This is a genomic window from Acinetobacter sp. Ac_5812 (assembly GCF_013072695.1).
Classification (GTDB): Bacteria; Pseudomonadota; Gammaproteobacteria; order Pseudomonadales; family Moraxellaceae; genus Acinetobacter.
This window is the reverse complement of the sequence record NZ_LXUK01000022.1, coordinates 422,427-480,097: the sequence shown is the minus strand read 5'-3', so window position 1 is coordinate 480,097 and position 57,671 is coordinate 422,427. Positions and strand designations below refer to the sequence as shown.

Annotated in this window: 59 protein-coding genes and 1 pseudogene (1 of these 60 only partly in view); 23 read left to right on the top strand and 37 right to left on the bottom strand. The window is 39.8% G+C overall.

The genetic code is table 11. The features are described 5' to 3' along the window. Positions 1-113 precede the first annotated feature (113 nt). Positions 114-545 (top strand): SRPBCC family protein, encoded by a 432-nt coding sequence (locus tag A7P55_RS15775; RefSeq protein WP_171552831.1) that lies wholly within the window; start codon positions 114-116, stop codon positions 543-545. A gap of 58 nt (positions 546-603) precedes the next feature. On the opposite strand, the gene mhpT is transcribed toward A7P55_RS15775, so the two are convergent. Continuing rightward, a complete protein-coding gene (mhpT, locus tag A7P55_RS15770; RefSeq protein WP_171552830.1) occupies positions 604-1,866 on the bottom strand; it encodes a 3-(3-hydroxy-phenyl)propionate transporter MhpT in 1,263 nt (420 codons plus the stop codon). Between the two features lie 163 nt (positions 1,867-2,029). Here mhpT and A7P55_RS15765 point away from each other — a divergent pair, with 163 nt between their 5' ends. Next, a complete protein-coding gene (locus A7P55_RS15765; protein WP_171552829.1) occupies positions 2,030-2,461 on the top strand; it encodes a hypothetical protein in 432 nt (143 codons plus the stop codon). On the opposite strand, the gene A7P55_RS15760 is transcribed toward A7P55_RS15765, so the two are convergent. The 10 genes from A7P55_RS15760 to A7P55_RS15715 all read right to left on the bottom strand — a co-directional run bounded on the left by A7P55_RS15760 (position 2,456) and on the right by A7P55_RS15715 (position 13,715). Beyond that, positions 2,456-3,130, bottom strand: coding sequence for a YjjG family noncanonical pyrimidine nucleotidase (locus A7P55_RS15760; RefSeq protein ID WP_171552828.1), 675 nt, complete (start codon positions 3,128-3,130; stop codon positions 2,456-2,458). The genes A7P55_RS15765 and A7P55_RS15760 overlap by 6 nt on opposite strands. Before the next feature lie 113 nt (positions 3,131-3,243). Further along, complete coding sequence (locus A7P55_RS15755) at positions 3,244-3,690, bottom strand: YbaN family protein (protein ID WP_171552827.1); 447 nt, start codon at positions 3,688-3,690, stop codon at positions 3,244-3,246. Between the two features lie 28 nt (positions 3,691-3,718). Continuing rightward, a complete protein-coding gene (locus A7P55_RS15750; RefSeq protein ID WP_171552826.1) occupies positions 3,719-4,318 on the bottom strand; it encodes a biliverdin-producing heme oxygenase in 600 nt (199 codons plus the stop codon). A 31-nt stretch (positions 4,319-4,349) separates the two neighbouring features. Beyond that, positions 4,350-5,264, bottom strand: a complete 915-nt coding sequence (locus A7P55_RS15745; RefSeq protein WP_171552825.1) for an energy transducer TonB — start codon at positions 5,262-5,264, stop codon at positions 4,350-4,352. Positions 5,265-5,273: 9 nt separating this feature from the next. Then, positions 5,274-6,740, bottom strand: a complete 1,467-nt coding sequence (locus tag A7P55_RS15740) for a surface lipoprotein assembly modifier (RefSeq protein ID WP_171553269.1) — start codon at positions 6,738-6,740, stop codon at positions 5,274-5,276. Positions 6,741-6,847: 107 nt separating this feature from the next. Further along, the gene (locus tag A7P55_RS15735) at positions 6,848-7,639 is read right to left on the bottom strand and encodes a Slam-dependent surface lipoprotein (protein WP_171552824.1); all 792 of its coding nucleotides are present in this window, start codon (positions 7,637-7,639) and stop codon (positions 6,848-6,850) included. Positions 7,640-7,829: 190 nt separating this feature from the next. After that, a complete protein-coding gene (locus A7P55_RS15730; protein WP_289847048.1) occupies positions 7,830-11,015 on the bottom strand; it encodes a TonB-dependent receptor in 3,186 nt (1,061 codons plus the stop codon). Between the two features lie 172 nt (positions 11,016-11,187). Further along, positions 11,188-12,192 carry a FecR domain-containing protein gene (locus A7P55_RS15725; RefSeq protein ID WP_171552823.1) on the bottom strand — a complete coding sequence of 335 codons (1,005 nt, stop codon included), beginning with the start codon at positions 12,190-12,192 and terminating at the stop codon, positions 11,188-11,190. Then, positions 12,192-12,713: a sigma-70 family RNA polymerase sigma factor gene (locus tag A7P55_RS15720; RefSeq protein ID WP_171552822.1), complete on the bottom strand. Its 522-nt coding sequence runs from the start codon at positions 12,711-12,713 to the stop codon at positions 12,192-12,194. Before A7P55_RS15720 ends, A7P55_RS15725 begins: the two co-directional genes overlap by 1 nt. Positions 12,714-12,857: 144 nt before the next feature. Next, positions 12,858-13,715, bottom strand: coding sequence for a LysR family transcriptional regulator (locus A7P55_RS15715; RefSeq protein ID WP_171553267.1), 858 nt, complete (start codon positions 13,713-13,715; stop codon positions 12,858-12,860). Between the two features lie 127 nt (positions 13,716-13,842). Between A7P55_RS15715 and A7P55_RS15710 the strand changes: the two genes are divergently transcribed. Continuing rightward, positions 13,843-14,544, top strand: a complete 702-nt coding sequence (locus A7P55_RS15710; protein WP_171552821.1) for an NAD(P)H-dependent oxidoreductase — start codon at positions 13,843-13,845, stop codon at positions 14,542-14,544. Between the two features lie 109 nt (positions 14,545-14,653). Here the strand turns inward: A7P55_RS15710 and A7P55_RS15705 are convergent, their stop codons facing one another. Beyond that, positions 14,654-15,349, bottom strand: a complete 696-nt coding sequence (locus A7P55_RS15705; protein WP_171552820.1) for a type 1 glutamine amidotransferase domain-containing protein — start codon at positions 15,347-15,349, stop codon at positions 14,654-14,656. Positions 15,350-15,441: 92 nt separating this feature from the next. Here A7P55_RS15705 and A7P55_RS15700 point away from each other — a divergent pair, with 92 nt between their 5' ends. From A7P55_RS15700 to A7P55_RS15690, 3 genes are all read left to right on the top strand, one after another. After that, complete coding sequence (locus tag A7P55_RS15700; RefSeq protein WP_005188404.1) at positions 15,442-15,855, top strand: MerR family transcriptional regulator; 414 nt, start codon at positions 15,442-15,444, stop codon at positions 15,853-15,855. 127 nt (positions 15,856-15,982) lie between these two features. Then, positions 15,983-16,789: a type 1 glutamine amidotransferase domain-containing protein gene (locus A7P55_RS15695; RefSeq protein WP_171552819.1), complete on the top strand. Its 807-nt coding sequence runs from the start codon at positions 15,983-15,985 to the stop codon at positions 16,787-16,789. 200 nt (positions 16,790-16,989) lie between these two features. Then, a complete protein-coding gene (locus A7P55_RS15690; RefSeq protein ID WP_171552818.1) occupies positions 16,990-18,033 on the top strand; it encodes an acetoacetate decarboxylase in 1,044 nt (347 codons plus the stop codon). Positions 18,034-18,204: 171 nt separating this feature from the next. Here A7P55_RS15690 and A7P55_RS15685 read toward each other — a convergent pair whose 3' ends face one another. Together A7P55_RS15685 and A7P55_RS15680 are read right to left on the bottom strand one after the other, a co-directional pair. Further along, the gene (locus A7P55_RS15685; RefSeq protein ID WP_171552817.1) at positions 18,205-19,443 is read right to left on the bottom strand and encodes an NADH:flavin oxidoreductase/NADH oxidase family protein; all 1,239 of its coding nucleotides are present in this window, start codon (positions 19,441-19,443) and stop codon (positions 18,205-18,207) included. Between the two features lie 154 nt (positions 19,444-19,597). Beyond that, complete coding sequence (locus A7P55_RS15680) at positions 19,598-20,428, bottom strand: alpha/beta hydrolase (protein ID WP_151765870.1); 831 nt, start codon at positions 20,426-20,428, stop codon at positions 19,598-19,600. Positions 20,429-20,847: 419 nt separating this feature from the next. On the opposite strand from A7P55_RS15680, the gene A7P55_RS15675 reads away from it, so the two are divergent. Further along, entirely contained in the window at positions 20,848-21,744 is an 897-nt protein-coding gene (locus tag A7P55_RS15675; protein WP_171552816.1) for an acetoacetate decarboxylase, read from the top strand. A 37-nt stretch (positions 21,745-21,781) separates the two neighbouring features. Continuing rightward, entirely contained in the window at positions 21,782-23,026 is a 1,245-nt protein-coding gene (locus A7P55_RS15670) for a saccharopine dehydrogenase NADP-binding domain-containing protein (RefSeq protein ID WP_171552815.1), read from the top strand. A gap of 43 nt (positions 23,027-23,069) precedes the next feature. Here the strand turns inward: A7P55_RS15670 and A7P55_RS15665 are convergent, their stop codons facing one another. Further along, a complete protein-coding gene (locus tag A7P55_RS15665; protein ID WP_171552814.1) occupies positions 23,070-24,044 on the bottom strand; it encodes a nitronate monooxygenase family protein in 975 nt (324 codons plus the stop codon). 429 nt (positions 24,045-24,473) lie between these two features. On the opposite strand from A7P55_RS15665, the gene A7P55_RS15660 reads away from it, so the two are divergent. From A7P55_RS15660 to A7P55_RS15640, 5 genes are all read left to right on the top strand, one after another. Beyond that, a complete protein-coding gene (locus A7P55_RS15660) occupies positions 24,474-24,776 on the top strand; it encodes a DUF3817 domain-containing protein (protein WP_171552813.1) in 303 nt (100 codons plus the stop codon). A gap of 194 nt (positions 24,777-24,970) precedes the next feature. Continuing rightward, positions 24,971-25,537, top strand: coding sequence for a nuclear transport factor 2 family protein (locus A7P55_RS15655; protein ID WP_171552812.1), 567 nt, complete (start codon positions 24,971-24,973; stop codon positions 25,535-25,537). A 34-nt stretch (positions 25,538-25,571) separates the two neighbouring features. After that, on the top strand, positions 25,572-25,940 hold the full coding sequence (locus A7P55_RS15650; protein WP_171552811.1) for a roadblock/LC7 domain-containing protein: 369 nt from the start codon (positions 25,572-25,574) through the stop codon (positions 25,938-25,940). 47 nt (positions 25,941-25,987) lie between these two features. Further along, positions 25,988-26,482 carry a chalcone isomerase family protein gene (locus tag A7P55_RS15645; protein WP_171552810.1) on the top strand — a complete coding sequence of 165 codons (495 nt, stop codon included), beginning with the start codon at positions 25,988-25,990 and terminating at the stop codon, positions 26,480-26,482. A gap of 15 nt (positions 26,483-26,497) precedes the next feature. Continuing rightward, on the top strand, positions 26,498-27,193 hold the full coding sequence (locus A7P55_RS15640; protein ID WP_171552809.1) for a response regulator transcription factor: 696 nt from the start codon (positions 26,498-26,500) through the stop codon (positions 27,191-27,193). Here A7P55_RS15640 and A7P55_RS15635 read toward each other — a convergent pair. The 12 genes from A7P55_RS15635 to A7P55_RS15580 all read right to left on the bottom strand — a co-directional run bounded on the left by A7P55_RS15635 (position 27,190) and on the right by A7P55_RS15580 (position 37,625). Next, positions 27,190-28,515: a HAMP domain-containing sensor histidine kinase gene (locus A7P55_RS15635; RefSeq protein ID WP_171552808.1), complete on the bottom strand. Its 1,326-nt coding sequence runs from the start codon at positions 28,513-28,515 to the stop codon at positions 27,190-27,192. The two genes, A7P55_RS15640 and A7P55_RS15635, sit on opposite strands and share 4 nt — an antisense overlap. A gap of 31 nt (positions 28,516-28,546) precedes the next feature. Beyond that, positions 28,547-29,596: a cyclopropane-fatty-acyl-phospholipid synthase family protein gene (locus A7P55_RS15630; RefSeq protein WP_171553266.1), complete on the bottom strand. Its 1,050-nt coding sequence runs from the start codon at positions 29,594-29,596 to the stop codon at positions 28,547-28,549. Between the two features lie 8 nt (positions 29,597-29,604). Then, complete coding sequence (locus tag A7P55_RS15625; RefSeq protein ID WP_171552807.1) at positions 29,605-30,384, bottom strand: DUF1295 domain-containing protein; 780 nt, start codon at positions 30,382-30,384, stop codon at positions 29,605-29,607. Positions 30,385-30,418: 34 nt separating this feature from the next. Continuing rightward, a complete protein-coding gene (locus tag A7P55_RS15620) occupies positions 30,419-31,618 on the bottom strand; it encodes a cyclopropane-fatty-acyl-phospholipid synthase family protein (RefSeq protein WP_171552806.1) in 1,200 nt (399 codons plus the stop codon). Next, complete coding sequence (locus A7P55_RS15615) at positions 31,593-32,408, bottom strand: DUF1365 domain-containing protein (RefSeq protein ID WP_171552805.1); 816 nt, start codon at positions 32,406-32,408, stop codon at positions 31,593-31,595. Before A7P55_RS15615 ends, A7P55_RS15620 begins: the two co-directional genes overlap by 26 nt. 10 nt (positions 32,409-32,418) lie before the next feature. Next, the gene (locus tag A7P55_RS15610; RefSeq protein ID WP_171552804.1) at positions 32,419-33,696 is read right to left on the bottom strand and encodes an NAD(P)-binding protein; all 1,278 of its coding nucleotides are present in this window, start codon (positions 33,694-33,696) and stop codon (positions 32,419-32,421) included. Further along, the gene (locus A7P55_RS15605; RefSeq protein WP_171552803.1) at positions 33,693-34,682 is read right to left on the bottom strand and encodes an acyl-CoA desaturase; all 990 of its coding nucleotides are present in this window, start codon (positions 34,680-34,682) and stop codon (positions 33,693-33,695) included. Before A7P55_RS15605 ends, A7P55_RS15610 begins: the two co-directional genes overlap by 4 nt. 202 nt (positions 34,683-34,884) lie before the next feature. Further along, positions 34,885-35,064: a zf-HC2 domain-containing protein gene (locus A7P55_RS15600; RefSeq protein WP_216078069.1), complete on the bottom strand. Its 180-nt coding sequence runs from the start codon at positions 35,062-35,064 to the stop codon at positions 34,885-34,887. Then, complete coding sequence (locus A7P55_RS15595) at positions 35,058-35,678, bottom strand: RNA polymerase factor sigma-70 (RefSeq protein WP_171552801.1); 621 nt, start codon at positions 35,676-35,678, stop codon at positions 35,058-35,060. Before A7P55_RS15595 ends, A7P55_RS15600 begins: the two co-directional genes overlap by 7 nt. Continuing rightward, complete coding sequence (locus A7P55_RS15590; RefSeq protein WP_171552800.1) at positions 35,675-36,433, bottom strand: putative DNA-binding domain-containing protein; 759 nt, start codon at positions 36,431-36,433, stop codon at positions 35,675-35,677. Before A7P55_RS15590 ends, A7P55_RS15595 begins: the two co-directional genes overlap by 4 nt. After that, complete coding sequence (locus tag A7P55_RS15585) at positions 36,384-37,247, bottom strand: DUF692 domain-containing protein (protein ID WP_171552799.1); 864 nt, start codon at positions 37,245-37,247, stop codon at positions 36,384-36,386. Before A7P55_RS15585 ends, A7P55_RS15590 begins: the two co-directional genes overlap by 50 nt. Before the next feature lie 69 nt (positions 37,248-37,316). Continuing rightward, positions 37,317-37,625 carry a hypothetical protein gene (locus tag A7P55_RS15580; protein WP_005153013.1) on the bottom strand — a complete coding sequence of 103 codons (309 nt, stop codon included), beginning with the start codon at positions 37,623-37,625 and terminating at the stop codon, positions 37,317-37,319. A gap of 163 nt (positions 37,626-37,788) precedes the next feature. On the opposite strand from A7P55_RS15580, the gene A7P55_RS15575 reads away from it, so the two are divergent. The 3 genes from A7P55_RS15575 (at position 37,789) to A7P55_RS15565 (ending at position 40,577) form a co-directional block, all read left to right on the top strand. Further along, positions 37,789-38,403 (top strand): DoxX family protein, encoded by a 615-nt coding sequence (locus A7P55_RS15575; RefSeq protein ID WP_171552798.1) that lies wholly within the window; start codon positions 37,789-37,791, stop codon positions 38,401-38,403. A gap of 121 nt (positions 38,404-38,524) precedes the next feature. Beyond that, the gene (locus A7P55_RS15570) at positions 38,525-39,205 is read left to right on the top strand and encodes a heavy metal response regulator transcription factor (protein ID WP_005153017.1); all 681 of its coding nucleotides are present in this window, start codon (positions 38,525-38,527) and stop codon (positions 39,203-39,205) included. Next, positions 39,198-40,577 carry a heavy metal sensor histidine kinase gene (locus A7P55_RS15565; RefSeq protein ID WP_171552797.1) on the top strand — a complete coding sequence of 460 codons (1,380 nt, stop codon included), beginning with the start codon at positions 39,198-39,200 and terminating at the stop codon, positions 40,575-40,577. Before A7P55_RS15570 ends, A7P55_RS15565 begins: the two co-directional genes overlap by 8 nt. A 103-nt stretch (positions 40,578-40,680) precedes the next feature. Here A7P55_RS15565 and A7P55_RS15560 read toward each other — a convergent pair whose 3' ends face one another. The 5 genes and pseudogenes from A7P55_RS15560 to A7P55_RS15540 form a co-directional block, all read right to left on the bottom strand. Then, positions 40,681-40,830: a hypothetical protein gene (locus tag A7P55_RS15560; RefSeq protein ID WP_005294219.1), complete on the bottom strand. Its 150-nt coding sequence runs from the start codon at positions 40,828-40,830 to the stop codon at positions 40,681-40,683. A 148-nt stretch (positions 40,831-40,978) separates the two neighbouring features. After that, a pseudogene (locus tag A7P55_RS15555) lies at positions 40,979-42,009 on the bottom strand (M20/M25/M40 family metallo-hydrolase). Between the two features lie 178 nt (positions 42,010-42,187). Next, the gene (gene iaaH, locus A7P55_RS15550) at positions 42,188-43,651 is read right to left on the bottom strand and encodes an indoleacetamide hydrolase (RefSeq protein WP_171552796.1); all 1,464 of its coding nucleotides are present in this window, start codon (positions 43,649-43,651) and stop codon (positions 42,188-42,190) included. Positions 43,652-43,736: 85 nt separating this feature from the next. Beyond that, complete coding sequence (locus A7P55_RS15545) at positions 43,737-44,450, bottom strand: helix-turn-helix transcriptional regulator (protein ID WP_171552795.1); 714 nt, start codon at positions 44,448-44,450, stop codon at positions 43,737-43,739. Positions 44,451-44,567: 117 nt separating this feature from the next. Further along, positions 44,568-45,593 carry an AraC family transcriptional regulator gene (locus A7P55_RS15540; RefSeq protein ID WP_171552794.1) on the bottom strand — a complete coding sequence of 342 codons (1,026 nt, stop codon included), beginning with the start codon at positions 45,591-45,593 and terminating at the stop codon, positions 44,568-44,570. A gap of 115 nt (positions 45,594-45,708) precedes the next feature. Between A7P55_RS15540 and A7P55_RS15535 the strand changes: the two genes are divergently transcribed. The 4 genes from A7P55_RS15535 to cueR all read left to right on the top strand — a co-directional run bounded on the left by A7P55_RS15535 (position 45,709) and on the right by cueR (position 51,298). Beyond that, on the top strand, positions 45,709-47,241 hold the full coding sequence (locus A7P55_RS15535; RefSeq protein ID WP_171552793.1) for an NAD(P)/FAD-dependent oxidoreductase: 1,533 nt from the start codon (positions 45,709-45,711) through the stop codon (positions 47,239-47,241). Further along, the gene (locus A7P55_RS15530; RefSeq protein WP_171552792.1) at positions 47,242-48,084 is read left to right on the top strand and encodes an SDR family NAD(P)-dependent oxidoreductase; all 843 of its coding nucleotides are present in this window, start codon (positions 47,242-47,244) and stop codon (positions 48,082-48,084) included. A 257-nt stretch (positions 48,085-48,341) separates the two neighbouring features. Beyond that, positions 48,342-50,828, top strand: coding sequence for a heavy metal translocating P-type ATPase (locus tag A7P55_RS15525; RefSeq protein ID WP_171552791.1), 2,487 nt, complete (start codon positions 48,342-48,344; stop codon positions 50,826-50,828). 11 nt (positions 50,829-50,839) lie between these two features. Then, complete coding sequence (gene cueR, locus A7P55_RS15520) at positions 50,840-51,298, top strand: Cu(I)-responsive transcriptional regulator (protein ID WP_171552790.1); 459 nt, start codon at positions 50,840-50,842, stop codon at positions 51,296-51,298. Positions 51,299-51,400: 102 nt separating this feature from the next. Here the strand turns inward: cueR and A7P55_RS15515 are convergent, their stop codons facing one another. From A7P55_RS15515 to A7P55_RS15495, 5 genes are all read right to left on the bottom strand, one after another. Beyond that, positions 51,401-51,589, bottom strand: coding sequence for a heavy-metal-associated domain-containing protein (locus A7P55_RS15515; RefSeq protein ID WP_005153033.1), 189 nt, complete (start codon positions 51,587-51,589; stop codon positions 51,401-51,403). Positions 51,590-51,690: 101 nt separating this feature from the next. Continuing rightward, a complete protein-coding gene (gene fdx / locus A7P55_RS15510) occupies positions 51,691-52,032 on the bottom strand; it encodes an ISC system 2Fe-2S type ferredoxin (protein WP_171552789.1) in 342 nt (113 codons plus the stop codon). 95 nt (positions 52,033-52,127) lie between these two features. Continuing rightward, on the bottom strand, positions 52,128-52,439 hold the full coding sequence (locus A7P55_RS15505; protein WP_171552788.1) for a DUF305 domain-containing protein: 312 nt from the start codon (positions 52,437-52,439) through the stop codon (positions 52,128-52,130). A gap of 279 nt (positions 52,440-52,718) precedes the next feature. Further along, complete coding sequence (locus A7P55_RS15500; protein ID WP_171552787.1) at positions 52,719-54,923, bottom strand: OsmC domain/YcaO domain-containing protein; 2,205 nt, start codon at positions 54,921-54,923, stop codon at positions 52,719-52,721. A 247-nt stretch (positions 54,924-55,170) separates the two neighbouring features. After that, a complete protein-coding gene (locus A7P55_RS15495; protein ID WP_171552786.1) occupies positions 55,171-56,043 on the bottom strand; it encodes a LysR family transcriptional regulator in 873 nt (290 codons plus the stop codon). Positions 56,044-56,132: 89 nt separating this feature from the next. Here A7P55_RS15495 and A7P55_RS15490 point away from each other — a divergent pair, with 89 nt between their 5' ends. The 3 genes from A7P55_RS15490 to A7P55_RS15480 all read left to right on the top strand — a co-directional run. Beyond that, the gene (locus A7P55_RS15490) at positions 56,133-57,026 is read left to right on the top strand and encodes a DMT family transporter (protein ID WP_171552785.1); all 894 of its coding nucleotides are present in this window, start codon (positions 56,133-56,135) and stop codon (positions 57,024-57,026) included. A gap of 92 nt (positions 57,027-57,118) precedes the next feature. Next, complete coding sequence (locus A7P55_RS15485; protein ID WP_171552784.1) at positions 57,119-57,478, top strand: metalloregulator ArsR/SmtB family transcription factor; 360 nt, start codon at positions 57,119-57,121, stop codon at positions 57,476-57,478. Continuing rightward, positions 57,456-57,671: the beginning of an SRPBCC family protein gene (locus A7P55_RS15480; RefSeq protein WP_171552783.1), read on the top strand. The gene runs 255 nt beyond the window's last position; 216 of the gene's 471 nt are visible here — the first part of the coding sequence; it begins with the start codon at positions 57,456-57,458; its stop codon lies off the right edge, out of view. The genes A7P55_RS15485 and A7P55_RS15480 overlap by 23 nt, the downstream gene beginning before the upstream one ends.

Below are 57,671 nucleotides of genomic sequence, written 5' to 3'. Positions count from 1 at the left end.
GTATAGAAAAGCATGCGAATTTCCGACCAAGTAAAATTCAGAATGGACAAAATACATGCTAATATCTAAATACTGACAATACACTATGTCAATTTATTTGGAAGGGTTCCAATATGCTAAAAACACAACAAGTTAAGATAACACAAGAATTCAATGCGCCAGTAGATAAGGTCTTTGCCGTTCTTAGTGAACATGAAAACCTCAGTAAAATCTTTGCACCTGCAAAAATTACTCGGATCAGTAATGGTAAGGATGCACGAAATGGCGTGGGTTCTGCTCGTAAACTGTCTATCCCTTTAGCCCCTTCTTTTGTTGAAACCAACTTGGTCTATCAAGAAAATGAATTGATTGAATATGCAATTACCAGTGGTATTAGTCCAATTAAAGCGCATCGAGGAATCATGAAGTTTAGTGATTTAGGCGCGAATCGCACTCGATTGGATTACACTATTAGCTTTAAAGGACGTGTTCCTTTTATTGGCCCAATTATTAAAGCAGCACTACAAAACGGGATCAATCGTGGGCTTAAAAAGCTAAAGTTTTAATGCTGCTCAGAAGCCTCTCCTTGACGGTTTATTTTACCGTCAAGGTTTTACGCTATGTTTAAAGTGAAGATGTTACGGTGCCTAGAGGTTCTTTCCGATTGACTGAATGCTCCGGCTTACGCAGTAAAATTAATGCAGAAATTGCTGCCAATAAAATCATTGGAATACTCGATGCAATCACCACAATTTCACTTTGACCTGTACCCAATAAATAACCTGCTACCAACGGGCCAGCAAAAGCACCTAAGCGTCCTACAGCAACAGCAGCCCCCACGCCTGTTCCGCGCATTTCAGTTGGATAATATTTTGCAGCTAAGGTATATAAAATCGACTGGCACCCAATCACAAACATCCCGCAACTTGTCGCAAACAAGATAAAACTCGATGCGCTATTGGAATAGGCCAAACCAATCAATGAAACCAGAATGCCCGTATAAACACTGGCAACGATAAAGAATTTATTCAGTCGATCCAACATCAAACCTAAAATTAATACCCCAATCGAACCACCCAAATTAAAACCAATCTGAATATAACTGGCTTGTTGTTTATTGAGTCCTAGTCCTGAGATTAAGGTCGGTAACCAGTTCTGAAACAATGCTAAAACCAGCAAAGTACCAAAAAAGCTGAGCCATAGCGTGGACGTCACCACAACACGTGGTTTCGCAAATAAAACGTCGATCACGCTTTGTTTCTGTGTAGTGGCCTGAGGGATTTTATTTAAATAAGCTTTTGATTCAGGTAAAAATAAAATAAGAATAGGAACCAGAATTAAGGGTGCAATCCCACCTATATAAAAGATATGACGCCATTCGTGATCTGCTGTCAAAGACAAAGCCACCACTGAGGTTAAGACACCGCCGATTGGCATACCACAATACATGGCACTGACAGCTGTTGCTTTATATTTTTCAGGTACCACTTCAGAAACCATCGTAATAACAATCGGTAAAGCTCCCCCCATACCCAAACCGGTCAGAAAACGGACTAAGAGTAAGGAGTTTAAGTCCCTAGTAAAAGGAGTGAGTAAAGACATCAGACCAAAAATGGCGATCGAAGTAATAAAGACCTTTTTACGACCTATCGAATCAGCAATTCGTCCTGCAATCAATGCGCCAGGTAATGTTCCTAACACGGCGGCACTAAATACCCATCCCATCTCGGCACTATTTAAGAACATTTCTGCTTTCATCCGCGGTGCAGCAACCCCCATAGATTGCAGATCAAATCCTTCAATAATGGCAAAAATGAAACAGAGTATGAGTGTAATCACGATTGCTTGTTTTGAAGAGCCTGTCTCTATATTGGTCTCTTTTAACATTTTTAACTTCCCTTTTTTGATTCTTCCAGTTGATCGTTCTAAAATTCCAAATATAGATTTAAATATCCTTTAAGTCGCTAAAAAGACTAGCAGAGCGTATATAGTTACGCAATATGTATTAAAATTATGCAATATGTAATTCAAACAACTTAAGGAATTTCATTTGAAATATAACAAAAAGATCATTTTTAAATCGCTATTATTGGCTCCAATTCCCTTACTTTGCTTTATGGCTGTACTATTTATCCTCATGAACAATGAATATAAATTGGGTTCAATATTTGCAGTTATTGTCGGACATCTTCTGGTTTATTTGGCTTATTGCCTTTTAACCGTTCCATTTTCATTCTTGTTCTCGCTTGTCTTAAACCGATATCAATATCTAAATTTTCTCACAATCTGCTTAGGCTCATTAGTCGTTGCGGCACCCTTTTTTATTCTTTTAGGTTGGGGACATACAGGCCAACTCCCGAAGCAATGGTGGCTGGTCTATGCTGATGTTTTTGCTTGGTTTATCGCCCTCATTCCAGCAGTCTGTTACTGGCTGATTTTAATTAATCTTAAACCCCATCAGCCAGAAAGCATTGATTTATAAAATCCTGACCAAATCAGATAAATGTTGAATGGTATGAGTCAGATCTAAGGCTAATTTGTTCGGTAGATTTTTCGGGTTATACCAACAAGTCGGGATCTGGCAAGAAGCAGCACCTTTCATATCAGCTTCAAGGCTATCCCCAATGAACAGGACTTCTTCTTTAGCGATCTGGCTTCTATGCAGACATGTTTCAAAAAAACGCTGATCTGGTTTTTCATAGCCTATGTCATCTGAAATATATAAATCAGAGAAATGTGGCAATAAACCAGCCAAGCCTAAACGTGCTTTTTGTTGACTCAATATGCTGTTTGATGCAGCAAAGAGCTTATATTTTTGACTTAAATAATCAATAGCTTCAGCAGCACCAGCTTCGAGCGTATGTTCTTTGGCTAAATTTCCCTGAAAACTATCACGGAAATGATCATGATTAAGTTCAACATTTAATGCTCGGAATAATTCTTTAAATCGATTATTAATCACATCTTGTACGGTAATTTGACCTAGCTTCTGCTTTTCCCACAAATGATGATTAATCTCTTTATAGGTTGAATAGGTCAAATCATCATGATCTAGATTAAATTCAGCAAAAGATTGAATAAATGCAGCGCGGTTAGCGACACTAAAATTCAGTAAAGTATCATCAATATCAAAGAATATAGCCTTGTACATCTGAGCAATCTTACAACCGAAGAAAATATTGAGATAATTTTATTATACCGATAGTTAAAAGAGCAAGCCGATGAGACCTGCGCAATGTTCGATATCTTGGTCTTAAATCACGCTCAATCTTTATCTCGCATCCACATCCAGAGCAATACAACCACCATACAGGCAATTAGTGGATAGACCACCCACGGATGCGGAATGGTCCAAATCATAATACCAGCAGCAATACTCATACTGACGGTCGAGATATATTTTGCTTTTTTGGGGATACGTCGGTTTTCTTGCCAATCTTGGATGATTGGACCTATTAAGCGATGGTTGAGGAACCATTGATGCAGCTTTTCAGAGCCTCGAGCGGCAAAGAACACTGCCAACAGAATGAAATCAACCGTTGGTAGGCCGGGAATAAAAATCCCAAGAATCCCTAAACCGATGCATAGCCAAGCCAGACAGATAAACAATAATCGCCACCACACTGAACGTGCTAACTTGCTAGCTGGCTGTGATGTTGGTGATAAGGTATCTGTTTTCATTTGATTATCCATGCGATTAGTGTTCCCCATATTGAATAAGCTTTTACTGCCTCAACACTTATTTCAATTCGTCGAGCTGATTCAATGCTTTACCAAAATAGCCAAAGGCATCTAGCGCACCTTGTACAACACGATCCTGAAGCACCTGATCAAAAGCAGCCTCATCAAGTGCTTCAACAAAGCGTTTCCACACTTTCGCCCGACCTTCTGGGTAAGCCGCCAGATTTCGTGCTGCAAAGTTTTCGGAGAAACCTAACTGCTTCTGCGCTTGTTTAAACAGAAATGCGGCACCTAAAGTTGAACCTTCTGACACATAGATCCAACCCAGTGCCTCAGGTAATTTAACGTCTGCACTTTGTAATGTCTGACCTGCGGGCTGAATACCCAAATCCTGCAAGTCATCGAAGGCTTGTTGAGAGCGACCACGAATTCCCAAATCTGGAATCAGTCCGGCGATCCCCTCTTGTTCAAAAAGATGCTCAATTTCCTGCTGGAAATAATATTGCGACAAGGTAAATTGCGCGTATTTCTCCTTGCTGGAGAATACATCTGCTTGCGCCATTAACTGGTGCATACGCTCATGTTCTGCCGCTGTTTCCTGCTTTAAACGCTGAGAAAGGCTATTGGCAATCATTTGCTTTGTTGCTGCGTTCATCATCATTCTCCTAAAAAAGAATAGTATTCATCGGTTAACGACTCCGACTAAGTTTGAGTTGCACGGGGAAATCCACAACAACGGCCACTGCGCGACCATTGATCTTGTAAGGTTTGAATTTGGACTGGCGAGCAGCCTGTAGAACGCGCTGATCTAGACTGCTAGTACCTGAACTTTGTTTTATTTGAATTTCGATGGGCTGACCGTTTTCATTGATACGTAGTCGTAATTCGACCACACGATTCTGTTGTTTAAGTTCCCGATCATCATAAGCAAGCTTGCCAAAGCTCAATACATCAACACTGCTGACTTGAACAGGTTCATCACGATCAACTTGGCTTTCAGGCGCACGAGCCAATTCCTGTTGTGTTGCTGCTGTATTTACCCCACCCGACTGGGATTGAAGGTGTCCAGTTTGTTGTTTCTGACTGAGCTGATTTTCGGTCAACATCTGTGATGATTGATCCGCTTGGGCATCTTGTTTCACTTTATTTTCTGAAGGTTGAGCCGCTATTGCTGCTGTAGACTTCGCGGCTAAAGTCGCAACTTTGTGGCTGCTTTGTGGCTTGCGCACTTCATGCACAGCACTCTGGCTGGTTATCACTTTTTGTTCTGTGTTTTCAATATTGGTCGGAGCAGCGCGAGTGCTTGTTTGTTTTTCTAATACGGGTATTGATGATGTTTGGGCAACTTCAACTTTTACTGTTGCTTGAGGAGATGCATGTTCTGAAGCTGATAAAGACACGAAATGAACTTTTAACGCATTCACTTTGGGTGAAGTAGCCAAAGTATAAGGCTCAATAAAATGGCTCAATGACCACAATCCAAGTAAATGTAAAACAATGACCACTGTCACAATGATTGACTTACGCTGCGAAAGTGCCCAAATCCGAATAGGTGGTCCTTTTGCACTAAAGTCACAGCGCGGATATAGGAATTTTGATTTCATCGTCATCCCCTAAAAACGGTGCTCTAGTTTTAGGCTAACATTGTGTTTGTCATAGGAATATAACCAATCCACATTACTGTTATTACGGTTATAGCGATAAGTCAGATTCGGCGTCATGCCATAGAACTTGAACCGAGGCATTTGCAACACAAAGGTGTAGTTTTGCTCAAAATCTTGACGACGTGTCTCAAATGCTGCCACGTAACGATCAAACTGTCGCCAACGATAGGAACTGAACAAGGTGGTATTAAAGCCAACATTCCATGGTTTACTCAGACCTAAACGAACACCTTGCTGTTGATAGGCTGCCATGTATTTTTCTTGGGTATCATGATCCAAGACATCCACACCACCAAACAGAGTCCATTGTTCAGGTAAAATTTTCCAAAAGGTCAGCATGGCTGAACTTTCTTTACCATCTAAAGTTTTATATGTTTGATAATTTAAATCCTTGATTTCAGCTTCAAGCTTGAGTGCTTTATCAGCAGAAATGAACCGCATCCATTCTGCACGCGCGCCCCAAGCATTGTACAAACCATCATTGGCATAACGTTTATGCTCAAATAGCGGTGCAATGGTGATTTGGTTTTTTAAATCAAAAAAACTATAGCCTGCATTGATATTGAGGGTGGATTCATTAAAGTCAGCATGATCGTCATAAGACTGTCCATAAGCCAAGCCACGTAAAGAAATCCCATGATTGCCATAGACAGAAAAGCGTTTCATTAAACTGGCTTCATAGTCCACACCCGTTGCCGACTCAGCTTTAGGACTTCCACGGGTAATCTCCTGAATGGGGACCACATTGCCTTTTTGGTCAATGCCATACAGCATCCAAGTTTTACTTTGCTCAGAAGAACTATTCAGATTTGTGGCATAGGATGGGCCAATCGCAACACTGCCTTGCCATGAATCCCGCTGATCGAGTGCTTTCACAAACAGATTAACCGTTTGTTCTACTTCTGGCGGTATCACCGCAGGATCACTCTGTCCTAGTTTGCTCTGAATTGATGTAAAAAGGCGTGCTGCTTGTTTGTTCTTCTGCTGTTCAAACAGCACGCGCGCTAACTCTAGTTCACAAATAAGATTATTCGGTTGTTTATTGAGACTGCTTTGAAATTTTTGCTCGGCTAATTTGAGCTGTCCTTGAGCACGTGCTAAAGCACCTTCGGCAAAATCAGTTAAAGCTTGGTCATAGCCATCATATTGTTGGTAATGCTTTAAATAAACCGCAGCATTGCCCCATTGTTTTTGCATAACCGCCAAATATAAAGCTTTTGCGAGGTCATCTTGTTTTTTTTCAACTTCAAATACTTGACCATTAATCACAATATTAGGGAGTTCATCGGTGCTGCGAATTGCCCCTTGTTGCTGTAGTTGATGCTGTTGTTGTAATAAATTCTGATCTAAGCTTTGATTCAGGCGAAGTTGAGTTTCATCATCTGCATAAAGTGATGAATTCGCCAATACAACCAGACAGCACAGCAATGTTCTTTTCATAAAAAACCGCAAAACAAAAAATAAAATCATCAAGCCATAAACAAGAAAAAGGAATCTACAGTTGTAGATTCCTTTTGCCATAATTAATTTTTCGCACCACCAAATGCGGTGTTATATGTAACATTATCAAACTGGGCAATACCTGCCAAAGCTGTAGCATTGGCACCAAAGAAGTGTCCTTGAACAATACCTGAATCATTTACCCCAGCCGTACCATTTGCGATTGCAAATCCACTAAATGCAGCTGTGCCTGGATTGAATATCACTTCATCCAGAGTTAACTTTGAAACGGTTGTACCCGCGCCAGTTAATGAACCATCTAAAGTACCTGCACCGAAGTTTGCGGTGAAATCACCACTTAACAGATTGGTTGCTGAACCATTAATCCCGGCAACAGTATAGGTCGCCGTACCAGCAGTTGGTATGGTGGTATTGGTATTGTCACCCGCATAATAAACGGTATGGCTCGTACCTGTTGGTGTATCATTTTGATTCCACCACTCACCGAAATAAACTTCCTGCGTGCCCACCTGACCAAAATTTAAATTACCTAAAGAACTATGTGAAGGCGGCATGGCATTCATTGGAATATGTGAGACATTAAATGTTTTATTACCAATCGTTATATCCGTATTTTTTGTTCCCAGAAATTGAACCGCTTGAGCTAAACCCTTAAGTGAACTAAAACCTGTAAATGCATTATATGGTGTACCTGCTGCCATTACAGAAATAGCTACTGCACCACCGGGATGACTTGTATTTGCTGCAGCACCGACTTTGATATTCCCTTCATTACTTGAAGCACCATCAATACCTGCATGTGTTAATACAGCAGAACATGCAACTAGACCAATGAACAGTTGAGAGATTTTCATTTATTGTTACTCCATTTTTCTAAAGCTAAGTTATTGTTTCAATAATAAAGATAACGGTATCGCCATCTATTTAGTTATGGGAACAGCAAGATCTATAACTGCTCCTAATTTTGTAAATAATAATCATTCAACATTATTATTTACCTTTATCTAATCCCGACTAATTTGAACGTTGGAATTAAATTCTGTGTTAAAACTTGGTGGTCCAGCTGACTTTCAAAGTACGACCTGGTGCAGCCATTGCACTTCGGGTTAAAGGATCAATATAGAACTGGTTCGAAAGGTTATTACCAACAAACTCAACCGTATTGTAGGTATCGACTTGATAGCGTGCATAGGCATCAAAAATCCAAGTATCGTCCCAAGCGAGAGGCACATTGAGGTAATAGCCTTTATTGATACCCGCATCATTATTTTTACGTAATGGACTTTCATAGCCTTTGTAGAAAGTTGCTCGTGCACCAAGCTCTAGTCTTTCATCTAGAAAACGCGCGCCCAATAAAGCATGTGCGCTGAGTTCGGGTGTGGACATCGTCACCAGATAGCCGTTCGGAAAACCATCATCGACGCAACGTCGATACGCATCACGGAATTGAATGCCTTGATCTGTTTGTACTGTGCCACTGTTAATCATTTTATTAATGGCACTATTGCTATCACAGACTTCATTCTTCAGGTTATAAGCCAAACTAAGATCGCTAAAGAATTCACCATTATCAAAACGGCTTTGTAATTCAAGACCTGAAAGTTTTTGCTCATCCATATTGGTAAAAATCAGATTCTGATTTCGCTCAATCACATTTTTGGTTTTATTGTAGTAATACGCCAACTTAATATCGGCATTACGCGCTGAGCTTAACCAGTTACGCATGTCATAGACATAACCGACTTCATAATTAAAAGCATGTTCGGGTTTAATTGCTTGATATGGCATCATCGCTGAGAAACCAACCGTACTTTCAAATAAGCTTGGTAAGCGATATTCCTCAGCATAACGAGCATAGAGTCGATTATTATCGGTCAAATGAATGGATGCACTAAGTTGAGGCGCCCAACCGCTATCTTTAACTTTCTGAACAGATTCAATCGGAACTTGTTCAATTACAGCAGGACTTAAATTACCACTACCAATAATCACATATTTTTGCTTTAGAGCATTGAGTTGATCCAATACATTATCAGTTAAATTCAGATGACCATTTTCATCTGCTTTCCAGTTGAGTGTATTTCTCTGTGACCAGATTCGACTATATAATGCATTTTCTGATGCGGGAACATTTTCGAGGCGACCATCCCAATCTGGATTACTTGCTGCATAACGTTGCGATAATAAATTAATCATACGCTGCTCTAAAGCAGTATAACTTTCTGGCATGGTTTGGTATTCAAAGCTATATTCTTTCAGTTTGCTTTTCTTGGTAAACAATGGGTTTAATGCTGGATCAACGCCATCTCTGATCGATTTATTTAAAAAGTCATCAAAGGCCCAATAAGAGCGATAACGCATACCCGCATCAAAGCTTAACCAAGAAGCCGGTCGATAGTTAAAATTAAAATCAAAGGTCTTTTCTTCACGACGCCCCGCACGAGGTAAAGCCTGAAATAGGCTATACATTGGCCCATATTCACCATACACATCGTCAGAGGTCAGTTTTTCTTTTAAAAAGCTTCCACCCAAAGTGAGATCGAGTTGATCCATTAATTTGGCTTTATTGCTGATACTAATGCCTTGACGTCGGTTATCGGAATGACTGATTGCGGTATTTAGAATACGATTGTCTCTAAAATCAATATCAGTTGGCCAACCACCGCGTGTATAGGTCTGGCTTTCGGTATCGGTTTGCCAAATATTGCTATAGAAATCAATCCACTGATTATTCTCAGGTTTATATTTGTATTCTAAGCTATAGGCTTTAGACCGAATGTTGCTGAGCGGCCACTGCGGTACCCCAATATCAGGTGTTAGCCCCCATTCAATCCTTGAGGGCATGATTTCACCAAATCTATTTTTGGTGTCTCGATAAGTGAATTTCAGCGCTTGATCATCGCTAGGCCGATAGCCAGCTTTAAACAACCAAGATTCCATTTGGCTTGAGGTATTGGGTACTTCATCACCTGGCTTATAAGAGTGAGCAAAATAAGGAATAAAATCAAGACTATTACTTGGCTCAGCCCGTTTGTAATAGCCAGCGCCATGTGTACCTGAAAAATAGTTACCACGTTCCCGAACAGCGTAAACAGCCAATAAATCAAATTTATCCTGTTTCATTGCCAATGCCAGTCGGCCCGCTAAATCATCGCCAGAGAAGTTGGAGTTATCATTTCGGGTTCGGTTTTTCTTATAAATATCGGGATCATACTTTTTGCCATTCACATTATCCCAAGGCTTCGTATCATTATAATTCTTGCCGACTTTACTCATGTCAGGTAACGAAGGATCAATGGCGTTGGTAGAGCCTTCCACTTTTAATTCTGCGCCAAAGGTTTTACCTGGACGAACAATATCATCCGCTTCTAAGGTCTTGACCACGACACCACCACCGACTGAGGTTGTGGTGTTACGCTCTAGTGATGGCCCCTTAATAACTTCGATACCTGCAATCAGATTGGGATCAATATAATTCCGGTTATTCACGCCATTATAGCCACGCCATACTGCAATCGACTGTTCTGTTCCATCAATGGTCAGCGGTACTCGCCCAACACCTTGCACCCCGCGAACACTCGGATCTAATGCTCCACTATTTCGAGCATCACCGCTATAAACACCAACCATACCTTGAAAGACATCAGCAGGATTGGTGCCTTTAAAGCGTTCAATATAATCTTTTCCTGCATAGACTGAAGACCGATTGGCATCATAAACTCTGTTGCTGCCTTGAGCATCACGATCTTCTTGACCATAGACCACCATTGGCGTCAAACGAACAGAGATTTCGTCATCTTGAATTGGTGTCGAAGATGTATGATTCATTGCAGTTACTGGTGCACTTGCAGGTGCATTACTATTTTTAACTGTCTTTTTTACCAGTGTATAGCCTTGCCCGACTTTGACTGCATAGAATGCCGAGGATGCTAAAATATGCTGAAAACCTTGCTCTAATGCATAGCTGCCTTTTAATCCTGAACTGTATTGCCCTTTTAATTGCTGCGCATCAATGGCAATTGAAGTCCCCGATTGTTCAGCAAACTGATTCAGTACATTGGCCAAAGTTCCTGCAGGAATGCTATAAGATTTTGCCGCAACGGTTTCCGCATAAGCATGTTGCATGGGTAAAGCTAAACTCGCAATACACGCTGTATGTACAGCAAATGCGAGCGTTGAAAATCGAAATAAGTTCCGACTTCGCATTTGACCATCTCCGACTTTCTTCATTTTTGCCCGCCCCAGTAAATGTAAATAAGAATCATTAAATCTATTGAAATAAAATGATCCCAAATTTATTGCTTCTACTTACTATGACGAACAGCTTTAAAAAAAGTGGAACCTAAATAATAAAAAAATTTAAATTTTTTTAATCCAGAACATAAAAAAAGATGACTTTTCTTTATTTTTTTAATGAAATAACAATGAGATAAGGTGTAATTTGATAAACCTTTAAATTTGGAAAAACGGTTGCCAATAATTTGAGTGCATCCTGTGTCTGATCCAAGGGCAAAACGGCATTCACTTGGATATGACTTAAAGCTTCAGCATTAAATAGGATTTTACCTTTATAATTTTGGTCTAATTCTTTTAACACCTGATCGAGTGGTAAATCCTCTACCATCAATTGATGTTTATTCCACTTTTGCTGTTCATTATAAATATTGAGTGCTGAAATTGGCTGCACTCCATTCTGATTCATACTCACAGCTTGCCCTGCACTGACAATCACTTGCTGTTTGGAATACACATTTTCTGCTTGCACACGTACCCGAGAATGTAACATTTTTAATGCTGTTGCAGATGGTGTATAGCTCACACTAAAGGCTGTCCCAAGTGCCTGAATCTGCCCATGTTTGGTTTTAACTAAAAATGGACGCTGTGGGTCTTTAGCGACATCTACATAAATTTGTCCCTGCATCAACTCCACAACGCGTTGATTGGCTTGGAAATCGATATTGACTGCACTTTTGCCACGCAGGATTAAACGGGAACCATCTTGCAAGGTTTTTGTAGTCCATTGTGCTGAATCACCTTGTATATCAGCGGTTAGATAAGCAATAGAGTTATTGGATAGATAAAAAACACTGCCACTAATTACAAATAATGCAATCACAAAAGCACTACCTGCACGCAGATGTTTATAGGCTTTCGCTGAGCCTAATCCTGCTTTAAGTGCCGATTTCACAACTTTTTTATGCTGTGTGGTTTGAGATACTTTTTGGATTGATCGAATACACTGCTCGATATCAGCTGCAATTTTTTGATGCTGCTGACTATTCTGTTTCCATTGATTAAACTTTAATTGCGCATTTTTTCGGGTCGATTCATCATCTGAGCTTAGCTGCACAATCCATAATGCAGCCTCTTCAACCAACTGATGATGTTCTTGTTTATCGATCGCCATTAAAGATGGATATCCATTTCAAACCGACTCATGTAGCAACGCGTCAGACAACTTGCAAGATATTTCTGAATCATTTTGGTTGAAACACCCAACTGTTCTGCTGTTTCTTTATGGGTATAACCTTCTAGATAATGCAAGATAAATGCTTGTTGTGCTTTAGCAGAGACATCTTCCAATGCTTTACACATTTGATCGAGTGCTTGAATAATATGCATTTGCTCTTCGGGTGAAGCCACACCATCCAGCATATACTCCATTTGGCTTAAACCATCCAAATAGGCTTGTTCAATTTTCTTACGACGTACCTGATCGATGAGTAAGTTTTTGGCAATCGAGGTGAGATAAGCACGTGGTTCTTTAATCCCAAAAAGTTCATCACGTGTTTGCAACAATTTTATAAAGGTATCTTGTACCAAGTCCGCAGCTTGATCGGTATTACCTAATTTTTGTCTCAGCCATTGATGAAGCCAACCTCTATGGTTTCTGTATAACTGATCTACAAGCATAGGGGTTTTGTTCACGATCATCTGACTCAAAACAAGGTGTGCTTAAATGATAATAATTATCATTTATAAAATCAAGAAAGAATCGCACAAACTTTAGTTGACTGTTATTTTTATAAGCACAAGTTGAATATTCCACAGCTATTAGAATGCAGAAATAAGTTATTGATTTAACAATTCTTCTATCCACAAAATCAGTTCATTCATATGCCGATTTCTACGCTTTAATTGTTCTTTGTCTGGAATGTAATAACACAATTCAGCTCGCACAGCATCTGTTGGTAACGGTTTTAGCAATTTCGAATGGATTAATCGACTAACCAGTGTGGTTGAACAAAATACTAACCCATCACTTGCAAGTGCCTCTTGGATACCAAAAATTTCTTGGTCAAAGTACTGCACAGTTATGTTTTTTCCCTCAAAAGTATTTTTCTCAAGCCATGTTTGCAATGGCGGTTTAGGCAAATTCTTATTTTTCCATTCGGTGTTAAACAGCGTAATAGACTGTTTAGCCCAATTCTCTCTAAATAGCCCAGCCGCTGCAAATACATTAAATGATTCATATTTAATAATGTCTGATACAGCAATGGATGAAACGGCACCATAGCGAATTGGTAGCGCATATAGATGATTTTCCAGACTTTCTCCAGTAGAGATTTCGATGGAAATCTCTGGATACTTTTCAGCAAATGCCTGCATGGCTGGAATCAAAACCATTGCTGCCAAGGATGACGTTGTGGTGATCTTAATCACTCGGCTGGCGGTACTCACCTCTTCCAAAGCATCTTCAATAATACGAAATCCATTTGATATTGCACTCGCTAATCTTTCACCGGTCTCGGTTAAGCTGATTTTTCGAACCTGCCGATAAAACAAATCAACATTTAAACGGCTTTCCAAATTGCTGACATGATGAGAAATTGCCGTAGCTGTGAGTGATAATTCCTCCGCAGCCAATTTAAAGCTGCCTAAACGAGCAGCAGATTCAAATGCCTTTAATGCTTGTAAAGAAACTTGCATTTTCAACACTCCATAAATAAGTTTTATAGATGAATTTAACTCATTCATAACTGTAATTTACTGATTTGTCCAGCCTGCAACGACCTCTTAAGATGAGTTTATCTTATAATTTATAGAGTGACCGATCATGACAACCCTATTACATATTGATGCCAGTGTTCGAGCAACATTCAATCCGAATTCAAGTCATAATTCCATTTCCAAAAATATCGCGAAACGCTTTATTAATACTTTACAACAGCAACAAGCAATAGATGAGTATATTTATCGTGATGTAGGCATGAATCCACCCGCTTTTATTAATCAAGACTGGATTGGTGCTGTATTTACCCCAGAAGAAAAAAGAACAACTGAGCAGAAGGAAATCTTAGCTTTATCTGACCAACTGATTGCCGAAGTTGCAGCAGCCGATCTCATCGTGATTTCTTCACCGATGTATAACTATGGTATGCCTGCACAATTAAAAGCATGGTTTGATCAAATCATCCGTATCAATAAAACGTTTGATTTTGATCTTGCCCGTGGAGACTTTCCACTCCAACCCTTACTGTCAGGTAAACGTCTGGTCATCATTACCTCAAGTGGAGAATTTGGTTTTGACGCCAATGGGATTCGTGCTAATCAAGGTCATCTCGTCCCACATTTGCGAACCTTAAGTAAATATTTAGGGGTTGAGCATATTGATGAAATTGCATCTGAATATCAGGAATTTGCAGATATTCGACATCAAAAATCTTTAGACAATGCATTGAATCAAGCAGAAATACTCGCAACAGAATTAGCACTTTCTCAGCAACAAAACAGCGCGTTGCATGTGGAATATGATTAATATCGCCATCTAAAATTACTAGAAGATCAATATATTAAGTTTATGGATAGCGTGATTCTTACCGGTCACTTTATCCATTTTCTCTTTAACTGTTTTACAGATGAAAAATTCATGATTTAGCTTCTAAAGCATCAATCATCGCAAATGCGGTAACACGTGCAGAAAATGGGTTCTGACCTGTAATCAGGTTCGTATCACGCACGACATTGGGTAGAAAAGGAATGAATTTTCTTTCATAGAGCGCACCACGCTGTTTTGCCAGTTCTTCAGCGTTATAAGGCACTTTCTTTGCCACACCAGCCAATACCTCTTCACACCATGCAAAGCCTGTAAGCTTTTTCCCTTGAATTAAATATTGTCCATTTGATAACTGAACATTGAATAATCCACAATAACCATGACAGACACTGGCAACAACGCCACCATGTTCATAAATATTTTTGGTGATGTTCTGCAATTCGGCATTGTCTAAAAAATCCCACATTACCCCATGCCCACCTGTGTAATAGATTGCGTCATAATCTTGCCAATTAATCTCAGATGGCTTTTTGGTGGTTTCCAATAACTGCATAAAAACGGGATCATTTTTACGTTTAAGCACAGAAGCATCGGCAACAAAACGCTCTAATGATTTAGGTTCTATTGGCGAATGTCCACCGTTTGGGCTGACAATATCTTGAAGATAATGTTGCTTTTCAAATTCATCATAGGCATGCGTCAGTTCTCCCAACCATAACCCTGTTGGACGATCAATACCCTCATATTTAGAGACGTTGGTTACCACATGGAGAATACGTTTTGACATCTTACACCTCTACTTTTTGATTTATTTTTAATCTTGCTTTTGCATCACTATAAGCTTAAAGTTTACTTTAATGTCAAGAGAAAATCAGTAAAATGAATATCAGTGAATTATCTAAACAAAGTGGTTTAAGCACCCCAACGATTCGTTATTATGAGCAAATCAAGTTGTTACCGAAAGCTAAACGCAAATCAAATGGCTATCGGGAATATAGTGAAAACGATCTCAAACAGCTATTCCTGATCCAACAAGCACAGCAAGTTGGTTTTTCTCTGACAGAAATTAAAGCGTTCTTACCATCGAATGTCTCTTCATGGAATCATGACATTCTCATTGGCTTGCTCGAAAGCAAGATCAAAGATATTGAAGAACTAGAGCAAAAACTGGCAGTGAGTAAGCAAAATCTGCAAATGATGATCGTGGCGATCAATAGCAAACCAGATGAAATTACCTGCGAAGAAAATGCGCAACGTTTGCTCAATCTGTACTATACCAACGACAAAGTCTAATACGCCAGTTATCAATTTTTAAGCCCTAATCACAACGACAATTGATAAAGAAATGCGCACAAGTACTTGACCTTAAACCTCACTTTAAGCATAGCATCAATCTCAGGTATCAAATGAGGAACCTGTCATGTTTAAAGTTTGGAACTTTGCAAAGTGGTTGATTGGCATTTTTATGCTCGTATTCATCAGTAATATGACCTATGCAACCGAAGCTGCTCAACAACATATACAAGCTAAGCCAAAAGGCAAAATTGTAGTGGTGATGACCAACCACTCAGCTTATCCAACTCGATCAGATACGACAGGATTGTGGCTGACTGAACTCACCCATTTTTATGATGTCGCGCAAGCGGCTGGCTATGACATGGATTTTGTCAGTCCGCAAGGTGGTGCTGTACCGCTAGATGAACGTAGTCTTAAGCCGATTTATGTTGATCAATCAGCAAAAAAACACTTGGCTGATCCTCAATTCATGCAACGCTTAAATAATACCCTGACGCCTAAAGCTATTGATCCTTCTCATTACAAAGCAGTTTATTACACAGGTGGTCATGGCACCATGTGGGATTTTCCCAACAACCAAGCGCTTAAGAATATTAGTGAAAAAATTTACCAGCAAGGTGGCATCATATCTGCAGTTTGTCATGGTGTTGGAGGATTATTGCCACTACAAGATACGACTGGCAAAGCACTCATTGCAGGTCGAACTGTTACAGGTTTTGCCAATATTGAAGAGACCCTGTCGGGGATTAAGTCCCAAGTTCCGTTCTCGTTGCAAGATGGATTGGTACAACGAGGAGCAACATACAAACAAGCTTTTCTTCCATTTACTTCTTTTGTAATCGCTGATGATCGGATTATCACTGGACAAAATCCACAATCCAGTAAAGAAATTGCAGTCGCTGTTGTCGAACGGTTAAAAACCTTGAATTAAAAACTGTAATGAAAAGCTAGTTCAAAAGAGCTGGCTTTTTTATCATATTAAATTGATCCAAAACCCTCTTTATTGCCCTCGATTGAATATCTGATCTACTCAACTTCCTCTGTTGATTGATTTTCTTCCTTTAAAACACTTGACCTTAAAGTGAGCTTTAATCTTAGCATTTGTTTTAGGTTAATAGGAGGAACATGATCATGTTCAATAATTTTGCTTTAACTCGTAACATCGTTACGATATCCATCAGCTTCTTACTCGGTACAGCAAGTTATGCAACTGAGGCTCCAATCAATACCACCACAAGCGATCTTACTGCTCCAAATACAAAGACGACTGTCGTTGAGTTTGGTCCCTATAAAGTCAATGTGCCGAAAGGCGGCTATTATGATCGTTTCCGTATGAATCCAGACTTAGATGAAGTAGCCAAAGACCCTGCAGCAGGCAATATTGATTACTTCCGTAGTATTCCTAAAAAGCTGGTTGATACCCGAGTAGGTCAAGTCTGGTCACCGAATTTCTATTATCGAACCAGTAATGTTCAAGTATTGATGTTAGCGCCTATTGCAAAATTAAAAGCTAAACTCCCCGCTCCACTTGAACCTTTACAGCCGCTCCCTGGGTATGGCTTAGTTTCATTGACTTTCTTCTCTTATGCCGTGGGTGATGTCGATCCCTATGATGAGGTCTCTGTTGCCATTGTTGTTCGTCAGCCCGATGCACATCACTTTAATAGCACTGAATTACTGAGTTCCATGCGTAAGCACCAATATTATGGACATGTGCTTGCTTTACCCGTAAATACTGAAATTGCCCGTGTTCGTGGGGTTTATGGTTATCAATTACCCAAATGGTTAACACCAATAGATATGAAAATTGGTAACCACGACCTACAAGCCCATATTTTTAATACCGATGGCAAGCCTGATTTAAGTCTGACAGCTCCTCTGCCTAAGATTAAAACAGTTAAACCACAATCACGAATTGAAACCAAAACCATGTATCAGTTAGTTGATGGTAAATGGCACAGCACCTCTGTGGAATCGAATACGCTTGCATTTGGGCAGAAGATATTTCCTAAAAATGTGCAGCTTATTCGAACTGGTGGCCCACTGAGCAAATTACTGGATGACTTAGATGCAAACAAGATCTTACGTTTAGATGTTGTAAAAGATGCGCAATTGGCACTCAATATGCCCGTTCCTTTTCCTACGTTGGATAAAGCTAAAGAGAATACAAAATAGATGTATAAGAAAAAATCCGCTTTCTAAATAAAGCGGATTTTTTATGGTCAGAAATCACTTTTTCCTTTCCAATATTTTTAATCACTTGCCTATAAAAAAGCCAATGACAGTTTTTCTGCAATTGGCTGTTGTTCAATCTATTACCTAGATATTGGCAACTTGTTGCTCAGCTTAGGATGAAAATGAATATGTACGCATCCGATTTTTATATTCGCGTGTACGACATACCATTGCTGATTGTTGCAAAATCAACGCCCAAAGCGGAGAAACTTTTGGATTAGTTGATTTACCTAAACTGAGTTTACGCAACTGGAACTTCACAGTGGCCATATTGGCAAGCGATGCTAAGGTTTTATTTTCCCAAGTAATTGCTTTCAACTCTGGTGCCGTATTTTGCCCTTGTTTCCACTCATTTGGAAGGTTGGGATCAATCGCGAGTGCTGTCGCAATCCCCACCATGTCAACACCACTTTCAATGACTTGTTCAGCCACTTGTTTACGACGGATTCCCCCAGTCACCATCACAGGCATTTTTGCAACTTTAGCAATCTCTTGGGCAAATTCCAAGAAATAAGCTTCACGAGCCAAGGTACGACCATCGCGTGCCTGACCTTGCATAGCTGGAGCTTCATAGCTACCACCCGATAACTCAACTAAATCAACAGCCTGTTGGTTGAGCATCATAACCACTTGTTGTGCATCTTCAGCACTAAAACCACCGCGTTGGAAGTCGGCAGAATTCAGCTTCACAGCTACTGTAAAAGTGTCTGAAACTACAGCACGCACTGCTTTGACAATCTCGATCAAAATACGCGCACGGTTTTCTAAAGAACCGCCCCATTGATCTTGACGTTGATTGCTCAAGGGCGAAAGAAATTGACTGAGTAAATAACCATGTGCTGCATGGATTTCAACACCAGTAAAACCGGCTTTTTCTCCCAATCTTGCAGTATTAGCAAAACGTTGGATCACTTCATCAATCATGTCTTGGGTCATTTCAATCGGCGTATTAAAGCGATCTGACATTTTACCTAAATCCAAGGCAACTGCTGAAGGTGCCCAAGTTTCTTGACCTAAATTGGCTTGCATTTGACGACCAGGATGATTAATTTGCAACCACACTTGCGCCCCCTTAGAACGGCCAATTTGCGCCCAACGTTTGAACGTATCCAAATATTTTTCGTCTTCCAGAACCACACCACCAGGCCCAGTCATGGCACGACGATCCACCATCACATTACCCGTGATAATCAAACCAGCACCACCTTCTGCCCAAGCTTGATATAAGCGCATTAGTTCTTCTGATGGCGCATGATTTAAATCCGCCATGTTTTCTTCCATTGCAGCTTTTGCAATGCGATTTGGGATATGCGAACCATTTGGGAAAACTAATTTTTCAAACACTTTCATTTTTGTCACCTCTTTGACGATATATTTACTTTAAGATTAAAGTAAACTTTAATGTCAAGCGGTTTTATTTCCCTTTATATACATTCTTAGAATAAAAAAGAGAGGCTTCAATGCCTCTCTTTTCCCGTTTAAACTTGAATATAATCAATCACACTTATGCGCGGATAAATGCCAATAGATCTGGATTAATCACATCCGCATTGACAGTGAGCATCCCATGTGAGAAACCTTTATAGGTTTTTAAAGTCCCATTTTGTACCAACTTTGCAGACAATACCCCAGAGTTTTCATAAGGTACAACCTGATCATCATCACCATGCATCACCAATACAGGGACTGAAATCTTTTTTAAATCCTCAGTAAAATCAGTCTGAGAAAAAGCCACAATACCATCATAATGTGCTTTGGCACCGCCCATCATGCCTTGGCGCCACCAATTCCAGATTACTGGCTCGGAAGGTTTCGCATCTGGACGGTTAAATCCATAGAAAGGACCTGCTGGTAAATCATAGTAAAATTGCGAACGATTTTTAAATAACTGGTTTTGCAAATCGTCGAAGACTTCTTTCGGTAACCCATTTGGATTACTCGCTGTTTTCACCATAATTGGCGGAACTGCACTGACCAAAACTGCTTTAGAAACATTTGCTTCACCATGGCGTGCAATATAGTGAGCCACTTCACCGCCACCTGTTGAGTGACCAATATGCACCGCATTTTTTATACCGAGATGTTGTACCACCGCAGCGACATCGTCTGCATAGTGATCCATGTCATGACCATCCCAAACCTGACTTGAACGACCATGACCACGACGATCATGTGCCACAACACGGAAACCTTCATTCAAAAAGAATAACAGTTGAGCATCCCAATCATCTGAACTGAGCGGCCAACCATGATGAAAAAATAAGACCTGCGCATCGCGAGGTCCCCAATCTTTATAAAAAATATCTACACCATCTTTTGTCGTAACGTAAGCCATCTTTGTTTCTCCTGTGTAAGATTTACACTGTCGAGTTCTGATCTATGCTCTAATCAATGTCCGTGGAATCACATATTTTTCAAACTATCCGCATGGATAGTGACTCTATACTAAGGTTAAAGTTAGCTTTAAGGTCAACATAATTAGTCCCATTCTGATAACAAAAATGTAATTTAATGCTTAATAAATCACAGTGACTGATCCTACTTAATCTTTGAAATATAAAATTTTATTGCCGTAGCACAGATTTTTAGTGCAAATTATCTTTACATTGTTATAACGAATCCGTGATACGTGTTTCAAATCATCAATTTTCCTACTTGACTTTAAAGTTAGCTTTAATCTTATAGTGATTCTCAAGCAATCAATGTGCAGGTCTTGGCATAAGACTGGATGGATTGGGCCAATATAGGTTAAATATGAATAGTCATCAGCAATTTACTGAAGTTGAATTTGGACAGCAAAAAGTCAAAGTACCGAAAGGTGGTTACTATGATCGCTTTCGCATGCATCCCGATTTAGACCAAGTCGCTCAAGACCCTGCGGTGGGGAATATTGATTTCTTCCGTAAGATTCCGAAAAAATTGCTTGAATCCAGAGTTGGCCCAGTTTGGGCACCCAATTTTTATTATCGTAGCGCTAATGTGCAGGTTCTAATGCTCGCACCGCTTAAACAGCTCAAGAAAAAACTGCCTGTTCCTTTAGAACCGCTACAGGCTTTTCCGGGTTATGGACTGGTCGCGCTCACTTTCTTTACTTATTCCGTTTGTGATAACGACCCATATAACGAAGTCTCAGTCGCAATTGTAGTGCGCCAACCCGATGCACGTGGCCCACATGTACTGGAACTGATCAACTCGATTCAGCAACGACATTTCTATGCTCATGTTTTAGCCCTACCAGTTGATACAGAGATAGCGCGGGTACGCGGCGTTTATGGCTATCAGTTGCCCAAGTGGCTGACTGAGATTAATGTCGACATCAACCCGATCGAGGTGAATGCCAATTTGATGGATACAGAAGGAAAAATTGATTTAAGCCTCAGTGCAGCAACGCCACCTTTACAGCAAGTGCAGTCGGAGACACGAACCAGTGAAGCAACAATGCTACATTTGGTCGATCACAAATGGCATCAAACACGTGTGCAATCGAATATCCTCTCTTTTGCACAAACCTTATTCCCAAGAAAAGTGAATTTGGTTCGTCATGGTGGGCCTTTAAGCCAGTTATTGGATGAACTTGGTGCATCGAAAATTCTTCGTTTAGATGTGATTCAAGACGCTCAAGTTGCGCTACATTTACCGCAAGCACTTTAAAAATTCAAACGATCAAACAAACAAGGAAAAATAACGCATGAACCAAAAAAAATATGATCTTGTGGTCTTCGGCGCGACCAGTTTTGTTGGCCAGATCCTCACCAGATATCTGGCAGAATACTTTGCTGACCACAAAGAACAGCTGAATTGGGCAATTGCAGGACGTTCACAGCAAAAACTACAACACGTAAAAGATGCTTTAGGCACAGCAGGACAAGCTATCCCGATTTTGGTTGCCGATGCCAATAATCAAAGCGAACTCGATGCGCTTTGTGCACAAACACGTGTGGTGGTCTCAACGGTTGGCCCATATGCTTTATACGGTGAGCCATTGGTTCAAGCTTGTGTAAACAATGGGACAGATTATTGTGATCTGACTGGAGAAACCCAGTGGATTAAACAAATGATCACTAAATATGAAGCGCAAGCCCAGCAATCAGGTGCGCGTATTGTGCATTGCTGTGGTTTTGACTCAGTCCCGTCCGACATGGGTGTTTATTACCTACAACAACAAGCACAGCAACAGTTTAATGCACCTGCGACCCAAGTCAGCATGCGAGTCAAAACCTTAAAAGGTGGTGCATCGGGTGGCACAGTGGCAAGTTTGATCAATGTCGTTCAAGAAGCCGCTGCCGACCCTGCTTTACGTAAAGATCTGCTCAATCCCTATATCCTTTGCCCTGCAGATCACGGCAATACTCAAAGACAAATTTATATCAAAACAGCCAAATTCGACCAAGATTTTAATGCATGGATTGCACCTTTTGTGATGGCTGCTGTCAATGAACGTGTGGTACAGCGTTCCAATGCCTTATCGGGTAATGCCTATGGCAACAACTTTAGTTATAACGAAGCCATGTTGACTGGCGAAGGATTAAAAGGACGCTTAAAGGCATTGGGTGTCGTCTCAGGTTTGGCTGCTTTTATGCTCGCTGCGATCAGTAAACCCGTTAGCCAAGTCATGGAGCGCTATCTATTACCAAAACCAGGAGAAGGTCCTACGCCAGAGCAACAATTGACAGGTCGATTTGACTTACGGTTTGTGGGTAAAACCGATGCAGGACAAAGCTTAAAAATCAAAGTGACTGGTGATCGTGATCCTGGTTATAGCTCTACAGGAAAAATGTTGGGACAAGCAGCGCTTAGTCTTGCCATTGACCATGCCAAAGATGGCGAAAAATCTACGCCTCAAGGTGGATTTTGGACACCTGCAACCATGTTTGATGATCGATTCATTCAGCGTTTATCAGATCATGCAGGGCTGGTGTTTCAACGTATTTAGGACAAAGGAAAAAATAGGGAGTTAAAATATAACTCCCTATAGATTAAAGCATTAAGCGCTTTCTTGCAGCCAGATATTCTCTTTCAAGACGCCCAACCAATTCCTCAACTGAAGTGGTGGCTTTGATTGCATTTAAACCTTGACCACATCCCCAGATATCACGCCATGGTTTGACCTTGTGCTGTGTACCATCTTCATTCGGTGTACTGAAATCCATATCTTTCAGATTACCTTCAGGTAGATTGGCTGGATCAAGCCCCGCCGCACGAATACTTGGTGCAAGATAGTTACCATGTACGCCGGTAAATAAGTTGGAATACACGATTTCATCTGAATTATGATCGACAATCGCCTGCTTATAAGTGTCTTCGGCATTGGCTTCATGTGTGGCAATAAATGCTGAACCAATATAAGCAAAGTCTGCTCCCATCGCCTGTGCAGCAAGAACCGCATCACCCGTAGAGATCGCACCCGATAAAGCCAGCGGTCCATCGAACCATTCACGAATTTCCTGAATTAACGGAAATGGACTCTTCACGCCTGCATGGCCACCTGCTCCTGCTGCAACCGCAATCAAGCCGTCCGCCCCTTTTTCAACCGCCTTCTTAGCGAAGGTATTATTGATGACATCATGTAAAACCACGCCACCATAACTGTGTGTCGCATCATTGATCTCGGTTCTTGCACCTAAAGATGTAATCACAATCGGTACTTTGTATTTGACGATCAGTTCCATGTCATGTTCAAGACGATTATTACTTTTATGCACGATCTGATTAATCGCAAATGGAGCAGCTGGACGATCAGGATGCAAAGCATTATGTTCAGCAATTCCTTCTGTGATCTCTTTAAGCCATTCTTCCAGTTTTTCAGCAGGTCTCGCATTTAGCGCTGGCATCGAACCAATCACCCCTGCTTTACATTGAGCCAGCACCAGCTTAGGTGTGCTAATAATAAATAACGGTGAACCAATTACAGGGAGTCTCAGGTTTTTCATTAATTCTGGAATTTTCGACATTCGTTTTATCCTTTAGATACTCATTATTTCAAATAGATATAGCTAATTTTAGAAATAAGAAGCATTTCACTTTTTTAAATTCTCTTCATCATATCGAGATAAAAGTTTTTATGCAACAAGTTGCATAAACTTTAGATTCACAGTCGCCTTCTAATAGAAATAACAAATCATTTGAATGAAAAAATTATTATTTAATTAAATATCAATACATTAAAAATAAAACCGACTTAATTTCAATCAACAAAGATTCTTACCCCTCATGATCATGCCTTGAATCTGTAGCAAATTCTTTTCTTTTGCTACCATACGCTCCCCCTTTTACTAGCATGATCAAATAAGAATCGTTACCAACAATATCAATGCGATAGTTCCTAAAGATGATATGCTTCGTTAATTTTTATTCTTTTATCAATCTCCTGGAGCTATTTTATGAGCGCAATGACAAAAAAGTTGCAACAGATGCGATTTGCTTCTGTGCTCGAAGCCGTCACTTTATTGTTGTTATTCCTCGTGGCGATTCCGCTCAAATACACATTTGATTTACCGATTGCGACAAAGATTATGGGCCCGGTTCATGGTCTGGCTTTTTTATTCTATCTTTGGAACTTGGTTCGCACCGCATCGGTTTGGTCCGGAATAGAGTTGCTTAGATTATTTATTCTTGCATTTATCCCATTGGGTGGATTCTTTAACGAAAAATACATCGCACATCGTCAAGCAAGCCTTAAATAGCTTTGATCGATTTAGGCAAAAGGAAATCATTAGATTTCCTTTTTATTTTTAAAATTACATGAATATTAAAGTAAAAATATAAATTATTTTTCTAGCAAATCAGAAAAGTTGTTCTTTATCCGTACATCATTATTTCACATCATATTCACGCCTCTACTTTTAAGCTAGTTTTAAAATGGCGTGAGTTTAGCAATATGACATTTCTAAGAACTGTGACCCTCTCTGCACTGACCTTACTTTCTTTGGTTGCCTGTAAAAGTATACCAAGCTATAGCGTGGATTATGATAAGGCAAATAAGGAAATCTCAGGAATTCTATTGAATGATGAACAAGCCTTACTTATCGGTCAGCGTTTTGTTTCTGCCTTTAATACAATGGGAACTGTTGATTTTGTTAAAAATACAGGCAGACTCTACGCAGATCATTTATACATCAATGATACTCTTTCCCAATTTTCTACAAAAAATGAGCTGATTAAACATTTTGAAGGAATGAATGAACATGTCAGCAATGTCTCAGTAAAATTAATCAGTACAACGCATACACAAGATTCGGCCTATATTCATTGGCATATGGTGTATGACTTCAAAATGTTTGGTGCTACGAAAACCATGTCCTCATATGGAATTAGCCAAATCAAAATAAATGACAAGGGCTTGATCGTTTTTCAACAAGATTATTGGGATCCAGCTAATGGTTTATATCGTTCGCTCCCCTATGTCGGAAAAGGTTATTCTTTGCTGTTACCCTTTAAAAGATAGTTTAAAATTCAGCCAAATCAATAAAGAGTAAATCATGGACAATCATTCATTATTAAAACCATTAAGTAAGATTGAGGGTTTAATTGTTTTAGCATTGGTGGATACTTTTGATGGCTCAATTTTAGAAACTATAGGCGATGCATTTTTTAATGTCGACCTTGCCGCAATTGAGAGTGCGCATTTATTTAACTACCAACAGCAATTAATGAATGAAATTGATGCTGATGATGTGATGGAAAGTGTTTTAATGAGTACAGATCATCAATATCACATTATTACGCCGCTAGAAACGAATCACGGTCTTTTTCTATATGCAATTTTAGATCGTGATCATACAAATTTAGGCTATGCACGTCATGAAATTCAAAAACTTGAACGTAGTCTGAACTTCTATTCTTATTAAGTCTGCTGAATAAGGAATAGATAAAATAGAAGTCATTAAGGGTGAAAATGAACAATTATTTAGTAAAAATTGGACTCAGCATCACATGTCTTATCATGCCTTTAAGCTTAGTACATGCAAATACGCAACTATGTAAAACAGCTCCCCTCGTCGTCACAACGAAAAATGTGGGATCAGTAAGCTATTATGCTAATAATTGCAGTCAGAACTGGGAAAATCAAAATATTAGATTAGATTTTTCTTATAACCAAAATATTCCAGAATGGGCATTTAAAAAAGCGGCCACTTACTACCTTAAGAAGAATGTTAGTAATTTTTCAGACCAATCTGTTTTAAACAAAATTACTGCATTATATCACCCCGTAAAAAAGGGCGATCTCTACACTTTAAATTATGACCAAATGAGCAAACAGTTAAGCTTGTCTCTGAACCAAAAACGCTTAGGTACAATTACTGATTCTCAAGCGAATCAATACTTTAAAATATGGTTTGGGGACTCACCATTTAATGCTAAATTAAAGCAACAATTACTAAATCTATAACTTGATCAAATTATTATGAACAATCAATTTATTCTTATGGTCGAAGATCACTTCGAGCTTGCTGCAACAGTCTGTGAGTTTCTAGAACAGCATGGCTTTGTCATTGATCATGCCCGTAATTTAGATGCCGCACGCAATTTTTTAAAAACAAACCCTTACCATTTACTTTTACTCGATATTAATTTACCCGATGGTTCAGGCTATGATTTATGTGAATGGCTGAGGACTGATCAAGGCAAAGATATTCCAATTCTGATGTTAACGGCCAGAGATACTCTCGATGATAAACTAAAGGGCTTCACAGCAGGGACAGATGATTATTTAATCAAACCTTTTGATTTTAATGAGTTGGTGATGCGTATTCGGGCACTTATTAAGCGTTCTCTTGGCGAAGTATCAACAAGTAAAATCCAAATTCATGACTTGATTTTAGATAGTTCGACTCAAACCGTAACGCGCGCAGGTCAGTCGATTGAGCTGCCCCGTATTCAATTCAAACTATTGAAGATATTGATGAGAAACTCTCCCAAAGTCATTACTAAACAAGAAATTGTTATCGAACTGTGGGGCGATGAAGAACCTGAAAGTGACGCATTACGCAGTCATATCTACAACTTAAGAAAAATGATTGATAAGCCTTTTCAAGACAAATTGATCCATACCATTTCAGGTGTTGGTTTAAAAGTTGCGTTTGATTTGAGTACTCATTAATTCATATACACCACAACAATTAAACCGGTTGTATTTTCTAATTGGAGATGAGGATGTGTGCTTAAATAATATTGGCGGTCAAATAACTCAACTCTCCATCCCAACTGAGTGCATAGCTTCCTCACCAGTTGTAAACCAATCCCATGCCCTTTGGCTGTAAGTTGAAATTGTGAGCTTAACTCCTGAACTTTACGATCATTGGGCATTTCAATGCCAATCCCATTATCAGCAATCACAATACTGTTTTGAAGTTGAATAATATGGATATTAGATCCTTGGGAATAATTCAATGCATTGCGTAGAATGTTACTCAGCACCATTTTAGTCATTGAGGGATAAATTAGTCGAGGCAACTCTTTAGGATCATAATGAACAAAAATTTGAACACCTTTGCTTTGACTAACAGGCTCTAGATCCTTAAGTAAATCACTAATTATATTGGATAATCGGGTTTGTTCGGCAGTTAAGGTATTGGTGGTATTGCGTGCGATCGCCAATAAGGTTTCCACAAGCAATTGCATATCCTCAATGGTATTAGAAATACGATGCAATGCTTTATCTTCCCCATACTTAACCTGACAAAGCTGCACATTGCCTTTTAAAATCGTGAGTGGTGTGCGCAATTCATGGCTTACATCTCCTGTAAACTCACGTTCTCGGTTGATGAAATCATTTAAAACTTGATGATATTTTTCTAATGCCTGCTTTAAATATTCAGCCTCCAGATTGCCGTTGGTACTAATCCCTTGAAAGGGCGAAGCTTCTTTATTTTGATGCGCCCAATCAATATGATCTAAAGCATTTGCCAGACGTGTAATCGGTGAAAAATAACGTTTAGCTCGCCGATTTGAAAACCATAAGATGCTATACAGTACAATCAAGCTGAACATTAACGGCGCTAAACCAAACATCCATACAATTTTGTTGACGTTACTTTCACCAAAAACAAGCAGTACATGTTGTCCATTTCTTTCACCATAAACTGTCATTCGATCTTTACCATCGACGAAGACTCGGTGAACACCTTGTTTTAAAGTTTGGTTTTTAAACGCTAAAGGTGGATCTTTACTTAGCCAGCGATAGCCATATAAATTTTTTGTATCAGGTAGATCAGCATTGGGATTACGATCGATGCGCATCCAGTAATGTTCCATTTCTTGCTCAAGTGCTGTTTTGAGCAGTGAGCCTTTAATGACCCAAGCACTACATGCAATACCGATAATAATCGACAGCGCAATCAACCCAATTTGCAACCAATAATGACGATTAAACATCTCACTCAGTGGATGATTATTTTCACCGCTTTTATTGGTTCTAAACATAAGCTTATCTACTGGCAGATTCTGATTTTAATTATACGGTTTTCTTTTTGAACAGGAAGTGACCGATGACCCATTCTTGTCCTTGTTCAAATCCAAACAGTTCCGCACAAGCCATAAAAAAGATACGCCAACGTTGCCACCAAGCATCGGCATGCTGTGCATATACTTGCTCGAACAGTGGTTTTAATTGTGCAGCGTTACGATCCATGTTTTCGAGCCAGGCATTTGCTGTTTTTTCGTAGTGTGTACCTGACCATTGCCAATGCTGTGATAACTCTAAATGCGTTTGAAAATGTAAAAATGTAGACGTTGCTGGCATTAATCCACCCGTAAAGAAGTAGCGTGACATCCAGTCATATTCACTTTTTATTTCAAATGGATAGTGTAAAAAGCGATGGCAAAAAATATGACACCATAACAATCCATTAGGTTTGAGCCATAATTGAATTTTCTGAAATAATTTTTGATAGTTTCTAACGTGCTCAAACATTTCTACAGACACAACACGATCAAACGAATTTTCTTTTAATTCGAGTATGTTGACATCACAAGTGATGATTTTAATATTTTGTAGACCACGTTTTTCTGCTTCAGCTAAAATATGTTGACGTTGCGTTGCGGAATTAGATACTGCAGTAATTTTAGCGTTCGGATAATGCTCCGCCATCCATAAGGTAAAAGAACCCCAACCACAGCCGAGTTCCAAGATATTTTGACCATCATGCAATTGCGCTCGTTCACTGTAAACTTGCAGTGCGAACTCTTCTGCCTCATCTAATTGGGTTGTATCATCAGCAAAAAAACAGGCACTGTATTTTAATCTTTTGCCTAAAACTGCCTGAAAGAAAGCGGTTGGCAACTCATAATGTTGTTCATTGGCTTTGTCTGTTTCAATCGCAATTTCACTCTGCTTCAACATGTTCAACACATCCATATAGCGTTGAGCACCCTGTTCTGAATCATAGCGACCCTCTTGAATCAAACGCTTTTTACTTAATGTACGAATTGCTGCACGAATCGCTTGATCGGGCACTAGACCGCTCTCAACGAGTTTCAATGATTGCTGAATAATAAAGTCCATACGCTCACCTATTGTTTGGGTTTCCATGGAATAAACATAGAAGTTCGTTTTTGATAATCGAGATAATTCTGACCCCGATTTTTTAATGCTTGTTGTTCACTGAATGGAATCCCCGTGATGTAATACAAAAAGAACCACATCAAAACAGGATAAATCCATAGGCTATATAATCCTGCTGCCATCCCGATTACTGGGTAGGCAAACCAATGTATCCATTCAAAAAAGTAGTTTGGATGACGGGAGTATTTCCATAGCCCCTGATCCATCGTCTTTCCATCATTCTGTGGATTTTGCTTGAAACGGTACAATTGCTGGTCTGCAATTACTTCCCCCATAAATGCAATCACCATAATCATGCCTGCAATAATAAGAAGATCATTGCTTTGGTTATTCCAAACCGAACTAGGCACATTCAGTAAACTCCACATTGGAATACTGAATAAAATTGCTAAACCAGCCTGAAACATAAAAAAAGCAAAAAAGCCAAGGTGTTGATATTTCCCCATTGCTAGACGCATATTGGCATATCGGCGATCTTCTTCATGTTCGGCCACATAACGGCGAAATAAATGCACACTTAGGCGTAAAAACCAAACAGTACTCAATATTCCAATAAACCATCTAATCTCTATTGGAGCGGTATCAACAGACCCTGCAGTAAGTACAATATTCAGGGCAATACAAAAACTCCATGCCACATCAACAATGCCTGCACGATGGTTGTATGTCGCCCATAACCAGCAAATTGTCATCACGACAACATCAAGTACAAACAATTGCCACAACATGACTGTCTCCCTGACGTATCACATAAGTTGATTATTAATAAGGATTTGCTTCGAATAAGAGCTGTACATTACTGATTACACCTTCTTTAAAGCCACCTTCGCAGTAACAAAGATAGAAATCCCACATTCGAATAAAGTTTTCATCAAAACCGAGTGCCAATACTTGTGGTTTGGCATTTAAAAAACGTTCACGCCATTGATGAATCGTTTCAGCATAGCTAAGCCCAATATCGTCAAGATGTTTTAAACGCAGTTTCTGTTCAGATGCGGCTTGGGTTAGCACACTAATACATGGAATAAAGCTACCCGGAAAAATATAGCGCTTAATATAATCCACAGTGCTTAAGGCCTTTTTATAACGTGCATCTTCAATGGTAATGGCTTGGATCAATCCCAAACCAGTTGGCTTAAGCAGGGATCTACATTTATTAAAGTAGGTTGATAAATATTGTTCTCCCACAGCTTCGATCATTTCGATGGAAACCAATTTATCGAACTTGCCTTCCAATAAACGGTAATCTTTGAGTTCAACCTGTACACGATGGCTTAAACCTGCTGCTGCAATACGTTTATTTGCCTCATCGTACTGAGCCTGTGAAATCGTAATTGTGGTCACTTTACAGCCGTAATGCTGGGCTGCATAGATCGCAAAACCGCCCCAACCGCTTCCGATTTCAACGAGATGGTCCATGGGTTTCAATTGCAATTTTTGGCAGATCAATTCTTTTTTATAATCAGATGCTTGCTCTAATGTCATGTTTGCTTGTTTATAGACTGCACTAGAATACATCATGGAAGAATCTAGAAAGAGCTTGAAAAAATCATTGCTGAGATCATAGTGCTCTGCAATGTTTTTACGGCTGCCTGATAATGAATTTTTACGTGTTTTGTACCACGCTTTTAAAATCAGTTGGCTTGCTTGCGAAAGCATATTTTGATTAATTTTATCGAGAACATGACGGTTTCTCGCTAAAATTTGGATCAGTTCAACTAAGTTTTCACTGCTCCAATACCCTTGAATATAACCCTCAGCCGCCCCAAGTACACCATTTTTAAAAATTAGATCAATGAGGGCTTTATTATATACATCTACCGTTGCTTCTAAATCAGAAACTTCACCTACCGTGCCGTTCCATTCACCACGGAAATGAATTTGACCATGACGAAGTTTGAGTAAGCTGCGTAAAACCAATGGGAGTGAATCGTTTTCACCGAAAATAAGCGTTTTGATCATCTTGTTTTAAATCCTTATCTTTTTTAGGGTGCCGATAAAATGGAACTTTCTTTCGCCATAAATAAAATGCTTGTAAATAAATCGAAGCGAGCATTTTGAAAGGTTCAAAAACATAACGAACAGCATAACGATTGAGCTGTGAAGGAACTGTGATATTTTCTAATTCGAAAAGCATCGTTGCATCAAAAATTAATTTTTGTGTTTGATAAAGCTGCATATGAATGACGTTTTGAGCATCAGAAAAGTTAAAGCGCCATTTGTACTGAATATGCATTGGCATAAATGGAGAAACATGAAAACTTTTTTGAAATTCAAACGCTGCACCATGATACTCAGAATAGTGTTCTAACTTATCACGACAATCATGCACATAAACTTTGCGTTCTTTCCATGGCGTATTGGTGATCTCAGATAAGATAAAAATAAGCTGTTTTTGACTATTAAAAATAAAATAAAAAACAACCGAATTAAAACTGAAACCAAGCATTCGTGGTAAAGCCAATACACGAATTTCTGCTTGTATCGGCAAGACTGCATCCACTTGCTGCAATAAGATTTTCTTTATTCTTTGTCTTAAATTCCCTGTATAACCCTGCAAAAAATCATTTTCATCTACCTTTAGAAGATTCCAGTGTGCTGTTGAACATAACCATGAATCACTGAGTTTCTTCGTTATCTGATCAGGATCAAAATATAAATAGCTTAATGTGGCTTCAAATTGATGTGCCTTAGGGCTAAATCGGCGATGTCTAATTTTAGCTTTCGCGATAGCAAGTGGAGTTTCTAACATACTCAGCCCCCTATTCATCAGCCATAGTCATTAAATGTTCTACAACACGTTCAGCACTTCTTGCCCCATCTTCATGAAATCCCCACCCCCAATACGCACCACAAAATGAACTACGATTTTGGCCATTTAATTCATGCCAACGGGATTGAGCCTCAAGTGCAGTTTTATTAAATACGGGATGACGATAATGTCTTTCAATATAAATCTTATCTTTGGCGATCGGTGTATTGGGATTAAGTGTAGAAAAAACCTGTGTTTTACAGTTCAAATTTTGCAAACTGTTCATCCAGTAGGTAAATCCAAAGTGAACATTGTCAGTCAATGTCGATTGTTCATTTTGAGCTTGCGGAGTCACATGAACATGCCAGCTTGCCCACTGTGATCTAGATTTCGGCATAATCGATGTATCATGGTGTACCACCATACGATTATCTTGGTAATCAAAACTGCCTAAGACTTCACGCTCTATGTTTGAAGGCTCATCTAATAGTTTTAAAGTGTCGTCGGCATGACTTGCAAAAATGACCCAGTCAAATTGCTCTTGCCCATGTGCTGTCACAATAGAAATATGATCTTCGCTGCGTATCACTTGCTTTACTTGATTTTTTTTCCAAGTAATCGTTGGGCAATGATGTTGAATCGCGTAGATGTAGGATATTGAGCCACCTTTAACAGTTTGCCACTGTGGTCGATCTTTTAATTGCAGCATACGGTGATGCTGAAAAAAACTTACCACGAACTTGTAGGGAATATTGCCCACTTGATCGACAGGGCTTGACCAAAGCGCCCCGCACATTGGATACAGATGTTCATCTCTAAACACCTGAGAATATCCATGATGATTTAAATACTCATCAATGGTCAATTCAGGATGACTTTCTTCAACAGAAACATCTTTATTTTCTTTATAAAAGCGAAGTAAATCCGACAGCATCACACGAAAGTTTTTATTTAAAAAGTTTTGTGGTCTAACCAATAATGACCATTTCTTTGAAGGATTATATTGCAGTCCTGTCACTTGGTTATTCACTGAAAAACTCATGTCACTGCTTTGCGCTTGTACACCTAATTCAGCAATCATGGCGCTAAAAAGTGGATAGTTATACGCATTGAAGACAATAAAACCACTGTCTATGGTTACATTCTTTTGATCAATACTAAACTCATGGGTATCGGTATGCCCACCAAAATAATTCTCTTTTTCAAAAATAGTGACATGATGCTTTTTTGAAAGTTTCCAAGCAGCATACATTCCAGAAATACCAGAGCCAACAATTGCAATTTTCATGAAGACTCCTTCGTTTGAGTTTTGATTGGGTTCATTTTCAGATTTTGTTTTTGGCTGTTATAAGCAGCATAAATACGTTGTGGCACAGGTTTTATTCCCCAGATTAACCCCAGCCAAGACATTGCTTTTAAAACATAATAAGTGATATCAATTTGCCACCAGAAAAAACCTTGACGCGTACTACCTGCATAATAATGATGATTGTTATGCCATCCCTCACCTAACGTTATAATTGAGAGAAGAAGATTATTACGACTATTATCCGTGGTATCGAAATCTCTGCTTCCGTATAAATGGGCCAGCGAGTTAATACATAAAGTCGCATGAATCAACAACACGGTCGAAACAACAAAGCCCCACACCAATAGTTGCAGCCCCGAAGTGCCTAAATTCGGATGAGTAGCAGCGAGCCACTCACCCAATGCATAGACAGCAAAAGCGGTCATTAGAACAATGGGTAAACTAAAGCGATCTAACCAGATGATTTCAGGAAATTTTAGCCAGTCTTTGATGACATGTTTACGCGTCGAGAAATTTTGTTCATTCAAAAACCACCCAATATGGCTGTACCAAAAACCATGGGTAGATGAATGAGGGTCTTGTTCTGTATCGGTAAAATGATGGTGATACCGATGATGCGCAGCCCACCAGAGCGGGCCACGTTGTGCACTCATTGTTCCTACAAGCAGAAAAACAAATTGTACTGGCCGTGAAGTTTGAAATGTTTTATGGGATAAATAACGATGGAAAAAGGCGGTAATTGCAAACATTCTGATCACATAAAATATGATCATAAAAATAATTGCAAACCATGAAACGCCTACCCAGAATACAGCTAAACAAGCGATATGTAATAAAATAAACGGTATAATTCTCAACCATTGGACTTGAGTATCTTTAATGCTTTTAGGGCCATCAATTGGATTTGATCCAGGCGTATTTGTATTTGACCAACTATCTATCCATCCCAGAAAAAATTTAAACATTGATTCTTCCTGACTACCTCTTTTTTATAATTATCATTTTAGGAAATTCGATATGAAGTTTATGTGAAGCCTGATTTATAATTGTTAATATTAATTCAAAATTATTAAAAAACATAGGTTTATATTGAAATTAATTTTCTTCAATACAAGATAATGTATCCATAAACATCAAGAGCAAACTAAAGATGCCATATGAAATAAATCAACGATCAAATGTTTTAAATTCTTTTGAAAGTTGAGATAAAGTCCTAATCTGCTTTCCATAACGACGGCATGAACGGCAAGCCAATAAATGCAGTTGTAGATTGCTCTGCTCTCGTAATAAGAGTGTTCTGTCCTGCTTCTCGGATAATAGTTGGGTGACTTGGCGACAGGTTAACATGAGCAATCCTCCTTCAATAACCACTTATTTTCCAAACATTCGCGCAGACGCGTCCGACTTCGATACATCAGTACATTAAAATTTGAGACGGTGAGCTCAAGCTTTTCACAAATTTCATTGGAACTCAGCTCAATCATCTCTCGTAGCATGAACACCTGAGCGTATTTCGCGGGTAAGTGATTCAAGCACGCATCAAAAATAATCCAGAAATCTTGTTGTTCCATCATTTCTTCTGGGCTTAGCCACGCTTGTGGTGCTTCATATTTGTGCCAATGTCCTGAAGCATCAAATAAAGCGTCGATACTGAGTTCACTCTCTTCATCTTTAAAAAGTTCACTCATACTCACTAAACGGGATTTTTGTCGGATCAAATCAATAATCTTATTTTTTAAAATTGCAAACACCCAGGTTTTAAACGCAGCTCGCCCTGTAAAAGAGTCTAAATGTTGAAATGCACTGGTCAGTGCTTCTTGCACCACATCTTCTGCCTGAGGCAATGAAGCAAGTTGTAAGACGGCAAATTTAATCATCTGCTGTCTTAAATCCTGTAAAAAAGCGGGATTATGCAACTGATCTAAAAAATCTTCATGATTATGTGCTGAAGCTGAATTCATCCCTGTATCTCATCATTATTGTGGGGAACATAAATTAATCTTAACCGAGTTAATAATCCTTTTAACGCACAGATTTGTATTTGAATCTCTTGCTCAGATAGATCTGGAAGAAAGGATTGGATGAGATCATGCAAATCTTGTTGTACCAATCCATTTTGACTCAGTTGTTCGATCAATACAGCGAATAAAGGTGACAAAGCTTCAACACATACCTGATCAAGAGCATCGCGCCACACCATAATCGCAGTTGGCATCGTTTCTACTAAAGCTGGTGTCATTGTAATTGTCCAATGATAGACAGGATATTGATATGCCAAGACCCATACTTGCGTGGTGAATTGCCAGTCTTGGTCTTGAGCCAAAACTGGAGATTCAATCTCGACCGTGTCTAAATATAATTCTAACCACTCATACTGCAATAATTCGGCTAACCAAGGATATTCCTTTAATACTGGATGCTGTTGCTCATTCAGGTATGAGCGAAATTGCAAAGAAATATCATTGTAAAAAGGCGATTGACACTGAGATTTCTGAAAAAACTCTACCAATAATTGCTGCCATTGCAGCTCAGGCAACATGGAACGTGCGATTGGAAACACCAGATTTATAAATGAGCAGACATTATTAAACAGTAAATCTCGATAAATCTGCATTCGGTCGATAGCAAAGTTCTGCGGCAACTCTAATTCAGGATCACGAACCCAATCACAAAACTGCCGTTGCATGCTGTGAAAGGACACTGGCTTTGCTTCCATCACGACTCTCCTGTTGTTGCATGATTTTGATTCTGTTCAACTCATCTTGTAGCTGCTGCCATGACGGGATATTAAAGTCACGTTCTAATAAGGTAGGTTTAACACCACAAATTTGATAAGTGTATTGTAAAAGCTCCCAAACAGGATCATTGATTGCAGCTCCATGAGTATCAATCAATAGGTTTGGTTCAACTTGTTCATGGCCTGCGATATGCAAGTAACGAATTCGCTCTTTCGGCATCGATTGAATAAAAGCATAGGCATCGCTGTCATGATTGATGCTATTCACATAGACATTATTGACATCAAGCAGCAATTCACAGTCTGCCTGTTCAATTACCTCACGCACAAACTCAGCTTCACTCATCTCTGCATTGGGCATCAAATAAGTCGAAACATTTTCAATCACCAGTTTCTGCCCCAAAATATCTTGAACACGTAAAATTCGTTCAGCTACATATTTCACTGCCGCTTTGGTCATTGGAATGGGTAATAAATCATATAGATAGCCACCATCGTGGGTATAACTTAAATGTTCAGAATAAATCGCAACCTCATAACGTTGCATGAAACTTTTAACGTGTTGGATAAATTCGAGATTCAGTGGATGCGGTCCTCCAATCGATAATGATAAGCCATGACAAATCAATGGTGCTTTCTCAACACATTGAGCCAATAACTTGGCATGCCGACCACCAAGACCCATCCAGTTTTCAGGCGCAACTTCAATAAAATCTGGATGTGTATCAGCACTTAAGAAAGTATCGATAAACTCACGCCTTAAACCCAGTCCGATACCAGTCAATTCGAACATGTTTATGCTCCTGTCATCGAAATGATGCCGATCTAAGATTTAGACCGACATCATCCAAGACTTAATTGATTATTTAGCACCACACTTGCCATCAGCCATTTTTTTGTCAGCGCCGCATTTTGCATCCGCAGCTTTCTTGCTTGCACCACACTTGGCATCCGCTGCTTTTTTTGCTGCGCCACATTTCGCTTCAGCCGATTTTTGCTGCTGTTTCGCTTTATTTGCACCACACTTGGCTTCACCACATTTTCCATCAGCGGCTTTGCTTGCATGTGCCTCTGTTGTTGTCGTGGTTGCTGCGACAGCCACTTGTGTTGCACCAACCATTGAAAGTGCTAACAAAGCAGCGACAGAGGTCATTGAGTTAAGTTTGTTCATTTTTCTATTCCTTTTAAGGTTATTGCTCGGTTTGTACATAGGTACATAAAGTTAGACGGACTAAATCTCGATTTATTACAGTGCAAATAAAAAAAATTTTATGTAAGAAACTCAACACTCACCCGACTAATTATTATTCAAACGTATTCGGTGTGAAATTATCATGAAGAAATTTATTTATTCCCTCGCACAGCAATATCAAAAGCTTTGTAATGCACTTAAACATAGTGATGGGATCGCAGCACTCGCCCTGCGTTGCTATTTAGTTCCTATCTTTTGGATGGCAGGTACAAATAAGCTAATGCACTTCCAAGATACAGTCGAATGGTTTGGCAATGCAGATTGGGGTTTAGGTTTACCCTTTCCTTTTCTTATGGCGGCATTGGCAACATCGACCGAGATCGCAGGTGCTGTACTGTTAGCACTCGGTTTATTCACCCGTTTGATTAGTATTCCCTTGATCGTTACCATGCTGGTTGCCATTGTCACAGTGCATCTGCCAAATGGCTGGCAAGCGATAGCTGATTCCAATGCTCCATTTGCGAATGCACAAGTCTTGGCCTCAGCGGAGAAATTAGAACAAGCTCGACAACTGTTAGAAAATTATGGCAATTATGATTGGCTGACCTCCAGCGGCTCTTTTGTGATTCTGAATAATGGAATCGAGTTTGCTGTTACTTATATGATCATGTTATTGGCTCTGATCGTATTGGGTGGTGGTCGATATTTCAGTCTGGACTATTGGATAAAGCAAAAAATTTCGAAGTGGCTTTCTTAAAATTAGCTCAGCACCAATAAAGTCATTAAGCTGACCGCAATATTACAATTTTGTCATTTATAAAAAAGTCATAATCTTTGAGGCTAAAATGACAGAACAAGACTTGGGGCGATATTGAAAAATGCGAATACTTCTCGTTGAAGATGAACAGAAAACGGGAGACTATCTCCAAAAAGGTTTAACTGAAGCAGGCTATGTTACAGATTGGAGTCAAGATGGTATTTCAGGCCTGCATCATGCTGTGACAGAACAATATGATCTTATTATTTTAGATGTCATGCTACCCAAGTTGGATGGCTGGAAAATTTTAACCGAGATTCGTAAAGTAAATACTTTTCTGCCCGTTTTATTTCTGACGGCCAGAGATCAAATTGAAGATCGGGTCAAAGGATTGGAATTGGGTGCAGATGATTTCCTGATCAAGCCCTTTGCATTTGCTGAATTATTGGCACGTATCAAAACACTTTTAAAACGCGGCCAGATTAAAGAAGAACAAACTTTCTATTCTGTCGCCGATTTGCATCTTGATCTGATCAAACGCCGTGTGGTGCGTTCTGGTCAAAGAATCGACCTGACTGCAAAAGAGTTTTCTCTACTTGAGCTGTTTATGCGTCGACAAGGTGAAGTTTTACCAAAATCGCTGATCGCGGCTTTGGTTTGGGATATTAACTTTGATAGTGATACCAATGTCGTTGAAGTGGCAATTCGTAGACTCAGAAATAAAATAGATACGGATTTCAGTCCCAAGTTGATTAAGAACATTCGGGGTATGGGCTATGTCTTAGAGATCGAAGATGAATAATAAATTATTTCGTTCGATTGGTTTTAGAATCAGTTTTATTTCAACCCTATTCACCATTTTGATCTTGGTTATTATGGGGATCTTCGTCAATCAACACGTGGTTAATTATTTTTATCAGCAAAATCAGAAAGAGCTAGAGGGAAAAATTCAACTGATTGAAAATCTGATGCTGCAAAAACCAGCCAATTTTAAAAACAGTCTAGATGAAGCACTGATCGGCCATGACAATCTGGTGATTCAAATCAAGCTTGCCAACGGGCAAATGCTCTATCATAAAAAAAACGTAGATACTGATTTAAGTCAATTTGTCCAAAATAAAAAAGCCGGTTGGGTCAATTGGAAAAATAACAATCAAAGCTATCAAGGCGTCATTGTGAATAAGAGCATTGACTACAACAATGCCAATCAAAACATGCAAATTATCGCTGCGATAGAAGTTACAGATAATTTCTACTTCCTACATTCATTTAAACAACAGCTTTTCATGGTTGGCATTTTAGGTGTCATCGGGTTAATGTTTTTAGGCTGGTTAGCAACATGGCAAGGTCTGGGTCCTATTCGAAATATGGCACGACTATCAGAAAATATATCTGCCAATAATTTATCAAATCGTCTGGATCTAAAAAATATCCCGATTGAACTTGCGCCATTGGCCACAGCATTCAACGACATGTTGGATCGCTTAGAAATTTCGGTCGATAAACTTTCTGCTTTTTCAAGTGACTTGGCACATGAAATCAGAACACCGATCAATAACCTGATGATGCAAACTCAGGTTTCCTTAACCAAGCCAAGAACGCTTGAGCAATATCAAGATGTACTCTTTTCCAATCTGGAGGAATATGAACATTTAGCAAAAATGATTTCAGATATGCTGTTTCTGGCAAAATCGGATCACAATTTGGCCTTGAAAAGTAAAAAGAGCATTGATCTAGTACAAGAAATGAAAGTCCTGTTTGAATACTTTGAAGCATTTGCTGCCGATAAGAATATCGTTTTGGAGCAAACAGGTCAGGCACATATTGAAGCAGAACCAGCCATGATTCGTAGGGCCTTTAATAATTTGATTTCCAATGCCATTAAATATGGTGAAGCTGATTCTGTTTTACAGATTCAGTTAAGCGAAGATACTCAAAACTCAGTGATCTTGATTAAAAATAAAGTTCCCGATGAAATGCAGACCCTCACAGCTTTGCAGCTTTCGCGTTTTTTTGATCGCTTCTATCGCTTGGATTCATCTAGGCATAAAGCAGAAGATGGCACAGGTTTAGGACTGGCGATTACCAAATCAATTGTAGAAATCCACAATGCTAAAATTGATGTATTTATTGAAGGTGAAAACATCGTCTTTCGGATTATTTTCAGCAAATAAATTGGAAAAGAGGTTAAAAACTTTTCATTTAATGGGCACACATACAGTAAAAGATCATAAAACTCAGCCCTAAGTTTTATGATCCCGTTCTTGAAATCCTGCATTACTTTGATGGAGCCTGACCATCATTGCCTTGTACAACAGTATTACGCTCCTTGTTTTTCTCAAGGAACATTAATCCGCCATCTGCGTAGCTCAGGCTCGCTGTTGATGCAAATGATACGATAAGGATGAGTTTAACTAATGCTTTCATGTCGACTTACCTTTTCTCTCTTAACTACCTATAAGATAGAACAGGTTTCCCAACAGTAGCATGACCTGAAAATGACAATTTTGTTATTTCTACACAGGCTTAACAGTACAATTGATTCATCAAATATATAAGATCACTCCATTCAATCTTATTGTTTATCTAGAACGGTTAATAAATGAGTGACTGCATCACCTGCCAATTGCATTGACTTTGGATCAACCTGCTCAATCGTATCACACGCTTTGTGATAGCACGGCGCGAACTCAAGTTCATCCCCTTTCATTTGTTCATTAAACAAGATGACAGCGGTCACTGGAACTTTACCCAAGAATGGAGCGGTATCACTGGCCGTTAAGGTCGAGACATCTTCTTTAATTTTTAGATTTTTTGCTTTAAAAAATTCCTTGAGCGTTTTTTCTAATGCTAAATCTCCGGCATGGCTCGGAAGGCTACGCAAACCATCGAGTAATGGCTTATAGTCCTGTTCCTGCATGCCACGCTCTTTTAACATTTTTCCATCTCATCCACAGATGATTTATCACCATCTGCAATCAGGATTTCGGGGTCTTTAGTGCCGATCATATCAAGATTGATATAAGCTTTAATTGACTCTAATTGTTCAGCAGTCAGCTTCTCCACATAAGCTTGAGAACCCGCAATCCCCACCTCTTCTGAATCCCAGAATGCCAAATAAATGGTGTTTTTCGGCTTTATTTTTTTGGTCGATAGCTGTGTCATTAAATCAAGTAATAAGGCCACACCAGAAGCATTGTCATTGATGCCAGGCCCCATTTTGACTGAATCATAATGCGCACCTAACAAAATCACGTTTTGTTTTGACTCCCCAGAAATCTTCACGATAATATTTTGGCCTTTGGTCTTTTCCCGATTTTCAAAAGTCTGAACCTCTGTACTAAAACCTGCTTGCTTGGCTTGATTTAAAATATAGTCTGCACTTGCCAAACCACCTTGCGTACCGACAGCACGATTACCGCCATGATGCTTAGCAATTTGTTCAAAAGCTTGCAAATGCATCATCATCTGTGTCGCATCCAGCTTAAGACCCGATTGAGTTATATCTTCAACTTTTTCTTTGGCCTGTTGATCGTTTTTTTGACAGCCACTGATTGCAAACATGCTACTTAAAACACAAATACTTAAAAATTTCTTTAAAAACATAAAATAAACTTAAACCGATTTTTATAAAGTAAGCTTAATACTAGATTTGCAAATCAGTATTTGCCATTTCGATTTGTATCTTTTCATATTGCTTAATCAAAATCAGATGGCTGCTTAGATCTATTTGCTTAAAGCCTTTCCTCAATGAGACAGGCTTTAAGTGGTAATCAGAGTTATTTTAGTGATGATTCAAAGCCCTAAAAATCTGTTCCAAGACTTGCCCAATCGCCAATATTTCCTGATCCGTATTCGGTAAACCATCGATCTCTAATCCAATCGGTAGTTTTGACTTCGCTCCGCGACCAATCGGTAAACTCAGCCCTGGTAGCCCAATATTACTCCCAGGATCAGTATTACGAATCAGGGTTTGAAAGTTTTCAATTGAGCTTACCTGCTCACTCACCAACGGCGCAACAATTGGAGACGTTGGAAATATTAATGCATTAAGTTGATGCTCTCTGAAGGCTTTTTCATAGAGTGAAAGTAATTGTGGTCGAGCTTCTGTAATTGCTTCCTGATATAAAGCATCAACGGACACCAGTTGCCCAGTCGAATCAATAATCAACTCAGGCAGAATATTTTGCTTAAAAATCTGCTGCACATCTGGACTGGAGATCTGATCAACCACAGCGTCTAGAGTCACTCCAATCTCATTATTTTCTAAATATTGGATCAAATCATATTTGCCTTCGTAAATCACCACAGGAAATGAAATACGTTGATTTATCTGCGCTAAATCCGGCAGATCGACAGGAATAATTTCGATACCTGCTGTTTTTAACAGTTGTAGTGCCTTATGCGCTTGTTCATGAACATCGTCATCTAAACTTTCCCAAAAATAAGCATTGATTCCAAGTCTAATCGGCTGTTTTGGCAATGAAAATGGTTGAGCTGACGGTGCAATTAACTGATCAATCACAATAATATCAGCCATACAATGCGTCATAGGTCCAGCGGTGTCACGGGTATGAGAAATTGGCGTAATATCTTTTTGCGCATATCGTCCTAGCGTTGGACGAAAACCAATACACCCATTCAAAGCGCTCGGTAATCTAACCGAAGCTCCCGTATCCGTTCCGATTGCAATCGGAACCATTCCTGCGGCAACCGCAACGGCACTTCCAGAAGAAGAACCACCCGCAATATGTAAAGGATTCACCGCATTGCGAGTACCAACAACCCCGTTAATATGCATGGCTGTGTTATAGCCTGTGACGCCAAAAGCCAATTCATGCATATTGGCTTTTCCAACAATAATGGCTCCTTGATCAATTAATGCTTGAATGACAGGAGCCGTTGTTTTGGGTCTAAACTGCGCTAATGCAGGTGTGCCAGCACTATTGGGAAAACCTGCAACATGAATATTATCTTTAACGGCAATCATCACACCAATTAAGTCAGGACAAGCGGCTCCTGTACGGATGGATTGATCCCAGAATTGTGCTTGTTGAATTGCTGCATTTTTATCAAGGCTAATAAATGCATTTAAAGATTGTTGTGCTTCAATCTTTTCAAAATAGCGGCATACCAATTCTTCACAAGAAACTTTTCGATCACGAACCAAAGCTGTAATCTCGCTGATTGTGGCTCTATCAAGTTGAAATTCTTGGTCCTGATCTAATTTTTCATTCATATTTAACATTTTGACTTAAAATCCATTTAAGTAATTATTTTTATAATTTGTACCGTTTTAAGTGCATTGAATATCCTCAAAATTGAGGAGATCATCAAGAATGTATCAGTGAGGCCATTTCTGTACGATTATGACAGCCTATTTTTTTCATGGCATTTTTGAGATGCGTCCTGACCGTGGTGAAACCAATATCGAGCAAATTGGCAACATGTTTATCACTCAACCCTTTACAGACTAACATGACCACTTCTTGCTCCCGTTGGGTTAAATCGTACTGAGTCGATAAATCCATCGGTAAGGCTCGGGTCATATAAGGTTCAAGTAGATTTAAGATTCTTTTCTCTCGCTCACTAAACATCAGTGAATCTTGAGCACGCCAGATACGTAAATCACCTAGATCTATCCCATCCCGAACAAAGTAAATATTTAGCCCATGATACAAGCCATAAGGGCGTAGAAATTCATTGTAATAATCCGTTCTTTTTAGTTCTGATAGCGAAATGATTTCATTAACGAAAGTGGCTTGTTGCCGTTCCCGCAACTGAGACGTAATCGGGTCATGATGTTGCCAAATTCGCTCATACTCTAGAATTGCTTTAGGATCAATTTGCCACATGATGGCCTGTTTAGATACATGCTGTTTTGCATCCCAAATATAAGAAGCGGCAAAATCCGCTCTCAATAAAGTTGCGATATCGACAAGCACTGTTTCGCGTAAGCTTTGCTGTCCTTTGCCTGAACCTAATTTCCAAAGTATTTCAGAAAGAAGACCAAACTCGGATGAGCTTAAATCATATTCCAAAAGCATAGCCTGCTACCTTTTTATCTTAAGACACCGCTCCTGATTAGAATGAGGGTGAACAGAGATTCCTTGTCGTTCATTTCAGCTTCCTTTATCTTTTATATGTCACTGCGCCATTATTTTCTACACATTATTTTTTAATCGGGTGGCATGTGGTGTTTTGCCATACCAGCGTTTATAAGCATGAATAAAACTGGCAGGTTCGGCATAGCCTAACCATTCAGAAATTTGTTCAATTGAGGTTTGAGTTGAAGACAAATATGAATCTGCCAGAATTTTTCTGACTTCTTCCCTGATTTTAATAAAAGTTGTTTGTTCTTGTGCTAAATAACGGCGTAAAGTTCGAGAGTTTAGACATAAACCATCTGCAACCTCTTCCATCGAAGGAATTTCCCCTCTGCTATTCATCAAGATCTGCTCAACTTGGTCGGTATATTTTTTTTGAGATTGCCGCTTGTCCAGTATTTCTCTGCATTGCTGTTCTGCTGAATGTAGCATCAACTCATTTGCCATACTGAGCTTCTGGTCTATTTTTTCTGCATCTAATACAACAAAGCTTTTCGATCCATTAAATTCGGGTGTAATTCCCAATAACTCTCGATAAGACTGCATTTCTCCATGAGGCTGAAAAGCAAAGACGACTCTTTGGCAGAGATTTTCCCGAATCAAATCTTGTTGAACTGTAATCAGCGCAGCAAGGTCTCGCTGAATAATAAATTGCCATAAAGCTGTCGGAATCCCATCATCAACCACAATTTCGATTTGGATAGTACGGTTCTCAGGCGGTTCTGATACTACAAACTGACTAAAGGCAAAGGATAAAGGAAAATAAGCCAAAGCAAAGTTCAACGCTTCACGAATATTGGCACTGCTGATCAAGCCTAAACCTAAAGAACCAAAGGTGGTAAAGTGATAACGTTGACCAACCTCCAAGCCAAGCAAAGGTCTCTGGCTAAATTTTTCAACTAGATTACATATCAGCTGTAATTCCTGCTGCCCAGTCACCAACATATTTGGATCAAGCAACTGTTGCTGCTCCAGTCCTGTTCCCTTGAGGATCTGTGCATGACTCACACCTAGTTCAGCCGCAAAATCTGCCATGAGGCGAACACTATGGATACTACGTTCATATGTCCATAAGTACTTCAAGTATATTTTCTCAATGTCCGCTAATCACAATATTTTGTCCTCATCCATCCTCTAAATCAATGCATGAAACGATTATTCTGCAAGCTATACATAATGTTTTTTACTCGAGTCAGTTATGTTCAAACAACAATTATCTTCAAATAAAAATATTCGTATCGCCATTATCGGAACAGGTTTTGGTGGTTTAGGCTTGGCGATTCAACTTAAACGTGCTGGATTTGAAAAATTTACCTTATTTGAAAAAGCCAATGAAGTTGGGGGTGTCTGGCGTGACAATACTTATCCTGGCGCTGCTTGTGATGTTCCTTCTCACCTCTACTCCTTTTCTTTTGAACAGGAGCTTGGCTGGAAAAACCGCTATGGTTCATCACAGGAAATTCATCAATATTTGAAACATTGCACTGAGAAATATCAGCTTTATCCGCATATCCAGTTTAATACTGAAATTGCCAGTGCGGACTTTGATGCAACACAAGGTCTTTGGCATATCCAAACATTAACAGGAGAAAAATTCGAGGCAGAATTTCTGATTGCAGCAGTCGGTCAACTCAATCGACCCGCCTATCCTAAAATTAAAGGACTGGACACCTTTCAGGGCAAAAGCTTTCATTCAGCGCGCTGGGATCATGACTATGATTTAAATAATAAACGTGTGGCTGTGATTGGTACGGGCGCCAGTGCGATTCAGTTTGTGCCAGAAATCGCTAAGCAAGTCGCCCACTTAGATATCTATCAACGTTCTGCACCTTATGTCATTCCAAAACCAGACCGCATTTATTCAAAATTAGAACGAAAAGTTTTCCAAAAACTACCGATTCTGCAAAGCCTTGATCGCGTCTTTCAATATAGTTATAACGAGATTCGCCTTAAGAGCTTTACTGCAACCTTGAATGAAATTCCTTTGGCGGAATATATTTTTCAGCGGCATATTCGCGAAGAAATCAAAGATCCTCATTTCCGCCATCGTCTGATGCCTGACTACCCGATCGGCTGTAAACGTATTCTGATTTCTAATCATTGGTATCGGAGTCTGATTCGCCCAAATGTAGAGGTGATTAATACCTCAATTCAGGAAGTCACAGCCACTGGTATTGTCGACAAAGATGGCAAAGAACGTGAAGTCGATGCCATTATTTATGGAACAGGTTTCGCAGCAACAGAGTTTATGGCGCCCATGCAAATTACTGGACTCAATGGCAAGACACTCAAACAACAATGGAGCGATGGTGCAGAAGCTTATTTAGGCTTAACAGTGAGCGGTTTCCCTAATTTCTTCATGCTGTATGGTCCAAATACCAATCTTGGACATAATTCAATCGTATATATGATTGAAAGTCAGGTGAACTATATTTTGGATGCAATTCAAACGCATATTCAAAAGAATTTAAGTTTTGCAGACTTAAAAACTGAAATCCAAACACAGTTCAACCAAGAAATTCAGGAGCGCATGAAATCAACCATGTGGTCTCAAGGCTGCACCAGTTGGTATCAAACCGCGACAGGCAAAAATACCAATAATTGGCCGGGTTTCACATTGGAATATCGTCAGCGCACTCGCCGTTTTGATCTGGAAAATTATACTCAGGTCGCAAAGTCTTCATCTATGGCTGTTCAGGTACAACCCTTAGAAAAACAAATGGCGGTTTAAATGAAATCATTCAATAACAAAGTTGCAGCAATTACAGGCGCAGGTTCAGGGATTGGTCAAGCACTTGCAATTGCCTTGGCAAAACAAGGCTGTCATTTGGCTTTATCAGATGTCAATGCGTTTGGTCTGGCCAAAACCCAAACTTTATTAAAGTCATATCCAGTCAAAGTTACAGTACAAGTGCTTGATGTCGCCAATCGCCAAGATATGGCAAAGTGGGCTAAAAGCGTGGTGGAACAGCATCAGCAAGTCAATCTGATCTTTAACAATGCAGGAGTTGCCATCGGCAGTACCGCTGAAGGTGTCAGCTATGAAGATCTAGAATGGTTGATTGGGATTAATTTTTGGGGTGTGGTATACGGGACCAAAGAGTTTTTGCCCTATCTGAAACAGAGTGGCGACGGACATGTCATTAATATCTCAAGTATGTTCGGACTGACAGCACAGCCCACTCAAAGTGCTTATAATGCGAGTAAATTCGCAGTTCGAGGTTTTACCGAGTCTTTGCGGCAAGAACTCGATATACAAGACTCAGGTGTAAGCGCGACGTGTGTACATCCAGGTGGAATTCGAACCAATATTGCTAAAGCTGCGCGGATTAATAACAGTGTCGAAATTCTAGGAATGGACCCTGTAAAAAGTCAGCAGACCTTTGACAAAATATTGAGAACACCAGCCGATGAAGCGGCAAATCAAATTTTAACAGCGATACTCAAAAATAAACGTCGCCTATTGATTGGTGCTGATGCCAAAGCTGTAGATCTATTACAACGGATACTGCCACAGGGATATCAAAAAATATTTGCCACAGCGACTGCGCTGCAAACTAAATTCCTGCAATAACTTAAGCTTTGCTATGGATTGACCTTAGCTCAATAAAAGCAATGGTCAATCCTTTCACCCTCACCTTTCCTGTAACAGCAATAAAAAAATAATAATTCACAATATATAAATGAATAAAAGCAGTTTTAACCCAGCTCAAAATACAATTTTTATGACTGGAATAAATAAAATCCTAAGAGTTGATAAATCCGCTTGACCTTCCCATAATGTTAAGGTCTATGCTGCAAGCAATCAGATCATCTCTATAGGTATATCTTATGGGAACTCAAATAAATACAGTATCTAAAGACCTAAATGTTACCCTACAAGTAGAAGGCATGACTTGTGCCAGTTGTGTGGGTCGAGTTGAAACTGCACTAAAGAAAGTAGATGGCGTACAGTCCGCTTCCGTCAATTTAGCCACAGAACGTGCAGATATTACCCTTTCCAAGCCTGTTGATCGACAAGTACTGATCCATGCGATTGAGCAGACAGGTTATGACGTCCCTGCAAGCAATATCGAATTATCGATTGAAGGCATGACTTGCGCTTCTTGTGTCAGTCGTGTCGAAAAGGCTCTCAGTGCTGTTTCTGGTGTAAAAACTGCATCCGTCAATTTAGCGACGGAACGAGCAACCGTCACAGGTAATGCAAGTGTGGGAAGTTTAATCGCAGCGATTGATAAAGCAGGTTACGATGCCAAAGAAATTCAGGCATCCATTCCTGACCAAAGCGAACAACTCGAGAAAAAAGATCAAGAAAGAGCTGAGCTTAAGCGAGACTTGATTATTGCGACAGTTTTAGCATTGCCTGTGTTTATTTTAGAAATGGGCTCTCATTTAATACCAGGTGTTCATCATCTGATTGAACAAACCATCGGTATGCAAAATAGTTGGTATCTGCAATTCGTTTTAACCAGCTTGGTCCTGATTATTCCGGGTCGCCGTTTTTATAGCAAAGGTCTCCCTGCTTTATTCCGTTTAGCACCTGATATGAACTCTTTGGTCGCAGTCGGCACATTAGCAGCCTACCTATTTTCTTTGGTTGCGACTTTTACACCAAATTTGCTTCCCGCTGGAACGGTAAATGTCTATTACGAAGCCGCTGCCGTCATTGTCGCTTTAATCTTATTAGGCCGTTTTCTTGAGGCCAAAGCCAAAGGACGGACATCTGAGGCAATTCAGCGCTTAGTTAGCTTACAGGCAAAAGTAGCCCATGTTTCGCGTGATAACCATCTCATTGATATTCCAATTGATCAAGTCGTCTCTGGTGATTTTGTTATTGTCAAACCGGGTGAAAGAATTCCAGTTGATGGTGAAGTGATTGAAGGTCAAAGCTTTGTCGATGAATCGATGATTACAGGTGAACCGATTCCTGTTGAAAAAAACATTGGCAGCCAAGTGGTGGGTGGAACCATTAACCAGAACGGAACTTTAAGTTTTAAAGCCGTCGCTGTCGGTGGCGACACCATGCTGGCGCAGATTATCCGTTTGGTCGAGCAGGCACAAGGTTCTAAAATGCCGATTCAAGCCGTGGTCGACAAAGTGACCTTATGGTTTGTACCCGCAGTGATGATTGCCGCTTTACTCACCTTCCTCGTATGGCTAGTTTTCGGCCCATCACCAGCTTTAACTTTTGCATTGGTCAATGCAGTGGCCGTACTGATTATTGCCTGTCCATGTGCCATGGGTCTAGCAACCCCCACCTCGATTATGGTGGGTACTGGACGTGGCGCGGAACTTGGTGTCCTGTTCCGCAAAGGTGAAGCTCTACAGCTGTTAAAAGATGCTCAAGTGGTTGCCGTTGATAAAACAGGTACCTTAACTGAAGGTCATCCAGTACTCACTGATTTCGAGGTGACAGCAGCCTTTGAGCGAAATGAGGTGCTTAGTCGAGTTGCAGCTGTTGAATCTCTTTCAGAACATCCGATTGCCAAAGCGATTGTCGATGCAGCTAAACATGAAGGTCTGTCACTCGCAAAAGTTGATCGCTTTGATTCAGTGACGGGTATGGGTGTCAATGCTACCGTAAATGAAAACCAGAACATCTATATTGGTGCAGACCGTTATATGACTGAACTTGGACTGGATATCACGCCATTTTCCCATACAGCACAACGTTTGGGCGATGAAGGTAAATCTCCACTCTATGTGGCGATTGATGGCACTTTGGCAGGGATTATTGCAGTTGCCGATCCAATCAAAGACACCACTCCTGCTGCCATTCAAGCACTACATCAACTGGGTCTAAAAGTAGCGATGATTACCGGTGACAATGCGCGTACCGCACATGCGATTGCCAAAGAACTCGGGATTGACGAAGTGATTGCCGAAGTTCTACCTGAGGGTAAAGTCAATGCCGTACAGGAATTGAAAGCAAAATATGGCAATATTGCCTTTGTGGGTGACGGTATTAATGATGCACCAGCATTAGCTCAAGCCGATGTGGGTCTTGCGATTGGAACAGGTACAGATGTTGCGATTGAATCTGCGGATGTCGTACTGATGTCTGGGAACTTGCAAGGCGTTGCCAATGCAATTGCTTTGTCTAAAGCAACGATTGGTAATATTCACCAAAACTTGTTCTGGGCCTTTGCTTATAACACCCTATTGATTCCTGTGGCTGCGGGTGTGTTGTACCCAGCGTATGGCATCCTGATGTCGCCGATTTTTGCAGCAGGCGCAATGGCACTGTCCAGTGTCTTTGTCCTTGGTAATGCACTACGTTTGCGTCGTTTCCAACCGCCATCTGTAGCTCGAGGCTAATGGAGGATCTCATGAATATTGGTAAAGTCTCTCAAGTTTCAGGTGTGACAGCCAAAATGATTCGTTATTACGAACAAATTGGCTTAATTCCAGCTGCTGGGCGCAGCAATGCAGGTTACCGCTCTTATTCTGATAATGATGTTGAACGTTTAAAATTTATCAAGCGTAGTCGTGAATTGGGTTTCTCTGTAGCAGAAATCACTGACTTGCTGGATTTATGGAATAATCGCAACAGGCATAGCGCAGATGTAAAGCAACTGGCTCAGTCGCATATCCATAAGTTAGAACAACGTATCCAAGATCTACAACAAATGGCGCAAACTTTACAAACCTTAGTTGATTGCTGTGCGGGGGATAACCGACCTGATTGCCCGATTCTTGAGGGTTTAAAAGAACCGAGCCATGAAATGAAGGATATCCATCACCATAATGATCTGCTCTCTCTGTCTCCACTGACGGGTCGTAAGTAACACAAATTAAAAGGCTATAGAAATATGGCCTTTTTTTATTTTTGGGCATTTTCTTAAATCCAAAAAAGCGGCCATCTCGGCCGCTTTTTCATTCACTGTAAATTAGCGTGGCGGAAAACCCGCTTCTGCCAATGCATCAACGATTTGCTGTTGTGATGCCGTAGTTTCTACTTTTACGCTGCGGTTAGGTGGATCAGTGATTACCTTTGCATCGGCATCCACTGCTTGGATCGCACGCGTTACACCACGTGCACAGCCACCACAAGTCATATTTTCAACATGAAATTCCATACGAATGCTCCACTTGGTTATTCAATAAGATAAATTCAATATAAACGTTCCAATAATTGGAAGGTCAAGTCTTTTGGTCATTAAATTAGAAAATTAGCTGTTCATCCTTTGTTTTCGGACACATAATTCACTGTATATTTCGGGATTTCTATTTCTAAAGCATCCTCCTGTACATTCACCTGACAGGATAGACGTGAATAAGGGGTTAGCCCCCAAGCACGGTCGAGTAAATCAGCTTCAATATCGTCCATTTCAGTTAGGCTATCGAATCCTTTTTTCACGATTACGTGACAGGTTGTACATGCCCCTGAAAGATCACAGGCATGTTCGATTTCGATACCATTATCCAGTAAGCGTCTACAGAGGTTTTCCCCGCGTTCTATTTCAATTTCCCGACCTTCAGGGCAAATTTTTTCATTCGGGAGAACCGTTATTTTAGGCATAGTCAGTACCATTGCATTTGTTGATATGATGAATAACAAATGATAAAAGGCTTTGTCATAAAGCCTTTTATCTAAAATAAGTCAACAATACAGACTTATAAGAAATGCCTTTTTAACCAAGCATTTATTACTTTAATGTCAATATCCTGTGCCAAAATCATATTTTTTGCCAACATTCGAACTTCTGGATCATAACCATATTTCAAGGCGACATTGGCCATATCGACGATGACTTGATGATGTGGAATCATTCCACGCATAAAGTCGATGTCGGCATTGCCAGTGTAATTGATTTGCATATCCACATGCATACGGCTCGTTAGTTCCATATAAGCACGTGTAGAGAGACTATAGAACTCAGTTGAATCATTTGGGTTAGGCGTTGTTGCAGATTGTTGTTCACTCATTATTGTTTCCTCTTATTAAGCAGTATCAACATTCATTTAAGATGTGATTGATATGCTGTATTGATGAAAATAAAGGGAATGATGCGGTCAATAGAAGAGCGTTTCTATCTAATGCTGCATATTTACCTTTATGAAAGACACTGTAGTCCTTCCAATAATTGCAAGGTCAAGCAATCAATTTATTAAAATTTTGAGTGATTAAAAAACACAGTTTTATCGGCTCTAAATAAAAAAAGTGCATGATCAACATGCACTTTTTAAATGAATATTTAACGTGTTTTAGACATTTAAGCCAACTGCTTTCGCACGCGCTTTATGCAATTTTTTATAGCTGTCGATTAACCGTAAATGACGATCAAGTCCTTCCAGTTGCACATTGGTTGGGGTTAAGCCATAGAAACGAACGCGACCTTCAACCGAACCAACCACTGCATCCATACGTTCATTGCCAAACATACGACGGAAATTGATCTCGTAATCTTCCAGTTCCATTTCATCATCAAGCAAGACTTCAAGCACGACATTCATACATTGATAGAACAAACCACGTTCTACTGTGTTGGTGTTGTATTGCAAGAAGGTTTCAACCAGTTCTTTGGCTTCTTCAAACTGTTGCAATGCAACATAGATTAATAGCTTCAATTCGAGCAAGGTTAACTGCCCCCACGCTGTATTGTCATCAAACTCAATACCAATCAATGTCGTGATTTCAGTGTAATCGTCCAGTTCACATTCTTCTAAACGCTCGACCAATGCCTCCAGCTGTTCTTCATCTAAACGATGTAGATTGAGAATATCTTCACGGAATAACAAGGCTTTATTAGTGTTGTCCCAGATCAGGTCTTCAACCAGATAAATTTCAGAATAATCAGGTACCAAGATGCGGCATGCAGTTGCACCTAAGTGTTCATACACCGCCATGTAGACTTCTTTGCCCATTTCTTCAAGGATGCCAAACAACTCAGCCGCTTCTTCAGCATTGGAATTTTCACCTTCATTGGTGAAGTCCCATTCTACAAAGTCATAATCAGATTTAGCACTAAAGAAACGCCAAGAGACCAAACCACTTGAATCAATGAAGTGCTCAACAAAGTTGTTTGGTTCGGTCACCGCATTGCTTTGGAAAGTCGGTTGCGGTAAGTCATTTAAACCTTCGAAACTACGACCTTGCAGTAGTTCAGTCAAACTACGTTCTAAAGCGACTTCAAAGCTTGGATGCGCGCCAAATGAGGCAAAGACACCGCCTGTACGTGGGTTCATTAGCGTCACACACATTACAGGGAATTGACCACCCAATGAAGCATCTTTCACAAGCACGGGAAAGCCTTGTTCCTCTAAACCTTGGATACCTGCCACGATACTTGGGTATTTTGCCAATACCTCTTGTGGTACGTCTGGCAAGGCAATTTCACCTTCCAAGATTTCACGCTTAACCGCACGTTCAAAAATTTCAGATAAGCATTGAACCTGAGCTTCAACCAAGGTATTCCCTGCGCTCATGCCATTACTGAGATATAAATTCTCAATTAAATTCGATGGGAAATAGACTGTTTCATCATCAGATTGACGTACGAATGGTAATGAACAGATACCACGTTCAGTATTGCCTGAGTTGGTGTCGTATAGATGTGTGCCCAGTAATTCATCATCAGGGTTATAAATTTCTAAACAATATTCATCCAAAATTTCTTTTGGTAATTCACCATTTGGACCCGGTTTAAACCATTTTTCATCTGGATAATGCACAAATTCTGCATTGGCAATTTCCTCACCCCAGAACTGGTCGTTATAGAAGAAATTACAGTTTAAACGTTCAATGAATTCACCTAAAGCCGATGCCAAAGCACTTTCTTTAGTTGAACCTTTACCATTGGTAAAACACATTGGAGACTGCGCATCACGAATATGTAACGACCATACATTTGGCACGATATTACGCCATGACGCAATTTCAATCTTCATGCCTAGACCAGCCAAAATCTCAGACATATTGGCAATGGTTTGTTCTAGCGGCAGGTCTTTGCCCAAAATATAAGTATTGTTTTCTGAAGTCAGGCTTGGCATGAGCAACGCTTGTGCATCTGCATCAATACTTTCCACTTCTTCGATGATAAATTCAGGACCCGTCTGGATTACTTTTTTTACAGTACAACGGTCAATTGAACGTAGGATGCCTTGGCGATCTTTTTCAGAGATATCCGCTGGAAGTTCAACCTGAATTTTAAAAATCTGTTTATAGCGATTTTCAGGATCAACAATATTGTTTTGTGATAAACGAATGTTGTCCGTTGGAATATCACGCGCAGCACAATACACTTTGACAAAGTAAGCTGCACATAACGCAGATGACGCAAGGAAATAATCAAATGGGCCGGGTGCAGAACCATCGCCTTTATAACGAATCGGCTGATCGGCGATTACCGTAAAGTCATCAAACTTCGCTTCTTGTCGAAGATTGTCGAGATAATTAACCTTGATTTCCATGCGTGCACCTAAATACTCTTACGTGTTGCAAGCACATAAGATTGAAAATATTGAACTATAAGCCGAATCGTGGATAAGCAATAGACTTAAAAAAGTGTGGCTAAGGCCATCTCGTCACGGTATCTAAACACTGACCTTAGTAATGATGGACGCTATTATAGAAGTATTTTGTGTAATTGATAACTTTTGTCTGTTTTTCTAGCCTATTTATGAACAATTAACCCAGTTTTTCGATATTTATCAAGATTTAGAGCTGCATCGCAATCTCAACAAAGGCTTTTGCAAGTGGTGTCATCTGCTGCTTGTTTTTCACAGCCAAACCAATTGAACGTTTGATATTCGGTGACAGGGGCCGTTTTACGATATTGGGATACAGTTGCAGAATGTTCTGATCAAGGGATAAATCAGCCACAATCGATACCGCTGCATTGCTATTTACCATATTTAAAATCGACAGAATTTGAGAGAGATGGTACTTCACTTGAGGTGTTAGTTGAGCTGCACGAAACAATTCCAGTACATGATTTTGACTGCCTGCACTGGTCAAAATAAAAGGATAATCCATCAATTCCTCTAGTTTGACCGCAGCTTGTTGGGCAATCTCTAAATCCGCTGGTAATAAAGCAACAAAAATATCTTCCAACACAGCAAAGCTATCAAAGCGGGGTTCTGGCAATACTACAAAACCAAGATCAACTTTGCGTTCATCTATCCATTGCATGACCTCTTTATCGGTACCTTCCATGAGTAATACGTCTACATCAGGATATTGCTGCGCAAACTGTTTTAAAATCAGTGGAATCAGCACATTGGACGATGATGCACCAAAAGATCCAATCCTTAAGGTCCCAGTTTTTAGACCTTTGAGATCCATCACTTCTTGATGAATAATGCTAGAAACATTCAAGATTTCATTCACATAAGGCAGTAAACGTTGTCCTGCAGCAGTTAACTCCACTTCATTGTTATTTCGATAAAACAGCTGAGTTTCCCATTTCTTTTCCAATGCTTTGAGTGCATGTGAAATTGCAGACTGTGAAATATTCAGTTGCTGCGCGGTATAGGTAAAATTTCTTAATTCTGCCAGCTTTGAAAAGATTTCAAGTTGAGTCAGCGTCATAACACATCATTCATGAGTAAAAGCTCATTTTACTATAAAAATAAATTAGTTTTACGATTTAGTTTGATTCTGTTTGGATTAAACATCTCATGCGCCACTTAGCCATTTCCCTTTCCAGTTCTACGGTTTATTTTAAGCTGGTCTGTGTCGCTTTGATGTGGGGAGGCACCTTCATCGCAGGACGTATTGTTGCAGCAGAGCTCTCTCCAACCCTATCTGCATTCTTACGTTTTATGCTCGCCGCACTTCTGCTCATTCTCTTATTGCTGAAGACTACGGGCAACTTTCCAAGCCTTTCAGGCCAACAGCATTTTTATGCCATGTTAATGGGGTTAACAGGAATCTGTGCATATAACCTATTTTTCTTTGCCGCATTATCTCGAATTGAAGCAGGCCGAACCGCATTATTTGTGAGCTTATCACCAGTCCTGACGGTTTTGGCCATGCGGATATTCTTTCAGGAAAGGCTGAAAAATATCAATTATTTCGGGGTTTGCATTGCCCTAATCGGAACCCTGACCGTGGTAAGCAAAGGTGCGTTTTTTAGTGCCTTGCAGCAAACCTTTGGTCTGGGGGAAATAATGATGTGTGGTGCCGTATTGAGCTGGGTGATTTATACGCTCAGCTTTAAACAAACCCAAGCTTCTGCATTGACCATGACCACCTATGCGGTACTTTGGGGTACAGGTTTTCTTTTAATCAGTGCATGGCCTGAATTGGGTTATCACGTGTTGACGGATATTTCATGGCGTAGTTGGCTATCCATTCTCTATTTAGGTGCTTTTGGGACAGTATTGGCATTTATTTGGTATGCACAAGCCATTCATCGCATTGGGGCATCAAAAACCATTATTTTTACCAATCTAGTCCCTATTTCTGCAGTTTTATTGGCATATTTTATTTTGAAAGAACCGATCACATGGTCTATGGCAGTGGGTGCAGCCCTCAGTTTCATCGGTATCTTGTTAGTTAATAAACCCTAAAAACAAAGTGCTATCTATCATCTTTAAAAAACTTAGCCATTTAGCTAAGTTTTTATTGATATACGATCAACAAATATACAATATTTAGCTCTATGGCTAAGTATGATTCTAAACTCGATTTGTTATTCAGTGCTCTCAGTGATCCGACGCGTAGAGAAATACTCACTCAGCTGTCTTTCGGGTCAGCATCGATCACTGAACTGGCTGAACAGCATGATATGGCCCTGCCATCTTTTCTAAAACATTTAAATAAATTAGAGGAAGCAGGACTTATTCACTCAGAAAAAAATGGACGAATCAGAACTTGTGCACTGAGCCCCGAAGCATTCACCCCTATGCAACATTGGTTAAGTGAGCAACGGGCAATATGGGAACAAAGACTGAATCAATTTGATCGTTACGCACTCGAATTAAAAAGGAAAAGAGAAAATGAAACTGGATCCAAAAACTGACTTAAAACTCGAAAGAGTGATCGATGTACCACGTGAACTGGTCTGGGAATGCTGGACCACCCCAGAGCATATCAAACACTTCTTTATTCCTCGCCCCCACTCGATTAAAGCCTGTGAGATTGATTTAAGAGTCGGCGGAAAATTCAATACCGTCTTTGATGTTGATGGTAATGAAATCAACAATCAAGGTGTT

Excerpts from the sequence above, each read along its gene's own strand:
- A7P55_RS15775 (WP_171552831.1), top strand. The coding sequence starts at position 114 with ATGCTAAAAACACAACAAGTTAAGATAACACAAGAATTCAATGCGCCA.
- mhpT (WP_171552830.1), bottom strand. The coding sequence starts at position 1,866 with ATGTTAAAAGAGACCAATATAGAGACAGGCTCTTCAAAACAAGCAATC.
- A7P55_RS15760 (WP_171552828.1), bottom strand. The coding sequence starts at position 3,130 with ATGTACAAGGCTATATTCTTTGATATTGATGATACTTTACTGAATTTT.
- A7P55_RS15755 (WP_171552827.1), bottom strand. The coding sequence starts at position 3,690 with ATGGGGAACACTAATCGCATGGATAATCAAATGAAAACAGATACCTTA.
- A7P55_RS15750 (WP_171552826.1), bottom strand. The coding sequence starts at position 4,318 with ATGATGAACGCAGCAACAAAGCAAATGATTGCCAATAGCCTTTCTCAG.
- A7P55_RS15745 (WP_171552825.1), bottom strand. The coding sequence starts at position 5,264 with ATGAAATCAAAATTCCTATATCCGCGCTGTGACTTTAGTGCAAAAGGA.
- A7P55_RS15735 (WP_171552824.1), bottom strand. The coding sequence starts at position 7,639 with ATGAAAATCTCTCAACTGTTCATTGGTCTAGTTGCATGTTCTGCTGTA.
- A7P55_RS15730 (WP_289847048.1), bottom strand. The coding sequence starts at position 11,015 with ATGAAGAAAGTCGGAGATGGTCAAATGCGAAGTCGGAACTTATTTCGA.
- A7P55_RS15725 (WP_171552823.1), bottom strand. The coding sequence starts at position 12,192 with ATGGCGATCGATAAACAAGAACATCATCAGTTGGTTGAAGAGGCTGCA.
- A7P55_RS15715 (WP_171553267.1), bottom strand. The coding sequence starts at position 13,715 with ATGCAAGTTTCTTTACAAGCATTAAAGGCATTTGAATCTGCTGCTCGT.
- A7P55_RS15710 (WP_171552821.1), top strand. The coding sequence starts at position 13,843 with ATGACAACCCTATTACATATTGATGCCAGTGTTCGAGCAACATTCAAT.
- A7P55_RS15705 (WP_171552820.1), bottom strand. The coding sequence starts at position 15,349 with ATGTCAAAACGTATTCTCCATGTGGTAACCAACGTCTCTAAATATGAG.
- A7P55_RS15700 (WP_005188404.1), top strand. The coding sequence starts at position 15,442 with ATGAATATCAGTGAATTATCTAAACAAAGTGGTTTAAGCACCCCAACG.
- A7P55_RS15695 (WP_171552819.1), top strand. The coding sequence starts at position 15,983 with ATGTTTAAAGTTTGGAACTTTGCAAAGTGGTTGATTGGCATTTTTATG.
- A7P55_RS15690 (WP_171552818.1), top strand. The coding sequence starts at position 16,990 with ATGTTCAATAATTTTGCTTTAACTCGTAACATCGTTACGATATCCATC.
- A7P55_RS15685 (WP_171552817.1), bottom strand. The coding sequence starts at position 19,443 with ATGAAAGTGTTTGAAAAATTAGTTTTCCCAAATGGTTCGCATATCCCA.
- A7P55_RS15680 (WP_151765870.1), bottom strand. The coding sequence starts at position 20,428 with ATGGCTTACGTTACGACAAAAGATGGTGTAGATATTTTTTATAAAGAT.
- A7P55_RS15675 (WP_171552816.1), top strand. The coding sequence starts at position 20,848 with ATGAATAGTCATCAGCAATTTACTGAAGTTGAATTTGGACAGCAAAAA.
- A7P55_RS15670 (WP_171552815.1), top strand. The coding sequence starts at position 21,782 with ATGAACCAAAAAAAATATGATCTTGTGGTCTTCGGCGCGACCAGTTTT.
- A7P55_RS15665 (WP_171552814.1), bottom strand. The coding sequence starts at position 24,044 with ATGTCGAAAATTCCAGAATTAATGAAAAACCTGAGACTCCCTGTAATT.
- A7P55_RS15660 (WP_171552813.1), top strand. The coding sequence starts at position 24,474 with ATGAGCGCAATGACAAAAAAGTTGCAACAGATGCGATTTGCTTCTGTG.
- A7P55_RS15655 (WP_171552812.1), top strand. The coding sequence starts at position 24,971 with ATGACATTTCTAAGAACTGTGACCCTCTCTGCACTGACCTTACTTTCT.
- A7P55_RS15650 (WP_171552811.1), top strand. The coding sequence starts at position 25,572 with ATGGACAATCATTCATTATTAAAACCATTAAGTAAGATTGAGGGTTTA.
- A7P55_RS15645 (WP_171552810.1), top strand. The coding sequence starts at position 25,988 with ATGAACAATTATTTAGTAAAAATTGGACTCAGCATCACATGTCTTATC.
- A7P55_RS15640 (WP_171552809.1), top strand. The coding sequence starts at position 26,498 with ATGAACAATCAATTTATTCTTATGGTCGAAGATCACTTCGAGCTTGCT.
- A7P55_RS15635 (WP_171552808.1), bottom strand. The coding sequence starts at position 28,515 with ATGTTTAGAACCAATAAAAGCGGTGAAAATAATCATCCACTGAGTGAG.
- A7P55_RS15630 (WP_171553266.1), bottom strand. The coding sequence starts at position 29,596 with ATGGACTTTATTATTCAGCAATCATTGAAACTCGTTGAGAGCGGTCTA.
- A7P55_RS15625 (WP_171552807.1), bottom strand. The coding sequence starts at position 30,384 with ATGTTGTGGCAATTGTTTGTACTTGATGTTGTCGTGATGACAATTTGC.
- A7P55_RS15620 (WP_171552806.1), bottom strand. The coding sequence starts at position 31,618 with ATGATCAAAACGCTTATTTTCGGTGAAAACGATTCACTCCCATTGGTT.
- A7P55_RS15615 (WP_171552805.1), bottom strand. The coding sequence starts at position 32,408 with ATGTTAGAAACTCCACTTGCTATCGCGAAAGCTAAAATTAGACATCGC.
- A7P55_RS15610 (WP_171552804.1), bottom strand. The coding sequence starts at position 33,696 with ATGAAAATTGCAATTGTTGGCTCTGGTATTTCTGGAATGTATGCTGCT.
- A7P55_RS15605 (WP_171552803.1), bottom strand. The coding sequence starts at position 34,682 with ATGTTTAAATTTTTTCTGGGATGGATAGATAGTTGGTCAAATACAAAT.
- A7P55_RS15600 (WP_216078069.1), bottom strand. The coding sequence starts at position 35,064 with ATGTTAACCTGTCGCCAAGTCACCCAACTATTATCCGAGAAGCAGGAC.
- A7P55_RS15595 (WP_171552801.1), bottom strand. The coding sequence starts at position 35,678 with ATGAATTCAGCTTCAGCACATAATCATGAAGATTTTTTAGATCAGTTG.
- A7P55_RS15590 (WP_171552800.1), bottom strand. The coding sequence starts at position 36,433 with ATGGAAGCAAAGCCAGTGTCCTTTCACAGCATGCAACGGCAGTTTTGT.
- A7P55_RS15585 (WP_171552799.1), bottom strand. The coding sequence starts at position 37,247 with ATGTTCGAATTGACTGGTATCGGACTGGGTTTAAGGCGTGAGTTTATC.
- A7P55_RS15580 (WP_005153013.1), bottom strand. The coding sequence starts at position 37,625 with ATGAACAAACTTAACTCAATGACCTCTGTCGCTGCTTTGTTAGCACTT.
- A7P55_RS15575 (WP_171552798.1), top strand. The coding sequence starts at position 37,789 with ATGAAGAAATTTATTTATTCCCTCGCACAGCAATATCAAAAGCTTTGT.
- A7P55_RS15570 (WP_005153017.1), top strand. The coding sequence starts at position 38,525 with ATGCGAATACTTCTCGTTGAAGATGAACAGAAAACGGGAGACTATCTC.
- A7P55_RS15565 (WP_171552797.1), top strand. The coding sequence starts at position 39,198 with ATGAATAATAAATTATTTCGTTCGATTGGTTTTAGAATCAGTTTTATT.
- A7P55_RS15560 (WP_005294219.1), bottom strand. The coding sequence starts at position 40,830 with ATGAAAGCATTAGTTAAACTCATCCTTATCGTATCATTTGCATCAACA.
- iaaH (WP_171552796.1), bottom strand. The coding sequence starts at position 43,651 with ATGTTAAATATGAATGAAAAATTAGATCAGGACCAAGAATTTCAACTT.
- A7P55_RS15545 (WP_171552795.1), bottom strand. The coding sequence starts at position 44,450 with ATGCTTTTGGAATATGATTTAAGCTCATCCGAGTTTGGTCTTCTTTCT.
- A7P55_RS15535 (WP_171552793.1), top strand. The coding sequence starts at position 45,709 with ATGTTCAAACAACAATTATCTTCAAATAAAAATATTCGTATCGCCATT.
- A7P55_RS15530 (WP_171552792.1), top strand. The coding sequence starts at position 47,242 with ATGAAATCATTCAATAACAAAGTTGCAGCAATTACAGGCGCAGGTTCA.
- A7P55_RS15525 (WP_171552791.1), top strand. The coding sequence starts at position 48,342 with ATGGGAACTCAAATAAATACAGTATCTAAAGACCTAAATGTTACCCTA.
- cueR (WP_171552790.1), top strand. The coding sequence starts at position 50,840 with ATGAATATTGGTAAAGTCTCTCAAGTTTCAGGTGTGACAGCCAAAATG.
- A7P55_RS15515 (WP_005153033.1), bottom strand. The coding sequence starts at position 51,589 with ATGGAATTTCATGTTGAAAATATGACTTGTGGTGGCTGTGCACGTGGT.
- fdx (WP_171552789.1), bottom strand. The coding sequence starts at position 52,032 with ATGCCTAAAATAACGGTTCTCCCGAATGAAAAAATTTGCCCTGAAGGT.
- A7P55_RS15505 (WP_171552788.1), bottom strand. The coding sequence starts at position 52,439 with ATGAGTGAACAACAATCTGCAACAACGCCTAACCCAAATGATTCAACT.
- A7P55_RS15500 (WP_171552787.1), bottom strand. The coding sequence starts at position 54,923 with ATGGAAATCAAGGTTAATTATCTCGACAATCTTCGACAAGAAGCGAAG.
- A7P55_RS15495 (WP_171552786.1), bottom strand. The coding sequence starts at position 56,043 with ATGACGCTGACTCAACTTGAAATCTTTTCAAAGCTGGCAGAATTAAGA.
- A7P55_RS15490 (WP_171552785.1), top strand. The coding sequence starts at position 56,133 with ATGCGCCACTTAGCCATTTCCCTTTCCAGTTCTACGGTTTATTTTAAG.
- A7P55_RS15485 (WP_171552784.1), top strand. The coding sequence starts at position 57,119 with ATGGCTAAGTATGATTCTAAACTCGATTTGTTATTCAGTGCTCTCAGT.